Genomic DNA, 56,141 nt, shown 5'->3' with positions numbered 1-56,141 from the left:
CCCGTGCAGGAGGCTGGCAAAACCTTGCAGCGCATTGGCGGCGCGGGCCGGCAATTGTTTGGCCAAGGTAATCGATTCGGCGGCGCGTGCCAGCGGCACGTGCGCGTGCGCGGCCAGTTCACCCAGCTTGGCCAAGGTGCCCGCACCCACGCCGCGATTGGGCGACTGCACTGCGCGCAAAAACGCGGCGTCATCGTCTGGGTTGGCCAGTAGGCGCAGCCACGCCAACGCGTCCTTGACTTCGCCGCGGTCCAAAAACGCGGTGCCGCCACTGAGGTGATACGGAATGCGCAGCAGTTGCAGGGCTTTTTCCAGTGCGCGGCTTTGGTGGTTGCCGCGAAACAAAATGCAAATCTCACCCCACGGTGGCGGCGCGTCTGGTGCGGTGTGTTTTTGTGCGATGAACTGGATTTCCGCAGCCACTTTGTCGGCCTCGTGCGCGGCGTCACGGCACTCCCATACGCGGATGCGTTCGCCATCGGCGGCATCGCTCCACAGCGTTTTCGGGTGCTCGTGCGGGTTGTTGGCAATCAGTGCATTGGCGGCGCGCAACACGCGGTTGGAGCAGCGGTAGTTTTGTTCCAGCTTGACGATTTTGAGCGCCGGGTAATCCGTGCCCAGCGAAAGCAGATTATCCGGATTGGCCCCGCGCCAGGCGTAAATGCTCTGGTCGTCGTCGCCCACGCAGGTGAACTGGCCTGCGTCACCGGCAATGGCTTTGAGCAGGCGATATTGCGCATCGTTGGTGTCTTGGCATTCGTCCACCAGCAGATAGCCGATGCGCTCGCGCCAGGCCATGCGAACCTCGTCATCGGTTTCCAGCAACTGCACCGGCAGCCGAATCAGATCATCAAAATCCACCGCATTGAATGCCGATAACCGCTGCTGGTAGCGCGCATACAGCGCGGCAGCTTCGCGCTCACGCGTGCTGCGCGAAGCCTCTGCCGCTTGTGCCGGCGACAACCCGGCATTCTTGGCGCGGCTGATGAGGTGTTTGGCAGCATCGATCACATCGGGTTTGCTGCCGGGTGGCAGCAAATCTTTCAGCTGCGCGCTGGAATCATCGGCATCAAAAATGGAAAACCCGCGGCGCAGGCCCAGCTTGGCGTGGTCAATCTGCACAATCTTCAGGCCCAGCGCGTGAAAGGTCGACACCGTGAGGTCCTGCGCGGCATCGCCTTTGATGCGCTTGCCCACGCGCTCGCGCATTTCGCGTGCGGATTTGTTGGTGAAGGTGATTGCGGCGATGCGCTTGGCCGGGTAGCGGCCGGACTGGATCAGATGCGCAACCTTTTCGATGATGACCCGGGTCTTGCCACTGCCGGCACCGGCCAGCACCAGCAGGGGGCCCTCGGTGTGCAAGACCGCTTGCCGCTGGGGGGGATTGAGGCCGTGCAGGTTGGGTGCTGACATTGCGCCATTTTCAGTGCTGGCGGGCGTTCTGCCCAGCCTTGTTCACCGTTAAAATCCGTGCATGGCCAAGCTTTATTTCTATTATTCCGCGATGAATGCGGGCAAGACCACCACGTTGCTGCAAAGCGCGCACAACTACCGCGAGCGCGGCATGCGGGTGGCGATCTTGACCCCGCGCCTGGATGACCGCGCCGGGGCTGGCACGGTGGCCTCCCGTATCGGGCTGCGTGCGCAGGGGGTGGCGTTTTCACGCGATGCTGATTTGCAGCAGGTGGTGGAAGACGACATCCGCGACAACGGGCCATTGCATTGCGTGCTGGTGGATGAGGCGCAATTTTTGAGCAAATCGCAGGTCTGGCAACTCAGTGAAGTGGTGGATGCGCTGCGCATTCCGGTGCTGTGCTACGGCTTGCGCACGGATTTTCGCGGCGAGCTATTTGAGGGCAGCCAGTATTTGCTGGCGTGGGCCGATGAGTTTTCCGAAATCAAGACGATTTGCCATAGCGGCAAGAAAGCCATCATGAATGTACGCATTGATGCGCAGGGGCGCGCCGTACAGGACGGGCCGCAGGTGGAAATTGGAGGCAACGAGCGCTATGTGTCGGTGTCGCGTGCCGAGTTCAAGAAGGTGATGCGTGGCGAGGGGCTGATCGAGCCGTTGCAGGTGCCGTTGCCGCTTTGACCGGCTTGCCGCAGGTGTTTCGAATCGCCTGGATTTCACGCGGCACCGCGCCGCCTTCGGGGACAGCCAACTGCATATCGGCCAATACCGCATCCAGGGTGACGCGCGACAACTGTGGTTGCTGCTGGCAGCGCAGTTGCGCCGCATATGCACGTGCCAGCCAGACCGCTTTTCGCTGCTCCAACCCATTGCTGTGCAGTTGTCCTAACCGATCGAGTTGCTCGAGCGCATTTGGCTGGCCCTGGCTGGCCAAAAGACGTGCCAGTGAAACCTCGGCACGCCGGGTGTGTGAATGCTCGGGGCCATATCCCGCGCGGGTCAGCTGCACAGCTGTTTCCAATACGCTACGCGCGAGCACGGTTTGCCCGAGTGCTACCTGGATTTCACCAGTCAAACGGTCACTATCGCCCACCAATTCGTGGTTGGCACCGAATTGGCGCGCCCGCAGGTTTGCTGACTCGTGCGCGGCTGCCAACGCATCACGATCATGGCCGGCATCGTGCTGGATCATCGCCAGATTGAACAAGCCGGCGGCAATCAATCCGTCATTGCCGGATTTGCGCCAGGCATCCACCGCCTGTTGCTGAAAACGCATCGCGCGCGCAAGGTCGCCGCGTTCCCACGCCACGATTGCCAGGCTGTTGTAAGCGCGGGCCATATCCGGATGGTTGACGTCCAGGCGCGTAGTCATCCACGCAGTGGTATCAAGGAAGATGGTTTCGGCTTCATTGAAGCGGCCCAAGTCCACATACAGCGCCGCCAGTTGGCGATTGGCATCAATCGCGGTGCGATGGTTGGGGCCGTGCAGTTCTTGCGCCAATTTCAGGGATTGCTTGCAGTCGCGCACGGCATCATCTACGGCATCCATGTTGCGCTCCAGCGAGCACATCGAGCGCAGCATATCGATTGCTTCAGGATGGTGATCACCGGCTTTTTGGCGTAGCCGCATCAAGCCGCTGGCAATGGTGTGCAGGGCTTCAGCGGGGCTGCCACCATCGGCTTGCAATGTGGCCAAATCGAGTGTGGTTTCGGCCAGCCCAGTCTCGTCGTTCTGCTTGCGCCGCAGATCCAGTGCGCGCATGAACAAGCGTTTGGCGGCATCGGTCTGGCCCACTTCGCGAAGACAACGCCCCAGTTGCGTGTAATACGCGGAGACTTGTTGTGACAGGCGCGATTGCTCGGTATCCACCTGCAGCTCCAGCCGCTGCATTTGCGCTACGCACAGGCCAGGATTGCCCAATTGGCGTTGCACGTTGCCACGCAGCGTGACTGCTTCCATGCGCAGACTGAACGGCGCATCCGGTAATTGCGCCAGTAGATTGGCTTGACGCTGCAACAACGCATCGGCTTCGCGATAGTCGCCCAAGCTCAAACGCAATTGCGCCACCACGCCATACAGCTCCGCACGCGCCTGCGGCTGCCGCGCCAAGCTGTGTTCGCCACGCAAAATACCCATATCCAGCAAGCTGCGCAGGTCGATTGGGGTGTTGGGTGAACTGCCCGCGTCCTGGAATAATTCGGCAATAAAACGCTGCATGGCTTGCGCGCGCGAGGCTTCATGCAAAGCGCGTTGCGCCTGCCATGCCACGACCCCCAGCGCGGTCATCAGCACCAATAAAATGGTGGTGCCCGCCGCCATTGACCAGCGATGCCGTTGCACGTATTTGCGAACGCGATAACCCATGCTTTCACCGCGCGCCAGTACCGGCCGGCCGCGCAGGAAGCTGAGCAAGTCTTGCGACAAGGCCTCGGCCGAGACGTAGCGTTGGTTCGGGCGTTTGGCCAACGCCTTGAGGATGATGTTATCGAGATCACCCAGCAGCACTTTGGCCAGGCGACGTGGCGTATAGGGCCGCACCAGCAGGGGATCGGCCAGTTGCGCGGCCTGCGATGGTTTCAGCGGTGCGCCGTCGAGGATGGCTTCTTCCCACTCGGCATCGGTCTGGCGCTTGAGCCGGTATGGCTTGCTGCCGGTCAACAACTCGTACAACACCACCCCGAGCGAATAGACATCGGTCATGGTGGTGACCGGCTCGCCTCGAATCTGTTCGGGGGCGGCGTAGTGCAAGGTGAAGGCACGCACGCCGGTGCGGGTTTGTTCTACCGGCAGCGGATCCACGTCGAGCAGTTTGGCAATACCGAAATCGAGCAGCCGCACATGCCCATCGGGAGTGACCAGGATATTGGAGGGCTTGAGGTCGCGATGCACGATCAAGTTGGCATGCGCATGGCTGACCGCATCGCAAATTTGGCGAAATAGATCCAGCCGCGCGGCGATGTCGAGCTGACGCGCCTGGCACCAACTGGTGATCGACTCGCCATCCACGTACTCCAGCGCCAGATACGGTTGCCCGCCTTGATCAACGCCGGCATCCAACAGGCGTGCGATGAACGGGTGCGCAAACCGCGCCAGTATTTCACGCTCGCGGTCAAAGCGCTGGCGCAGGCTGGAATCGACCAGGCCGGAGCGCAACAACTTCAGCGCCACTTTGCGCTCGTACAGGCCATCGGCACGTGCAGCCAACCATACCTGGCCCATGCCGCCTTCGCCCAGCACGCGCTCAAGCCGGTACGGGCCAAAGCGCGCACCGGGCACCACGCCGGCCGGTAGTTGCATCACCGGCGTGTTCAGGAATTCGGCATCGTCGGCTTCAAGCAGCAACAGACGTTCAAGTTCGGCGGCCAGTTGCGGGTCTTCGCAGCGCAGCACTTGCAGGTGCTCGGCGCGTTGGTCGGCAGGCAGCTCCAGCAGGGCATCCAGCAGTGGCGACAGGCGTTGCCAGCGCGCGAGATCCATGCCGGCAACCGCCTCCCTGACCTTGCGGTCAGGCCGACGGGGTCTCCTGCAACGAGGCCAGCAGGAACATCCGCGCTTTCTGCCAGTCGCGGCGCACGCTGCGCTCGGAACGCTGCATCAATGCTGCGATCTCCAACTCCGACAGGCCGGCGAAATAGCGCAGCTCCACCACCTGGGTCAGGCGTGGGTCGACCGCCGTCAGCCGATTCAGTGCGGTATCCAGCCCCAACATGTCCTCGTCCAGACGCAAACCGCCTTCAATGTCCTCGGGCAAGTCGGTCACCCGGTGCAGGTCGCCGCCGCGCTTTTGCGCCAACCGCTGACGGGCGTAATCCACAATCACCGAACGCATTGCCGATGCGGCATAGGCGAAGAAGTGCGCGCGGTCATCGAACTTGGCACTGCCATCGCCGCGCCCGATCAGTTTCAAATAAGCCTCATGCACCAGCGCGGTGGCATTCAGCGTATGCCCGTGCTGTTGGCCGGCCAGTTGCCGGCGCGCCATGCCATGCAATTCCTGATACAGCGTGGCCAGCACCCGATCCAGCGCGCCACGATCACCCTCGCGGGCGGCATCCAGCAAAACAGTGATGTCACCAGCAACGGTCATTGCGGCCAACAGGAGACGGGGGAAGCGGCAGCATAACGAATGCGGGTTGTGCTTGCGCAACCGTCAGCGTTGGCAGTGCCCGCACCAGACACTGGCACGCTGGCCGATAAGCGCATGCTTCAATGCGCGGCCACAGCGCGGACAGGGCGCACCAGCACGCCCATACACCTGCAATTCCTGCTCGAAATAGCCCCGCGCACCATCGGGTGCGATGAAGTCGCGCAAGGTGGTGCCGCCGCGCTCGATGGCCTGCTGCAGCACCTGTTGCGATGCCGCCGCCAGCGCGGCATAACGTTCACGGCTGATCTTGCCGGCTGCGCGCAGCGGTGAGATGCCGGCCATGAACAGCGCTTCGGCGGCGTAGATATTGCCCACCCCCACGACTACTGCCTGATCCATCAGGAAGGTTTTGACAGCACTGCTGCGACCTCGGCTGCGTGCAAACAGATAGTCGCCATCGAAGCCCGCTTCTAGGGGCTCGGGGCCAAGCCCCGCCAGCAGCGAATGGGTTTGCCCCGGCGCTTGCCAGAGCAGGCAACCAAACCGGCGCGGATCGTGAAATCGCAACAGCTGACCATTGTCCAGCGCGATGTCCACATGGTCATGCGCGCGCACCGGGGTCACCGGCGGCACCACCCGCAAATTGCCGGACATGCCCAGGTGCAACAACGCACTCCCGGCCGCGGTATCCAGCAGCAAATATTTGGCGCGCCGGTAAATGCCGCGGATACGTTGCCCCGGCAGCAGCACCGATACTTCCGGCGGGATCGGCCAGCGCAGATCCACGCGCCGCAGCACAACGCCGGTTACGCGCCGGCCTTCCACATGCGGGGCCAGGCCACGGCGGGTGGTTTCAACTTCGGGGAGCTCGGGCATGCGGCCATCATGCCGTGCCTGGGCACCACTCAGCTAGGGCATGGCATCATGGCGGCTGATTGGCTATTTCCACCCTTTCCGAGTCCCGTAATGTCTGTGTCGATTCTGGATTTCATTGCCGGTGGCCTGCTGCAACTTGGCTGGCTGGAGATGTTGTTGTATCTGCTGGTGGTCACCCAGATCACCATTTTCACGGTGACGTTGTATCTGCACCGTAGCCAAGCCCATCGCGGTGTGGATTTTCACCCGCTGCTGGCGCACTTCTTCCGGTTCTGGAGTTGGTTGACCACCTCGATGCTGACCCGCGAGTGGACGGCAATCCATCGCAAGCACCACGCCAAATGCGAAACCGAGGATGACCCACATAGCCCGATGATCAAAGGCATCGGCATGGTGTTCTGGCGCGGCGGTGATTTGTATCGCGAAGCGCGGCTGGATCGTGCCTGCATCGAGCAATACGGCAAGGGCTGCCCGGACGATGCGGTGGAGCGCCACCTATATAGCCGTTTCCCCGATTTGGGCGTGCAGTTGCTCTTGCTGATCAGTTTCGTGTTGTTCGGGGCCAAGGGTGTCGCGGTGTGGGCCATCCAGATGGCGTGGATTCCGTTTTGGGCAGCCGGTGTGATCAATGGCCTGGGACACTGGTGGGGCTACCGTAATTTCGAAACCACCGACACCGCCACCAACTTGACCCCGTGGGCGGTGTGGATTGGTGGCGAAGAATTGCATAACAACCATCACGCATTTCCGTCTTCGGCGCGGTTTGCGATGCGCCGGTTCGAGTTCGATATCGGTTGGGCCGCCATCCGCGTGCTAGCTGCGCTGCGCCTGGCCAAGGTGCTCAGGGTGGCACCACGTCTGAATCTGCGCCCCAACATCCAGACCCCGGATACGGAAACCTTGAAAGCTTTGGTCGCGCATCGTTTCCAAGCCATGACCGACTACCAGCGCAATGTGTTGAAGCCGGCCCTGTGCGATGAAGCCGCGGCCGCCGGTGCCAAGTTGCGCGCCTTGCTGCCACGCAAACTGCGGCGTGGTATCGCAGACGATGGCCGCTGGCTGAAGCCGGACGCACGCGAGCAATTGCGGGTATGGGTGGCATCCAAGCCGCGCATCCAGACCTTGGTCGAGCATCGCAATCGCTTGGCCGAAGTGTTGGAAAGCCGCGGCCACGATGCGACTGAAAAACTCAAGCGCTTGCAGGCATGGTGTGCCGAGGCCGAAGCCAGTGGCGTGCGTGCGCTGCAAGATTACGCCGCCCGTTTGCGCGGCTATGCGCTTTTGCCGGCATGAGCTTGCCGGCATGAGGCGGGCCACCGCTGTTGCGCTATTGACATGTGTACTGCCACTCGCAGCACCGGCACAAGTCCAGCGCAGCAGCGATTACCTGGCGAAGATGGATAGCGATGGCGATGGCCGGGTGTCCTTGCTCGAATATCAAGACTGGTTGAGTTATGCCTTTGATCGGATGGACCGCAACCACGATGGCGTACTGAATGCCGACGAGCAGCCCGGCGGCAAGCGCAAGCCCATCACGCGTGAGGCCTACCGCGCGCAACTGGCCGAGCGCTTTCGCAAGCAGGATATGAATCACGACGGGTTCCTGGGCGCCAAGGAATTGGCAGCGCCGCCGCAATAAGCCAGCCCGCAGCGGGTGGCCGTATGATGGCGCAAATTTTCAACCCGTCTCTGCCGCATGGCCAAGCTCAACCCCCTGCAACAACAACTCCTCAAGGCCGGCTTGGTCAAAAAATCCAAGGCTGCGGAAGTGGCGCGTGAACAGCACTTGGCGCACCACGCCAAGTCCGCGCAAACCCAAACCGATGCACAACGCGAAGCCGAACGTGCGCGTGCCGGCAAGGCCGAGCACGACCGCGCACTGGAAGCGCAGCGCAAGGCGCAGGCCCGCAGCCGCGAACTGCATGCGCAGGCGCGGCAAATCATCGCAGACAAGCACGTGGCGCAGGCCGGCGAACAGGACTACCGCTTCGCTGCCGGTGACGCGATCCGCAGCGTGCGGGTGGACGATGCGCTGCGCAAGCAACTGGCCAGCGGCGCATTGGTGATTGCGCAATCGGGCGAGCGCTACGCCCTGCTGCCGCGCAATGCCGCCAGCAAAGTGCGCGACCGTGCGCCCGAACTCATCGTGCTGGATCACGGCCAAGCCGCCAGTGATACCGCCGCAAGCAGCACGTCAGAGGACGATGCCTACTACGCGCAGTTCACGGTACCGGATGATCTGATGTGGTGAGGCACAACAAAACGCCGACCCAAGGCCGGCGTTTTGTTGGCTGCTTTTTGCGAGTGGCTTACCAGATCTTCACGCGCGCATCCGGTGCCAGGTAGAGTTTCTGCCCATCCTTCACATTGAAGGTGGCGTACCACGCATCGATGTTGCGCACGGTGAGTGCGCGCCACTGGCCGGGGGCGTGTTCGTTGCCCACCACCTGCGAGCGCAGTGCGGCATCGCGCATCTTGGTGCGCCAGGCTTGTGCAAACGCAAGGAAGAAGCGCTGATCGCCGGTCAGGCCGTCGATCACCGGGGCGTCTTTGCCATTGAGTGACTTGTGATAGGCCACATACGCCGCTTGCAGGCCGGACACATCGGCGATGTTTTCGCCCAAGGTTTGCTTGCCGTTGATGTGCAGACCCGGCAGCGCTTCGTAACTGTCGTACTGCGCGGCCAGTTTGTCGGCGGCGGCTTTGAAGTGGGCGGCATCATCGGGGGTCCACCAATTGTGCAGGCGGCCCTGGTCGTCGAATTCGGCTCCCAGATTATCGAACCCGTGGCTGATTTCGTGGCCAATCACCGCACCGATCGCGCCGTAGTTGGCGGCCGCATCGGCCTTGGGATCGAAGAACGGCGCTTCCAGAATCGCGGCCGGGAAATTCATCGCATTTTGCAGGGGCAGGTTCACTGCGTTCACGGTTTGCGGGGTCATCCACCATTCCTTGCGGTCGGGCGGAGTGCCCAGCTTGGCCAGCTGGTGCTGGTATTCGGCCAGGCCCGCGCGTTGCGCATTGCCCAAAGCGTCATCGGGCTTGATGTCGAGCTTGGAATAATCGCGCCACGTGTCCGGATAGCCCACGCCCACCAGCATGGTTTCGGCTTTCTGCTTGGCCTGCTTTTTGGTCTCCGGGGTCATCCATGCCAGCTTGTCCACGCCATCGCGGAACGCGGCCAAGATGTTGTGCACCAGATCTTCCACCTGCGCCTTGGAGCTGGCCGGGAAGTACTGTTTCACATACAGCTGACCGATGGCATCGCCCAGCGCGCTGTCGGTGGCGGCCAGTGCGCGCTTCCAGCGATCACGCTGCTGGGTGGCACCCGACAACTGGGTGCCATAGAAGCCAAAGCGCAGATCGGCATAGGCCTTGGGCAACAGGCCTGCACTTTGGTTGATCAGGTGGAAGCGCAGGTAGTCCTTCCACACCGGCAGCGGTTGGCTGGCCACCAGCGCCGACAGTTGCTTGATGGCGTTGGGCTGCCATGCAATCAGGGTGGACTGCTTGGCCAGCCCGGCGGCATCGAAGAATGCCGTCCAATCCATGCCCGGCGCTTGCTTGACGAAGTCGGCCACCGGCCACGGATTGTTGGCCTTGTGGATGTCCTGGGTATCCACCACGCTGGCCTGCGCCTTGGCGATCTTCATTTCCAGATCAAAGATGGCCTGCGCCTGCTGGGTGGCATCGGCCTGGCCGGCCTGTTTGAGCAGGGCGGCGATGTAGGTTTTGTAGGCCTCGCGGTTTTTCGCCATGTCCTTGTCGGCAGACAGGTAGTACTCGCGGTCGGGCATGCCGAGGCCACCTTGCAGCAGGTAGCCGGTGTTCTTGCTGGGGTCATTCAAACCTGCGGCCACAAACAGCCCCAGCAGGTGTTCGGTGTAGTAATTGGTGGCGTTCACCGGGTCCACGTCGGCGCGCAACGTGCCGCCCAGATAGCGCGACAGGGACGCGCCATCGGCAATTGCATCCACTTCCGCCAACTTGGCTTGCAGCGGTGACATGCCATGCGCTTCGATGCCGGCTTCATCCATGTAGGCAGCGTAATAATCGGCGATCTTGCGCTCGTTGCTGCCGACGGCCGGGTTTTGCTTTTGCAGGCCCTGCACCAAATCGGACAGGCGCTTTTCCGCCTTTTCGAACACGCTGTAGAACACCCCCGTGCTGGCGCGGTCGGCGGGAATTTCGGTCTTCTGCTGCCAGATGCCGTTGGCATAGGCGTAGAAGTCGTCACCCGGCTGCACGGCTTTGTCGATGCCGGCCAGATCAATGCCCACGGTGGGCGCGGCAGCGGGTGCGGCGGCGACCGGCGCGGTGCTGGCGGATTCGGTCTTGGGTTTGCAGGCGGTCAGTGACAGGCCGGCAAGAGTGCAGAGCATGGCAAGCGCCAACGGGGTGCGGCGAAAGGAGGCTGGCAACATGAGAAGGCTCTTCTTGAGTGAAAGGAATGCGTGATGGGGATGCGTGAAACAGGACCACGGTGCGCCTATCCTGCACCGTTTGCAGTTGCAAACATGTGCAGGAAGTCAGATTGTCTTGTGGACAAGATGGCGAAATTGCACCGGATTTAACAGGAAATCAACGTCTGGCCCGGCGCGCTTGCGGCACACTCAAGAACTACGCACGGTGTCGTGCGCGCACCGCATCCTTGGAGCATCACATGAGCGACTTATACCCGGTGGATCCGGCATTTGCGGCACAGGCCAATCTTTCAGCTGCAGATTACCAACGCGATTACGCCCAGGCCCGGCAAGACCCGGATGCCTTCTGGGGTCAGATGGCCACGCGCCTGGATTGGTACACCGCACCCACCGTCATCAAGGATGTCAGCTTTGATCTGAAAGACTTCCGCATCCGTTGGTTTGCCGATGGCCAGCTCAACGCCAGCGTGAATTGCCTGGATCGGCATCTGGCAACAAACGGCGATAAAACCGCACTGATTTTCGAGCCCGACAGCCCCGATGCGGTGGCGCAAAAACTCACCTACCGCCAGCTGCATGCGCGCGTCTGCCAATTGGCCAACGCACTGCGCAATTTGGGTATTGGCAAGGGCGATCGCGTGACGATCTATTTGCCGATGATCCCGGAGGCGGCCATTGCGATGCTGGCCTGTGCGCGCATCGGTGCGATCCACATGGTGGTGTTCGGCGGCTTCGCGCCCAACTCCATCGCCGACCGTGTGGCCGACTGCACCAGCAAGCTGATCATCACCGCCGACGAAGGCCTGCGCGGCGGCAAGAAGGTGCCGCTGAAGGCGAACGTGGACGCGGCGCTCAAGCTGCCCGGCACCCACTCGGTGGAGACCGTGCTGGTGGTGCGGCATACCGGCGGCGCGGTGGACATGCAGATGCCGCGCGACCGTTGGTTGGATGCGGTGATGGATGGCCAGCCGGCGACCTGCGAACCCGAACGCATGCACGCGGAAGACCCGTTGTTCATCCTCTACACATCCGGCAGCACCGGCAAACCCAAAGGCGTGTTGCACACCACTGCCGGCTATCTGCTGTGGAGTGCGTACACCCACGATGTCACCTTCGACCTCAAACCCGAGGATGTGTTCTGGTGCACCGCCGATGTGGGCTGGGTGACGGGCCACAGCTATATCGTGTATGGCCCGCTGGCCAATGGCTGTACCGAGGTGATGTTTGAAGGCGTGCCCAACTATCCCAATTTCTCCCGGTTCTGGGAGGTGATCGACAAGCATCAGGTGACGATTTTCTATACCGCACCCACCGCCATTCGCGCCTTGATGCGGGAAGGCGAAGCGCCGGTGCGGGCAACGTCGCGCAAGAGTCTGCGCCTGCTGGGCAGCGTGGGCGAGCCGATCAATCCGGAAGCGTGGCGTTGGTATTTCGATGTGGTGGGCGAGGCGCGTTGCCCGATCGTGGATACCTGGTGGCAAACCGAAACCGGCGGCATTTTGATCACCCCCATTCCCGGGGTGACGGATCTCAAACCCGGTTCAGCCACCCAGCCGTTGCCGGGCGTGGTGCCGGCCCTGGTGGATGCCGAGGGCCATGTGTTGCATGGCGCTACCGAAGGCAATCTGGTACTGCTGGATTCGTGGCCCGGGCAGATGCGCAGCGTGTATGGCGACCACCAGCGGTTCATCGACACCTATTTCAAAACCTATCCCGGGATGTATTTCAGTGGCGATGGTTGCCGCCGCGATGCCGATGGCTATTACTGGATCACCGGCCGCGTGGATGATGTGATCAATGTCAGCGGCCACCGGATTGGTACCGCCGAAGTGGAAAGCGCCCTGGTGCTGCACAAGGATGTGGCCGAAGCGGCGGTAGTGGGCTTCCCGCATGACCTCAAGGGCCAAGGCATTTATGCCTACGTGACGTTGAAGCAGGGCATCGAGCCCAGCGAAGCCCTGCGCCGCGAATTGGTGCAACAGGTACGCAACGAGATTGGCCCCACCGCCACCCCCGACTTCATCCAGTGGGCGCCCGGCCTGCCCAAAACCCGCAGCGGCAAGATCATGCGCCGCATCCTGCGCAAGATCGCCGAAAACGCCCCCGACCAACTCGGCGACACCACGACCCTGGCCGATCCCTCGGTGGTGGAGTCGCTGGTGCAAAACCGGCGCGAGGCGTAAGCAACTTGCGCAGCGCGCGGCCGGGTTGCGGGCCGAGCAGCTCTGCGGCCACCGCAGATTGCTCGACCTTCGATCAAACCTTGCTGGGGTTATCGGCGGGCTGCGCTGCGTGCACCCAACCGGCAATGACGGCAAACAGCAGCAAATGCACGGCCGCCGAGACCAGCCGGCCACTGGCGGCGTCCGCCAGCGTGGTGGGCCACGCTTGCGAAAGCGCGGCACCGGCAAAATTCCAGCCCCAATGCAGACCCACGGCGGCCCACAGCGAGCGGAAGCGATAGGCTGCCGCGGCGTAGGCCAGGCCGAGGCAGAACAGGCGCAGTTGTTCGGTCAGGCCCCAGTCGAAGCGCCACAGATGATTGCCGGTGTAGAGCAGCGCCGAAGCCAGCACATAGGCCCAGAAGCCCAGCGGCTTGGGCGTGAAGCGCAGCAGAAAGCCGCGGGTGAGGATGTCTTCGGCCAGTGACGGGATAAAGGTGGTCAGCGCCAGCAGGCCCAAGGCCGAAACCGGCAACGCGAGCATCGGTGCGAACGTCTCGATGCCCAGCCCCAGCGCCAATGCTTCGGCGGCAAATTTCGCCAGGATCGCCAGCAGCAACCCACCACCCAGCAGCCCCAGCCAGCGCGGGCGCAGCAGCCCGAACGCGCGCCAACCGCTGCCGTCGATCCAGCGCCCCACCGGCCATGCCAGGGCCAGCGCCAACAGCATCAATGCCGGCCCCAGCGGATTGCCGCGTGCAACCACGGTTTGCAGGCCTTCCGAGGCCTGATAGACCACCAGCAGCAACAAGAATCCGAGTACGACGCGCTTGTTCATGGGCGTTGCCTTGTGTTCACTTCGTCTGCTGTGTCGCCACCCACGCACGCACTTGGGTTTCCAGTACCGGCAGCGGCACCGAGCCTTGCGACAGAATCACGTCGTGGAAGGCTCGCTCGTCGAATTTGCTGCCCAGTGCGGTTTCCGCTTCGCCGCGCAGGCGGCGGATGGTCAGCTCGGCCAATTTGTAGGACAGCGCCTGTCCCGGCCAGCTGATGTAGCGATCCACTTCAGTGGTGATCTCGTGCTCGGACAGCGCGGTGTTGTCGCGCAGGTAGGCCAGCGCCTGTGCACGCGTCCAGCCCATGTGGTGCACGCCGGTGTCGATCACCAGCCGGCAGGTGCGCCACATCGCATAGGTCAGCCGGCCGAAGTCTTCATACGGGGTCTGGTAGATGCCCATTTCCTTGCCCAGCCATTCGCTGTACAGGCCCCAACCCTCGCCGTAGGCACTGATGTATTCCTTGCGAAAGCCGGGCAGCTCGCCTTGTTCCAACACCAAGGATTGCTGCAAGGAATGCCCGGGGGAAGACTCGTGCAGGGTCAGCGCCGGCAGGTTGTACAGCGGGCGGCTGGGCAGGTCATGGGTGTTCAGCCAATAGGTACCCGCACCGCCCCGGCCTGCGGTCCAGAACGGCGCAATGGACGCCGGTACCGGCACGATGGTGAAGCGCCCGCGCGGCAGGGTGCCGATGATTTTCCCCACTTCGCCATCCACGCGTTTGCTGATCCAGGCGGCATCGTTGAGCAGCTCTTGCGGGGTCTTGGCGTAGAACTGCGGGTCGCTGCGCAGGAAGCTCAGGAAGTCGGCAAAGCGCGTTTGCGGCGAGCGGCCTTTGAACCCCACCTGGTCGATGATCGCGTCCATCTCGGCATGGATGGATGCAACTTCTTGCAGGCCGATGGCATGAATTTCATCGGGCGTTAAGTCCAAGGTAGTGTAGTTGCGAATCTGCTCGCGATACCACGCCTTGCCATTGGGCATGGCTTCGGCGGCCAGCGTGATGCGCGCCTTGGGCATGTAGTCCTGGCGGAAGAAGGTGAGCAGTTTGGAAAATGCGGGAATCACCGCATCCGCGATGGCGGCGCGGCCTTCTGCGCGTAGTGCCGCTTGTTGCTCGGCCGGAATGGTGGAGGGCATTCGTTTGTAGGGTGTCCACAGCGAAGCCGCTTCGGGGTCTTTCAGGTGCGCAGTCATCGCGATGGAATCATCGCGCCCGGTCAATACCGCGCGCGGCACCGAAAACCCACGCGCAAGGCCGGCACGCATGTTGGCGATCTGCTGGTCGAAGTAGCGCGGCACATCACGCAGGCGTGCGGCATAGGCGTGGTAGGCGGCGGCATCGCGCAGCTCGGCGCGGGCCATGAAATCCAGATTCGACCAGAACGAGCTATCCGAATTGAACGGCATTTCATAATCACGAAAGCGCAGCGCCGCCGCCGTGTGCTCGATCTGCGGGCGATAGATCGCGTAGTTCAATTGCTCGCCCGCCGAAAGCGCCCGTACATTCACGCCATCCAGTTGCTTGAGCACACCCTCCAGATAAGCCAGCTTGTTGGCCTGTGCTTGCGGACTGACATCGGGCAGGCTGCGGTTGCGTGCGGCGGCGTTGGGATCGCCATCCTCATCACCACCAGAGGACTGCTGCGTGCGCCATGTCCATTCGGTTTGGTAGATCGACTGGAAGGCTTTGTCTGCGACGGTGGGCTGCACAGCTGGCGCGGCAGTTTGGGCAACGGCAAACGCAGGCAGCAGACAGAGGGCAAGCAGCAGTCGTTTCACGGATGCAATCCAGTCAGGAGGGGACAACAATGCAAGATGGGTTGCGTGTGGCGATACCCCTCTTGCCCTGCTCAATGCCCGGCGCGGTCGCGCTTCCAGCCGCGGTGGCGAATATCCAGATACAGGCTGTAGCAGGCGGTGAAGCTGGGGAACAGGTTTTGCAAAATACCCACGGCGTCATTCTTGCCGAAGATGAAATAGCTCAGCGTCATCAGGCTGCCGACAATGCTCATGTACCAGAACAAACGCGGGATCACCGGCTTGCCGTGCCGGCGGCTGGCGATGAACTGCACCAACCAGCGGCCACCAAACATCAGTGCGCCGATCAACCCGATCAATTTCCACGGGCTCATGTGAATGCCGGTCCACGCCAGCGCGGCCACCGGCGTATCCATGAAGCCCACCGGCGGCAACATCACGGCGTCACTTCCTCAACGGCGGTGCGCCGGCTGCGCACAATCAACCACGCCACCCCGCGCAGGTCACGGATACCTGCCAGTGCACGGCCCAGATTGTTGTACTTGGACACCCCAGCGGTGCGATGGCGATGATTGACCGGCACGCTGACGGTTTGCCAACCGGCGCGCTGCATCAGGGCCGGCAGGTAGCGGTGCATGTGGTCGAAATACGGCAAATCCAGGAATGCCTCACGTTCGAACAATTTGATCCCGCAGCCGGTGTCCGGGGTGGCATCGTGCAGCATGCGGCTGCGAATCGCATTCGCCCATTTGCTGGCCCAGCGCTTGCTGCCGGAATCCTGCCGGTTGACCCGCCAGCCGGCAAACAATTTCACATCGGCAACGGCGCTGGCGCGCTTGTCCAGAAGGTGTGGAATATCGGCGGGATCGTTTTGGCCATCGCCATCCAGGGTCGCAATCCACGGCGCGCGCGCCGCCTTGACACCATTGCGTACGGCGGTGCTTTGCCCGGCATTGGCGAGGTGGCGAATGACGCGCAGCTCGGGCGTACTGGCCTGCAATTGGCGCAGGCGTTGCAAGGTGGCATCGCGCGAGGTGTCATCGACATACACGATTTCAAAATCGATACGGCCGCGGAGTGCAGCGAGAATTTCCGCGACCAACGGCGCGACGTTGTCTTCCTCGTTATGCACGGGGACAACCACCGACAGTTGTGGATGTGCGCTCATGCGGGGTGACTCACGTACGGTTGCGCAGCCGTTCCAGCACGCCGTCCAGCGCATCCAGATTGGCGTAATGGATGATCAGCTTGCCTTTGTTGCCGCGCCCGTTGAGTACGCTGACCTTGCTGCCCAAGGTGTCGGATAGTTCGCGTTCCAAACTGGCGATGTCGGCTTGTTTGGGCTTGGCCTTGGGGGCCGGTTTCTTGGCTTCGGTGACCACTTTGCCGGCTGCGATCAGTTGCACGCGGCGCTCGACTTCGCGCACCGACCAGCCCTCCTCGGCGGCCTGTTTGGCCAAGGCAATCGCCATCGGCTCGGCCAGCGGCAACAAGGCGCGGGCATGGCCCATTTCAATCGCGCTGCTTTGTACCAAGGCGCGCACCGGTTCCGGCAATTCCAGCAGGCGCAGCAAGTTGGACACCGCCGCCCGCGAGCGCCCCACCGCCTCGGCGGCAGCGGCGTGGGTGAGGTCGAATTCGTCGATCAGGCGTTGCAGCGCTTGCGCTTCTTCCAGCGGGTTCAGGTCTTCGCGCTGAATGTTTTCGATCAGCGCCATCGCCACCACGGTGCGGTCATCGACTGCGCGGATGACCACCGGCACGTTGGACAGCCCGGCGCGCTGCGAGGCGCGCCAGCGGCGCTCGCCGGCGATGATTTCGTAGGTGCGGCCACCCTTGCCATCGGCGCCTAGGCGTTCACGCACCACGATCGGCTGGATCACACCCTGTGCTTTGATGGAGGCCGCCAAATCATCCAGCTTGGCGTCGTCCATGGTGCGGCGCGGCTGATATTTGCCGGGCACCATGGCGTCCACCGGCAAGCTGCGCAGCGCTTCGCCAGGTTGCGCTTCCAACACCGGTGCCGAGGCCGCAGCCTTGGGTCCCAGCAACGCTTCCAGGCCGCGCCCCAGTCCCCGCTTCTTGCCGCTGCTTTTGCTTGCCTCGCTCACGCTGTGTTCTCCTTTGCCTGCGCCTGATTGCGTTCGCGCTGGCGACGCAAGACTTCTCCTGCCAAGCCCAGATAGGCCACGCCGCCGCGGCTGGCTTTGTCGTAGCCGATGATGCTCTGGCCGTGGCTGGGTGCTTCGGCCAAACGCACATTGCGCGGAATGATCGTGCGGAACACGCGGTCACCAAAATGCTGGATCAGCTCCGCAGACACGCCATTGGCCAGATTGTTGCGCACGTCGAACATGGTGCGCAGCACGCCTTCGATTTCAAGCTGGGGGTTGAGCCTGTCCTTGAGCGCGTCGATGGTGTCGATCAATGCCGACAATCCTTCCAGCGCGTAGTACTCGCACTGCATCGGCACCAAGACCGAATCGGCGGCGTTCAGCGCATTCAGCGTGAGCAGCGACAGCGACGGCGGGCAATCGATCAGGATGAAGTCATAGCCATCGCGCAAAGGAGCCAGCGCCTGTTTGAGCCGGCCATTGCGATTCTCGGCATCCATCAACTGGATTTCGGCGGCGGTCAAATCAATATTGCCGGGCAGCAGGTCGTAGCCGTCTTCGCAGCGCAGCAGTGCGTCCTGCGCGCTGTTATCGCCCAGCAAGACATCGGTAATTGCAGTGTCCAGCTCGCGTTTGTTGATGCCGCTGCCCATGGTGGCATTGCCCTGCGGATCCAGATCCACCAGCAGCACGCGCTTGGGGGTACGCGCTAAGGCGGCGGCCAGATTGACGGCGGTGGTGGTCTTGCCAACCCCGCCTTTCTGGTTGGCAATAGCAATGATGCGGGCCATGCGGCGTGTGTTTCCTGCGGCTGGGCCTGCGCGGCGCGCAGGCAGGACAGGGGATTATGCCCTATGCCTGCGTCCGCACGATGTCCACAAGATGCCGTTCTGCCGCCAAGCCGGGGACTTGCAACGTATGGATGCCGGCCACCTGCCAGCCCGCCGGCAGGGCGTCGATCTCGTCCTGTGGCAGCGCACCCTTCATCGCCAATAGATGCCCGGCCGGCCCCGGCAGGTGCCCGCCCAGCTGCAAGATCAGCGGCAAGGTGGCCAGCGCACGTGCGGTGATGGCATCAAAGGGGGTGCCAGGCTGGAACGCCTCGATGCGGGATTCGGCCACGCTGACATTGCCCAGCTTGAGTTGGCGTACCGCTTCGCGCAAAAAGCGCGCTTTCTTGCCGTTGCTCTCCACCAAGGTGACGTGCAGGCCGGGGGTGGCAATCGCCAGCGGGATGCCGGGCAGGCCGGGGCCGGTACCCAGATCGGCCAAGCTGTGCAGCGCACCCACAAACGGCTGCATCGCCAACGAGTCCAGCACATGCTTGACCAGCATCTCGTGCGGGTCGCGGATCGCGGTGAGGTTGTAAGTGGCATTCCAGCGCGCCAGCAGCGCCAGATAGTCCAGCAGTGGCGTGGCAAGTGCGGTCGGCAACCCCAGTTGGGTCAGGCCGGTCTCTGATGCGGGGCGCAGGGTGTCGTGCATCGGCCTATTGTAGAAGCTGCGCCTGGCCGCGCAGCTCTACCCACGCCGGGGCGTGGTCACTGGGGCGCTCCCAGCTGCGCGGTGTTTTATCGATGCCCACTGCCTGCACCTGTGCCTTGAGTGCATCCGAGACCAGGGTCAAATCAATCCGCAGCCCCAGATTGCGGCGGAATGCCGCTTGCCGGTAATCCCACCAGCTGAACAGTGCCGCGTCGTCGTGCTTGAGCCGCAAGCCATCGTGCAGGCCCAGCGCCAGCAGCCGTTGATAGGCGCTGCGCTCGGCGCTGGACGTGAGGATGTGGTCGTCATTCCATACCGCGGCATCGGGAACATCGCGGTCATCCGGCGCAATATTGAAATCGCCCAGCACCACCAGATGGGGATGCGCCTTGAGTTCCTCCGCCAGCCAGCCATGCACCGCATCCAGCCAGCGCAGTTTGTAATCGTATTTGTCGGTGCCAAGGTCTTGCCCGTTGACCACATACAGATTGACGATGCGCACACCGTTCACGGTGGCCGCAATCGCGCGTGCCTGCGGGTCTGCGAAATCCGGGATGCCCGATTGCACCGCGGCGATGGGGTGCCGCGCCAGCAGGGCCACACCGTTATAGGTCTTCTGGCCATGAAACACGCTGCGATAGCCCGCCTCCAGCAGCGCATCTTCCGGAAACCGATGATCCTCCAGCTTGGTTTCCTGCAAGCCCACCACATCCGGTGCGAAGTCGGCCAACCACTGCTGCAATTGCGGCAGCCGCACGTTAAGGGAGTTGACGTTCCAGCTGGCGATTTTCATGATCGCGATATCCAGTTGATTTAATTGGAGGGTTCTACCCCGAACCGGGGCTCAGAACTCGAACTGATTACCTAAAGCCGCGACAGCAATCCCTCCACCGACCGCTCGACGACGTACTCCGCACGCGATTCGCCAACAGCCAGCGACAGGAAGTGCGCCTTGCCGCACTTGATCTTGCCTTCCTCGATTGGCCGTAGTGCATCGCTGAACAGACTGCCCTTGGTTTCAACCACAAAATACAAGCGCTCCTGTCCATCGTTACCAACCAGCAGCACCGCCCAGTCCGGGTTGTAGTTATCCAGAGGGGTCGGGATTTTGAACCAGCCCGGCAGCTTGGCATAGACCTTGATCGCTTCGTTCCGCTCCAGCTCGCTGGCGAAATTGCGCTCTACATCCGAGTCGTAGACCACGTGTTCGTACACGGCTTTTTCGGTGTTCATCAGCATGTTGTCGATGTAACCCCGCAGCTCCTTCTCTTGGAACAATTCCTGCGCGTAGTACTCCCCATCACCGATGCGCTGGTATCCGGGCTGCATCCGGGGGCGAACCAGGTCGATGACGCGCTCTGCGCCCGAGTTCCTGATGATCCTCATGCGTTGGACCGCTCGCGTCGCAGATCATCGAGAGAACCCGAAACCACGGTTTCGATGAAATCGACCTCCAGGCCGAGGACGGCCGCGATCGCCAACAGTTTGCGTGCACCGAACTCCGCGCATCGCCCGCGCTCAAGCCGGGAAAGCATCTCTTGCGCGACACCGGCCTGCCGGGCGACGTCACCCTGCTTCAAACCAAGCGAGCGTCGTCGGTCTGCAATGGCGTGCCCCAACTCAAGGATTGTCTGCATTCAACTTATTCGGCAAAACCCCAATGTAAATAGATAGCATTTTGACTAATATGTCAAATCATGGGATTGGGTGATTCTGTCTACCTCAATACCCCGCTGCGTCCAATGCTTTTTCGGCTTCGCGGCGGCCAATGTCGATCAATTCGCGGGCGCGCCAGAATTCGTAGAACTCGCAGGCGTCGCGTGGGATATGGATCAGCAATTCGGGGGGTTCCAGCGCCAGTTGCACGCGGGCGATGCGCTCTTGCATGGTTTCCAGCGAACGCGTCATCACTTCCATCAGGCCGAAGTGGTGCCCAGGTGGCGCGCCATCGTCGTCGCCAAAATGCGCATCCCACCAGCGGCCAAGGATGCCGGGCGTGCTCTTGCCATTTTCGGCATCGACATCGCGTACCGGCGTGTCGGCACGTTGCGGTGGCGCGCTGTGGATATCCACGGCCACCACCCGATGCGGGCCGGCCAAGCGCGTGGCAGTGATTGGCAACGGTGCCAGCAGGCCACCATCCACCAAATCCATATTGCCGATGCTGAGCGGCGTGAAGATGCCAGGAATGGCAAATGAGGCGCGCAGGGCGTCCCACATGTCGCCGTGGCGCAACCAGACTTCACGTTGGCTTTTCAGATCCACTGCGACTGCGGTGAAATCAATCGGCAGCTCTTCGATACGCGGCTCGCCAATCACTTCGCGCAGGGCGCGCACCAATCGGTTGCCGGTGAACATCGCCGGCCGGCTGATGCCGGGATCAAGCAGCCGCAACATTTGGCTGCGACTGGTGGCGCACATCCAGTCGCTCAGTTCGGTCAATTTGCCGGCGGCAAAACACCCACCGACCAAGGCACCGCAAGATGTGCCGGCGACTGCCGTGACATACAAGCCACGCGATTGCAGTACTTCGATCACGCCAATCTGCGCCAGCCCACGCGCGCCGCCACCACTCAACGCCAACACGATTGAGGCATCTTGGGCGGGTTGTGACGCGTCGTTGGTCAGCGGCTGCGTCATGTGCCTGGCTCATAATTGCTGATGGCCAGTTGCAAATGGCTGCGCAGTTGCTCGCGCAGCGATTTGGGTTCAATGATTTCGGCATCGGCACCGTAGTGCAGCACGTCCATCAGTAATTCACGCGGCACCGAATACGGCACCTTCAACTCGTAACTGCCATCGGCCAGATGCCGGCCCTGTTGCTGCGAATGCCAATGCTCATCGGCCACCCAGCGCGCCGCCTTCGGGCTGAAGCGAATGGTGGCCCAGGCTTTGGGGGCACCGGAAAAGATGCCGTAGCTGCCGGCCAAATGCGCATCCAGCTCGGTATCCGCCACGTCACGTGCCGCACCTTCCACAAATCGCGCCGCGGTCATGCGGTCGATGGAAAAACTTCGCAGCGCCTCGCGATCTTCGTCCCACGCATCCAGATACCAGTTGTCGCGATAGTGGGTGAGGCGCTGCGGGCTGACCATGCGTCGGGTTTTTTCATCGGTGGAACGCGCGCGATAGTCAAATGCCAATTTGCGCCGCTCGAGGACGCACGAGGCGACGATGCGGAAGCTGTGCTCATCCATGCTGCGGCCACGATGCGGGATCACCCGCACCCGCTGCATCGGCACGTGCTTGCTACCCGAATGCGCGTCCAGCAATTTTTCCACGCGCTGTTGCAGCGGCGCCAAGGCGGCCGACAACATGCCGCCGCTGCTGCGTTCCAGCAATTGCTGGGCGGCCAACAATGCGTGCAATTCTTCCGAGTTCAACCACAGGCCGGGCAGCTCGAAGCGCTCGCTTTCGGCCTTGTCATAGGCAAAACCGGCTTCGCCATCGCCGACTACCGGGGCCATCAGTGCATCACGCAAAAACGCGATGTCGCGGTACACGGTGGCCCGCGAGCAAGCCAGTTCATCCTGCAGCCGGGCTACGGTGATCGGGCGGTGGGCGGCCTGTAATTGGCGATGCAGGGCAATGATGCGTTCGTAGCGTTCCATGCCCGGATTATGCGTCAGTGCGCCGTGCGTGGGGCAGGCACCGCCGCGCAGTCAGGCTTGGGCCATACCTGCTGCGGTATGATCTGCGCATGCTTGACGCTGCGACGCCCCTGTTGTTGTGGTTGGCGCTCACCGCACCGCCCACCGCAATCCCCACCCCTGCGCTGCCGTTGCTGCAGCCAGAGGTCGTGCAGCGCTTGATCGATCCGCCGCGCTGCCTGGCCGCGCAATGCGTGAATGGCGAGTGGCAGCGCGGAGCAATGGTCAGTATTCCCGCCGGACAGCGCCGGATTGATGCCAATGACTTGCCAGGCAGCGGCAGCCGCCTGCGTTTGTCCGGCAACCGCCCGGATTGGGTGAAAGCGCAAGGCAGCAATGCCCGCGTGGGCATGCAATATGGCGTGCAAGCCGTGCAGACCAAAGACACCAGCCTGAAGATGTCGGTGGATACCGGCTATCGCATGAAAGGCTATGCGGATGACGGCATTGCCGGTACCGGCCCGATTTTGCGCGGCCAGGTGGAATGGCAGCAGACGCTGAGCAAGCGCACCCGGCTATCGCAAACCACGCGCCTGGAAACCGGGCAGCGTGGCACTTATCTGCGTAACAGCTTGCAAGTGAAAACCCAATTGCTGCCAGCCCTGACATTCAGCTCAGGGGTGGAAGTGTCACGTGACAGCAATCTGGTGGGCCGCAATAAAACCGATGCCACCATGAATCTGCGCTACGCGTTTTGATGCACGGATTGTTGCGGCCTGGCTTGTTAAAACAGCGCGTGGCGAGGCGCAGTTAGCCGTCGATCAGTGCCCGCGCGCCCTGCGCCAGCAAGGCATCGGCGACCGTAATTCCAAGCGCTTCGGGTGTGGTCATCGCGGCCTCAGCCTGCGCCCGTACACACTGGCCATCACGCGCCGAACCCACCAGCCCTTGCAGCAGCAGGCGCTCACCTTGCAATGTCGCCAATGCTGCCACCGGCACATGGCAACTGCCGTGCAGGGCCAGGTTCATGGCGCGCTCGGCGCGTACACAGGTGTTCGTTGCAGCATCGTCCAGCACGCCGCACAAAGCCTGGGTGGCGGCATCGTCGTGCCGACACTCAATGGTAATCGCGCCTTGTGCAGGTGCCGGCAGCCAATGCGGGGCATCCAGTCGCGTGCGGATGCGGGCATCAAATCCCAACCGGGTTAGGCCAGCGCAAGCCAGCACGATGGCGGCGTAGTCGCCGGCATCGAGTTTGGCCAGCCGCGTGTTGACGTTGCCGCGCAAGTCGCGCAATTGCAGATCAGGGCGCAGCGCGCGCAGTTGCGCCTGCCGACGCAGCGACGAGGTGCCCACGCAAGCGCCCTGCGGCAACTCATCCAGGTGCAGAAAATGATTGCTGACGAAGGCATCTGCATAGTCGGCGCGCGCCAGAATCGCGGCCAGCGCAAACCCCGGCTCCAGCTGCATCGGCACGTCTTTCAACGAGTGCACCGCGCAATCGGCATCGCCCCGCTGCATGGCGATTTCCAGTTCCTTGAGAAACAAGCCCTTGCCGCCAATCGCCGCCAGTGAGCGATCCAGGATCTCGTCGCCGCGGGTGCTCAGCGGCACCAGTTCCACTTGCAAACCGGGATGGGCCGCGCGCAGGCGACTGGCGACGTGTTCGGTCTGCCAAACGGCAAGCGGGCTTTTGCGGGTGGCGATGCGCAGGATGGTCATGCCGGCATTATCGCTTGCCGCGCCGCTGGTTGGCGCCTGTGCGCGGCTACAATTGCTGCAAGGCCTCGCGCAAATGGGGCAGACAACGACGGCTGACTTCCAACGCCGTGCCGCCGTGGCGCAAGACGGCATGCACATGTCCTTCTGGCGAGCGCCGCAATTCGGTGATTTCCTCACGTGCCACCAAGCAATTGCGATGAATGCGCACGAAGCGGTCGGCAAATTCTGTTTCCAGTGACCGCAGTGATTCTTCAATCAGATCCTCGCCACGGGCGTGATGCACCACCACGTATTTTTCATCCGCCTGCAAAAACCAGATGTCATCAACCGGGATCATGCGCAAGTTGCCGCCCAGCCGGGCGCACAATTGGCTGCGCGCGCGCGGCTCACCGGCTTGCGCGGCAGCACGCCCGGCACCACGCCCAGCCAGATAGGTGCGCACTTTGTCCAACGCTTGCGCCAGGCGTTCGGTGCGCACCGGCTTGACCAGATAATCCAGCGCCTGCGCTTCAAACGCGGACAGCGCGTGCGCATCGTAGGCAGTGCAAAACACCACCGCCGGGCGCGGCTGCAGATTGGCCAGCGCGCGCGCAGCCGCCAACCCATCCATGCCGGGCATGGCGATATCCAGTAACACGGCATCCGGGTGCAGGCGTGCGCAGGCATCGATGGCGGCTTGACCGTCGCCGGCCTCACCCACCACATCGATCAGCGGCAGACCGGACAACAGCCCGCACAGGCGCGCGCGCGCCAGCGGCTCATCGTCCACCACCAGCACGCGCATGGGTTGTGTCGTCATGGGCTCACACTCCGGGGCCCACCCCGGGCTTGCCCCGATGGTAGCGGTGTGCAGTGGCCAACGTCACCTCAGCCGGCCGCAAACCGCGCTGTCATCCAGTCGCCCAACTGGGTGATTTCCTCTGCACAGACCGAATGCTGCATCGGGTAGCGCCGCCATTGCATCGCAAACCCTAGCGCCTGCATGGTTTTGGCACTGGCTTCGCCGGCCGCAGGTGGCACCACTGGATCAAACACGCCATGCGCCATAAACAGCGGCTGGGTTGCGGCCTGCACAGCCATGCTGGCTTGCGCCTGCTGGGCAGTCATTGGCAGATAGGTCGACAGCGCAATCAAGCCGGCCAGCGGTTGGCTGCGCGTCAACCCGACTGCCAGCGTGATCGCCCCGCCTTGCGAGAAACCTGCCAGCAACACCCGCTGCGGCGGCACGCCACGTTCACCCTCGCGTGCAATCAGTGCCTCGATTTGCGCGACAGATTCGGCTACACCGGCACTGTCGGCGCGCAGCGCCAGATCATCAAACCCGAAACTGGTGATGTCGTACCACGCCCGCATGCGTGCGCCGCCATTGATCGTGACCGCGCGAACCGGTGCATGCGGGAATACGAAGCGCAGCGCAGGCCAATCCTTGCGCACCAACTCCGGCACGATGGGGGAAAAATCATGCCCGTCGGCACCCAGGCCGTGCAGCCAAATCACGCTCCATTGGGGATGCGCGCCGGTGCTGTGTTCGATGGTTTCAAGCAGCATGTGAAAATGTTCAGCAGTGGCCTGCGCACATTATGCCGATCAATGCGTACGCTCCGCTGCGCGTTGTGGAAACAGCAACACCGCTGCACCCACAAACACCAATAGCGCTGCGGTGGCCGAGGTGCGGCTCAGGGCCAATCCACCGCTGGCCAGCGGCTTATCCAGGAAGTCACCCAGCACCGCGCCCAATGGCCTGGTCAGGATGAAAGCAGCCCAGAACAGCAGCGTGGGCGACACCTTTTTCGACCAATACAGGATCGCCACGAGTGCCAATGCACCGCCAAAGATCGCAATGCCACCGGTATAGCCCAGCCCCTGCGTATCGGCCACCCAATCCCCCAGTGCCGTGCCCAGCGTTTGCGAACACATGATGGTCAACCAGTAAAACCCTTCGGCCTGCGGACTGGCCACACTGGCCACCGACACCGTGCCCAACATGCGCTTCCATGCCCACAACGTGCCCAGCAGCAGCAGCAACAGCACTCCTGAGCCACCGCTATAGCCAATCCCCAGCGAGCGGTCGGCAAAATCGGCGAGTGTGGTGCCCACCGTGGTGCTGGCCAGAATGGCAAACCAATACAGCCATGGGTTGAATTGCTTTGCACGGAGTTGTAACCACACCGCAAATGCGAACAAGACGGTGAAAATGCCGGTGCCAATCAAATACCCATTGGCATGCGTTTGCGTGCCGGCTTCGCCCAGCCACGACATGGTCACCGCATCGCCGCCGGTCTCACCCAGTGTGGTGGCGGCAATCTTGATCAACCAGAACAGCAAGGTGACTGCAGGCACCTTGGCCAGAGGTTGTGACGTCGGTGTATGCATGCGGGTGTACTCGGTATGAAGTGGCGTCAGCATGTGCCGCAACCTGTTGGACTGACTCTGCTGAAACTCAGATGTTCGTTAACCCGATTTACGGCACACTCCAAACCCATGCATCGTTCGCCCATGCCCACCTCTGCCAACCCCGGCCTGCGCGTCTTGCTGATTGAAGATCAGCACGATATCGCCGCCAATATCTGGGATTTTCTGGAGCGGCGCGGCCACGAAATGGATCACTGTGCTGATGGTGTCAGTGGCTTGGCGCGGGCGTTGCGTGGTGACGTTGATGTGATTGTGCTTGATCTGGGCTTGCCCAGACTGGATGGTTTGGCATTGTGCCGGCGCTTGCGGGAGGCCGGGCATGGGGTGCCGGTATTGATGTTGACCGCGCGCGACAGTCTGGAAGACAAGCTGCGGGGTTACGCCGAAGGTGCCGATGATTATTTGGTCAAACCCTTCGCATTGCGCGAGCTGGAAGCGCGGATCCGTGCGCTGCGCCGCCATGCGCACGCACAGACCGCATTGACATTTGGGCCATTGACCTACGATCCACACAGCATGACAGCCAGCCGCGAGGGCCGGCGAATTCCGTTGACGCGACTGCAAGGTGCGGTGCTGGCGTGCCTGTTGCAGGAAGCTCCGCGCATCGTGCCGCATGCACGCCTGCTGGAGCATGGGTGGGGCCAGCATGGCGGTGATGTGGCCGCCCTGCAGACCCAGGTGTACGAGTTGCGGGCACTGGTGGATAAGCCGTTTGCGCACGCCATGATCCAATCCGTACGCGGTGTGGGGTACCGCTTGTTGGGGGCGGCATGAGCGCACGATGGCCGCTACGCCGGCGCTTCACGCTATTGGCATTATTGCTGGGCTTGGTGATGAGCAGCTTGTCCGCATGGATCATGCAGGACATGGCCGACGACTACGAATACGTGGTTTCTGGCGAAATCCTGCGCGGGCAAGCCGAAGACTACGGGCAGCGCCTGGCACGTGGGCAAGCGCTGCAACTTCCCTCCACCCATCGCCTAAGCGGGTATCGCATCCTGGATCCGGCGTTGCCGGCGCGCTATGCCCGGCTTCCCGCTGGCATGCACGAAGATCCTGATGATGAAGATATTCACGTCGGGGTGTTCGACACCGCGGCGGGGCGCCTGGTGTTTGTCATCGACATGGGCGATATCGAACAAATGGAGCGCCACCTGCACCGGCTGGTGATTGCCATGATTGTGCTGGGCACAGCATTGGCGGGCTGGCTGGGCTGGCTGTTCGCTGGAATTGCCCTGCAACCGGTGCGGCATCTGGCAAAAAGCGTGGAAGCCCTGCCGGTACGGCCGCAGCCAACCCAACTGGCTGCGGCTGTCAGCCACGATGCCCTTGGGCAATTGGCTTCTGCCATCGACGCCTATCAGGCACGGCTGGTGGATGCCGACGCGCACGAGCAAGCTTTCCTTGCCGATGCCAGCCACGAACTGCGCACCCCGCTGGCGGTGATTCAAGGTGTCACCGAAGTGTTGCTGGACGATGCCGGCATGCCACCGCAGCAGCACACCCGGTTGGCGCGACTCGAGCGTGGTGTGCAAGACATGGGGCAGTTGCTGGAAGCCATGCTGGCCAGCGCGCGGCGTAAACCGTTGACCATTGAGCCCGTGGATGCACAGGCGCTGCTGCAGGATGCCAGTGCGCGTGCAATGGTCGGCAAGCCTGCCATCCCGGTCGTCATTGACGCCCCTGTGCAACTGCACACCGCACGCCGTGAGGCGCTGTTATTGATCGCCGGCCTGCTGCGATTGCAGCTGCAAGCGCAGGCATGCACCCAGCTACACCTGCGCATGGACACGCAGGCACTGGACATCCACACCACCACCACGGCGGATTCGGCGGCCATGCAGTCACTTGCACGCGCCGATACCGGCACCGGTTCGGCCTTGCTGGATCGGTTGGCTGCGCGCCTGGACTGGCAAGTGCTGATCCTGTCCCCCAGCCAGACGCGTTTGCAGCTGCATCCCGAAATTGCGGGCGCCCGCCGCCAGCCCAACAGCTAACTGCTTGCGTGGAAAGGAAAACTCGCCCATAATGCGCGGCTCACTGCGTCCTGCAGTGTATCCCGGTGTGGGTATTACTCCGGGGCCGCCGTCTCCCGGGCTACGGGCGACAACCACATACCATCGAGGTGCACAGTGTCCAAAGTCTGCCAAGTTACTGGCAAGCGTACGACGACCGGTAACAACGTCTCGCATTCCAATCGCAAGACCCGCCGTCGCTTCCAGCCCAACCTCCACGAGCGTCGCTTCTGGGTCGCTTCGGAAAACCGTTGGATCAAACTCCGTATTTCCAATGCCGCGCTGCGCACCATCGACAAGAACGGTATCGATGCCGTCCTCGCCGACCTGCGCAAGCAGGGCGAGAAGGTCTGAGGAGAACTGAATCATGGCTACCAAGCGCGATAAAATCCGTCTGATCTCGTCGGCCGGCACCGGTCATTTCTACACCACCGACAAGAACAAGAAAAACACCCCGAACAAGATGGAAGTCAGCAAGTACGACCCCGTTGTTCGCAAGCACGTGATGTACAAGGAAGGCAAGATCAAGTGACGCACTGACGCGAACGTGCCTGGCGCGTTCGCCTCTGCCGGCACGGCACCCCCGGATGCTCCTGCCGGGGATCAGGCTCTCAACAAAAACCCGCCATCCGGCGGGTTTTTGTTTTGCAGCATCGCCAGCTTTATTGCTGCGGCTTGGCAGCCTCTGCCATGGGCGACGCAGAGCCGGTCTGCTTCACAACTTCCACCTCCACCACCATGTCCAGCACATAGGCGAACTTGGAGCCGTCTTGGCCGGCAGTTTTCAGCGGGAAACGGTTGACGCGCAGTACGCTGCGCACGCCGGGGCGCACCGCAAAGCCTTCAATCGGCGTGCTGAATTCCACAAACGGCCCAGGGGTACCTACTTTCAAACCCTTGCCGTCGTAGTGGATTTCGCGCATCTGTGCGCACAGCACCTTGCTGTCGCTGGCGCAGGGTTTGGCATCGGGGGAGATTTCCAGGAACACGCGCTCGCCCGGGCCGCCGTATTTGGTTTCGGCAGTCTGGTTGCCAGCAAATACCAGCACGTCACCGGCCTTGTTGGTCAGTTCCAGCATCGGGTTGCCGCCATCGGCGATGCGCAGCCCCAGTTCACCGGTCAGGCGCTTGCTGGCGGCTTGGTCAAGGCCGGCCAGCTTGGGCTCCGCGCAGGCTTTCATGGTGGAGGCAAAATCCGTGGCCACGATGGTGGCACCGGAGAGTTTGAAGCTGGTATGGAGCATATTGCAGGCGTTATCTACCGATAGCGTACTGGCGGTGAAGTTCAGCGTCAGTGGTTTGTCGGCGCGCGCAAACAGTGCGTCGATGCGTTGCCCCTTGGCATCAGTGGCTGTGGCCAAGGCCCAGTGCTGCTTGGGCAACACGTTGACGGCTTGGATGGGGCCAACCGCATGGAATGAATACTGGACATTGGGATTCATCGGCTTCAGCGCCGGATTGGCGCTGCCGGCGGGCGTGGCGGGTGTTGTTGCCGGGGTTGCACTATTGCTGGCGTCGGCTTTGGCGGTTGCGCTGGATGCCGGGTGCGAGCTGGGGCAGCCCGCCAGGGCCAATGGAAGTGCAAGCAGGAACAGGCGTTTCATGCGAAGACCTCGATACGATGACGCGATGATGGGAAGACGATGTGGAGCGCATGCCGGTGGGGATGATGTGCTTAGCCACCGGTGGGCAGCCAAACCAGCAGGGCGATACCCAACACCAAACGATAGACCGCAAACGCGGTAAAGCGGTGGCTCTGGATATAGTGCAACAACCACTTCACCGCGACAAAAGCAGTGCTGGCCGAAACCGCGAACGCCACGCCAAGCGCCGCCCAATCTTCGCCGCCCAGCGCGCCCTGCTTGTACATCGACAACAGCTCGTAGCCGGTGGCGGCAAACATGGTGGGGATGCCGACCAGAAACGCGAACTCAGTGGCGGCAGCGCGGCTGGTGGTGCCGGCCAGCAGGGCGACGAAAATGGTAGCGGCGCTGCGCGAGGTGCCGGGGAACACGCCAGCCAGCACTTGCGCGGCCCCGACCAGCAAGGCCACCGTCCACGTGATGGTGGTGCGCTCGCCCACCTGCACCGCGCGCCGGCCCGCCAGCCATTCGGCGGCCAGCATCCACAACGCCCCCAGGACCAGCGCCCAGGCCACCGGGGTCACCGACTCCGGCAGTTGCCAGCCCAATTTCTTGACCAGCAACCCCAGCACCGCGGTGACACCGAAGGCCGCCATCAACTTGATCGCGTATGCCCGCGACTGTGCCGGGGTGGCGGTGATGCCCAGTGGGTCGAAGGCGGCCGGCGCATCGCGGCCGGCAAATGCCAGCAACATGCCCCATAAGCGTTTCCAGTAAATCAACACCACCGCAAGGATGGCCCCCGCCTGGATCGCAACATTGAACAGATCGCTGCGTGCGCCCAACCAATGCTCGGCAATCAGCAAATGGCCGGTGCTGGAAATGGGCAGAAATTCGGTGATGCCTTCAATGATGCCCAATAGCAGGGCGGCCAGCAGATCGTTCATCGGCAGAGGAGATGGAAGGGTGGCGCAGCATACCGTGGATTGCAATTCACCAAGTTGGTGATACCTGAGAATTGATTGCACCAAGTGAGTGCTTATTTGCAATGTGTCGATTATCGATTCGTTTAAAATCAATAAGTTATTAGCTGGCACGGTCCTTGCTAATATCACTACCGTCAGGCCCTTGCTTACGCCCCTCCATCCTTTGCCGGAGTACCCCATGTCGCTGGAACAACTCGAAAAGCTCATCAAAGACCACAAGATCGAATTTGTGGACCTGCGTTTTGCCGACATGCGCGGCGTGCAGCACCATGTCACCTTCCCCAAATCGATCGTCGATGCCAGCCTGTTCGAGGATGGCAAGATGTTCGATGGCAGCTCGATTGGCGGCTGGCGCGGTATCCAGAACTCCGACATGGTGCTGCTGCCCGACCCGGCCACCGCCTTCATCGATCCGTTCACCGCTGACCCCACCTTGGTGCTGACTTGCGATGTGCTGGATCCGGCCACCATGCAAGCCTATTCGCGCGATCCGCGTGGCGTGGCGCATCGCGCCGAAGCGTATTTGAAGGCCAGCGGCATCGCCGAGCAGGGCTTCTTCGGGCCAGAACCGGAATTCTTCATTTTCGATTCGGTGCGCTTTGCCAATGAAATGGGCCACACCTTCTTCCAGATTGATTCGGAAGAAGCGCATTGGAATTCCAGCCGCGAATACGCCGGCGGCAACAGCGGCTACCGGCCGATGGTGAAGGGTGGCTACTTCCCGGTGGCACCATTGGATTCGCTGCACGATCTGCGTGCGGAAATGTGCAAGACGCTGGAAAAAGTGGGCATCGAAGTGGAAGTGCACCACCACGAGGTGGCCAATGCCGGCCAGTGCGAGATTGGCACCAAGTTCAATTCGCTGGTGAAGAAAGCCGACGACCTGATGACCATGAAATACGTCATCAAGAACGTGGCGCACCGCAATGGCAAGACCGTCACCTTCATGCCCAAGCCGATCGTCGGCGATAACGGCAGTGGCATGCATGTGCATATGTCGCTGGCCAAGGGCGGCGTCAATCTGTTCTCCGGCGATGGCTACGGCGGCCTGTCGCAGACCGCGCTGTGGTACATCGGCGGCATCTTCAAGCATGCGCGTGCGATCAATGCGTTCGCCAACTCCAGCACCAATTCGTACAAGCGCCTGGTGCCTGGCTACGAAGCGCCGGTGATGCTGGCGTATTCGGCCTCCAACCGTTCGGCCAGCTGCCGCATTCCGTATGTGGCCAACCCGAAGGCACGCCGCATCGAAATGCGCTTCCCCGACCCGATGAACAGCGGCTATTTGACCTTTGCCGCGCTGCTGATGGCGGGTCTGGACGGCATCAAACATCAGATCGATCCGGGCGCGCCGTCCGACAAGGATCTGTACGACCTGCCGCCGGAAGAAGAGAAGAACTACCCCACCGTCTGCCACTCGCTGGATCAGGCGCTGGACGCGCTCGACAAAGATCGCGAATTCCTGAAAGCGGGCGGGGTGTTCACCGATGATTTCATCGACGCCTACATCGGCTTGAAGATGAAGGAAGTGACCGCGTTCCGTGGTGCCACGCACCCGTTGGAATACCAGATGTACTACACGCTCTGATTGCCCGCGCAAGGGTGAGCGAAGCAGGCTGATCCTCGCTTCGCTCCCTCCCCGGCGAGGATTGGAGCGGCCGGAAGCGTGCACTGACGGGTGCACGCCTTCCGCGCCGTTGTCTGCATGGGCAGGGGGCGAGGCGGGCTGCGCGCAGCGGGGCTGCGCGGCAACAACAGGAGGCACATGCGATCGAACGATCGCCGCAGGCAGAACCCACACGATTCTGCATTGCACGAGTACGCAACACTGACCGGGGAGGGCTACCGCTTATGAGGAGCCTGCGTCATGCCGTCTCACGACCTTGCAACACCGTTTCATCGCGTGGCCTCCTTGCAGTGCACACGCAGCCGCACGCACGCGTGCACCTTGTTGGCCTTGTGCACCTTGTCTGCCATCGGCCATGCGCAAGCAGGCAACAGTGGCAACCTGTCGCTGACTAGCGACTATGTCTTTCGCGGCATCTCGCAAAACAATCAACACCCCGCCTTGCAAGCGGGTTTCGAACATGCCGCAGACAATGGCCTGTATGCGGGGGCATGGGGCAGCAACATCAGTTGGCTGGCAGATACCTCCAGCAGCGCCGCACCCATCTCCAGCAGTCTTGAGCTGGATGCCTATGCCGGCTGGCGCGGCACGCCAAGCCCCGCCGTGAGCGTGGATGTGGGCGTGCAGTACTACGCCTATCCCGGCCACTTCCCGTCCGGCTTCAATCGCGCCGATACGCTGGAGTTGTATGCCGGCGTGACGCTTGCCGCCAGCAAGCGTGTCAGCTTGGGCGCGAAGTATTCGCTGGCCACGACCGATCTGTTTGGCTATGCCGACTCCAATGGCAGCGGCTATCTCGACCTCAGCGCCACCTTCGCCGTTGACGACCACTGGAGCCTTGCCGCGCATGCCGGCAAACAGTGGATTTCACACAACGCCGCCTTCGCCTATCGCGATTGGAAGCTGGGCCTGACCCGCAATTTTGCCAACGGCGTGACGCTGGGGCTGGCCTATACCGGCAGTACGGCCAATAGCGCGCTGTACATCAATCCCGATGGCCACACGCTGGCCAGGGACACCGTGGCATTGACTCTCGGCAAGACTTTTTGAAGGAGCCACAGACCGATGAAACTGATCACTGCGATCATTCGCCCATTCAAGCTTGACGATGTGCGCGAGGCACTGACCGATGCGGGGGTGTCTGGCATCACCGTCACTGAGGTCAAGGGATTTGGCCGCCAAAAAGGCCATACCGAGTTGTACCGCGGTGCCGAGTATCAAGTCGATTTTTTGCCCAAGCTGAAAATCGAATGCGCGGTAGATAACGCGGCCTTCGATGCCGCGCTGGAAGCCATCATGAGTGCTGCCGCCACCGGCAAGGTTGGCGACGGCAAGGTGTTCGTGATCGGCCTCGAGCAAGCCACCCGTATTCGCACCGGGGAGATTGGCACCGATGCGCTCTGACCTACGCGAGGACTCCATGCACACTTTCATTGCACACGCTTCCATTACGCATGTGTCACCCCGCCCACCGCAGTGGGCGTGGTTGTGGCTGCTCTGCATCTGCGGCAGCGTGTCCGCACAATCGGCGGCCCCTGTGCCCAGCCTCAGCAAACCCGATACGGTGTGGGTATTGGTGAGTGCGTGTCTGGTGATCTTCATGACCTTGCCCGGACTGGCCTTGTTTTATGGTGGCCTGGTGCGCAGCAAAAATGTGCTTTCAATCCTGATGCAAACGTTGGCGGTGTTTGCGGTAGTCGCCATTTTGTGGGCGCTGTATGGCTACAGCCTGGCGTTTACTGAAGGCAATGCGTTCATCGGCGGGCTGGACCGGGTACTCGCACACGGGCTGGATGCCAATGCATTGGCTGCCACCTTCAGCAAAGGCGTGTATATCCCGGAACTGGCGTTCTTTGTGTTTCAAGGCGCATTTGCCTGCATCGCGTGTGCGCTGGTAGTGGGCGCGTTTGCCGAGCGCGTGAAGTTTTCCGGCGTGCTGCTGTTCACCGTGCTGTGGTTCACCTTTGCCTATCTGCCAATGGCGCACATGGTCTGGTTTTTCCCGGGCCCGGATGCGTTCACATCCAACGCGATGGCGGCGACGGCGACGGCGAAGGCGGGGTATCTGTGGGCGAGGGGCGCGTTGGATTTTGCCGGCGGCACGGTAGTGCATATCAATGCCGCAGTGGCCGGTTTGGTGGGCGCATTCATGGTCGGCAAGCGCATTGGCTATGGGCGTGAAGCGTTGAAGCCGCACAACCTCACCCAGACCATGGTCGGCGCGTCGATCCTGTGGGTGGGCTGGTTTGGCTTCAATGCCGGCTCTGCGCTGGAAGCCAATGGCACCGCCGCGCTGGCCTTCGTCAACACCTTCCTTGCCACTGCCGCTGCGGTAGTGGCATGGACGGCATTGGAATGGCTGCACAAGGGCAAGCCCTCGCTGCTGGGCGCGGCCTCCGGTGCAGTGGCGGGCTTGGTGGCGATCACTCCGGCGGCCGGCTTGGTGGGTTTGATGGGCGCTTTGGCGATGGGCGCGATCACCGGCGCACTCTGCCTGTGGGGGGTGGGCGGTTTGAAGCGTTGGCTGCGAGCCGACGACAGCTTGGACGTGTTTGGCGTGCATGGCGTGGGCGGCATCGCCGGGGCCTTGCTCACCGGTGTATTCGCTGCCCCGCGGCTGGGTGGTGCGGGGCTCTGGGACTACGTCAGCGAGCGTGCTTCACCCGATTACAACCTGCTGGCGCAACTATGGATCCAGCTGCAGGGCGTGCTGGTGACGGTGGCGCTATCCGGCACGGTGTCACTGCTTGCGTTTGTCATCGTCAAATACACGGTGGGGTTGCGGGTGGATGCCGACGCCGAACGCGAAGGCCTGGACATCGCCACCCACGGCGAAAACGCTTACGCCAATTAGAAGCACGATGGGGCGAGACCACATGGTTTCGCCCTGTTAGTGCGTCTGCAAACCCTGCGCTGGATGCGCACGCACAAATGCCACGAACGCATCCATCGGCAGTGCCGGCGACCAATGAAAGCCCTGCCCGAATTCGCAGCCGAACTCGGCTAGCCGCGCCCGTGTAGCGGCATCCTCCACACCTTCGGCCACCACTTGCAAATCCAGGCAGTGCGCCATTTCGATGATCGCGCGCACCAATCCTTCATCATGCGGATTGGCGCACATCCGACGCACGAAGGATTGGTCGATTTTCAGTCGATCCACTGCAAATCGGCGCAGATAGCCAAGGTTGGAATAACCCGTGCCAAAGTCATCGATGGTGATATGCACGCCGGTGCTACTCAGGCGTTGCAAGGCCGCGCTCAGATGTTGGGCGTCGGCCAGCAGCGATGATTCGGTCAACTCCAATTCCAGCGCACTGGTGGGCAGGCCGGCACTGTTCAACGCCGCAGACACCACCGCCTCCAAATTGCCGCGCTGAAATTGCAGTGGCGACACGTTCACCGCGACTACCAATTCACCCAAGCCCTGCGCACGCCACGCACGGGCTGCCTGACACGCTTGCTGCATTACCAAATCACCAATCACGGTGATCAGGCCACTGCGCTCGGCGATGGGAATAAAACGTGCCGGTGCCACCAGCCCCCACTCGGGGTGCTGCCAGCGCAACAACGCTTCGGCACCGGTGATGCGACCGCTGCGCAATCCGATTTGCGGCTGAAAATGCAATTGCAGCTCGTTCTGTGCAATCGCCAGACGCAGGCGTGATGCAATTTTCAAATCCTCCACCGCGCCGCCGGCCATGTCCGGGGCAAAGTGCAGGAAGGTATTGCGGCCGGATTCCTTGGCTCGGTACATCGCCATATCGGCGTGCTCGAGCAGCGTGCTGGCATCGTTGCCATCGCCAGGCGCCATCGCAATGCCCACCGATGCGGTGACCGGCACATCCAGCCCATCCAGCGGAAACGCCTGCTCCAAGGTGTCAAAGATACGGCCCACCATGTCATCCACCGAGTCCTGCGTCTGCACACCGCCGAGCAGGATGAAGAACTCATCGCCGGATGCGCGCGCCACCATGCCGGAATTTCCCACGCACATCCCAAGTGCGTCGGCGACCTGGCACAACAGCACATCGCCCGCGGCATGCCCAAGCGAATCATTGATGGTTTTGAAGTTATCCAAATCCAGCAGCAGCACTGCAACCATTTGCGGCGAATCCGCACTGTCCATCAATAATCGTTTCAATTGCTCTTTGGCCGACACCCGGTTGGGTAACCCGGTCAGGCTATCGCGCAAGGCCAAATATTCAATTTGCGCATGCGAGGCCTGCAAGGCCAGCTTTTCGGACTCCAACCGCGTCAACACACGCCGCAAGTCACTCACGATCAACCACACGAAAAACCCACTCAGGGTGACGATCAGGCACACATTGAAAGCGCGCAGCGGCCCAACCGGCAATGGCGAGTGAGGCATCAGCCCGGATACATCCAGCAAGTACACGCTGATGAACGAAAGCACCATCATGCTGGTGAACCACAGCAGCAACCGTCGGTTACCAAACAGTCCGGCAAACACCAGTAGTGCCGGATACGCCATCCCGGCTTCGTCAAACAAGCCTTGGCCGATCACCATCAATACGGTCAGGCCCAGCATCAGCGTGACGATCAAAAACCATGCGGCGCGCACCAGATGCCCGCGTCTGTTCCACCAGTACGCCAGCAACATCGGCCCAAGCATGGCCAGCTCGATGCTGGCGGATGTCCATCGTCCAAGCGATGCATTGGCCAGCATCACGGCGCCAAATGCGCCCATCAACAGCCACAGTATTTGCCGAAAGCGCTGTTGTTGCAGCGCCAACAGTGCATCTGGCAAGGCGCGGCGATGGCGTCCGTTCAGCTCGGCGGTCATTCGTGGGTTTCCAGGATTGCCTGCGGGGGCGGGCAGAGGCGTGCGTGGCATCACCAACGGCGTTACCTGTTCACAGTCCCCAAGCGGCAACACGGTATGTCGAAGTCGGGCTGCTGTCGAGACATGCCTGACTTCCGCAACGAATGCCCGCTGCCATACCCACATACATGCACTATGATCCGGATATGTTGCGACCTGCCTGTTATCTCCTGCTGCTCTTGTTGCTCAGCGCGTGCGCGCACACGCCCGTGCCGATGCACAACCCGCTGGCGCAATGGGTGCCATCCCCCAATGCGGATGCACGCCGTGCCGTCATCATCGTGTTGCACGCCACCGAGCAACATTCCGTGCAGCAAAGCCTGGATACCTTGCGCACCGCCAACAGCAAAGGCCCGGTCAGTGCGCATTATCTGATCGGCAAAGACGGCGTGACCTATCAGTTGGTGGATGACGGCGCCCGTGCTTGGCATGCCGGCGGTGGCCGCTGGGGCACGATTACCGATCTCAATTCGGCTTCGATCGGGATCGAAATCGATAATGCCGTGGGGGTCGCCTACACCGACGCGCAAATCACCGCGCTACTGCGCTTGCTGGATGATTTGACCACGCGCTTGTCGATCCCCAAAACCCAGGTCATCGGGCATGCTGATCTGGCACCCACCCGCAAACGTGACCCCGGCGCCTTGTTCCCGTGGCAACGTTTGGCGGATGCAGGGTTCGGGCTGTGGCCACAGGGCGGCTTGCAAGATCCACCGGCGGGGTTTGACCCGTGGCTGGCGATGGCGGCGGTGGGTTATCCATTGGCCGATCGTGCGGCTGCGGTGCGTGCCTTCCATCGCCATTATCGCGGCCGTGACGACGGCGAAGACCCGCAGGCCAGCTTCGATGCGGAAGATTTGCGTATCCTGCATGCACTGAGCAATCAACGCCTAGCGATGCGGCCCTGACCACACGACCCCGGGTTTGCACTAAATTAGTGCAATGCCTGCCCCGTTGCCGTTCGACATCCTGGATGACCTGACCACGCCATTGCTGTGGTTGGATACCGATGGCCGCGTGGCGCACACCAATCTGGCGGCAGGGCGCTGGCTAAGCGTGAGTCGCCGCCGCCTGTTGGGCACGCCGGCGGCAGCGCTGGAACGGCAGACACAAACGCTGGCCGTCGCCCTGCAAGTCGACACCGATGCCCCGCAACGCTTGCGGCGGGTGGCCTTGGCCGCCCCCGGCAGTGACGAGCTGCAGTTTGCCGACTTATGGCTAGCACCGTGCGCCACCAGCGGCCGCTGGCTGGAGCTGCACCCGGTCGATGAGTTCGGCAGCGACACCCATACCCAATCGCTGCCGGCGGCGCTGAGTGCGTCGCTGAAAGGTTTGGCTCATGAACTGCGCAATCCACTGGCCGGCATCAAGGGCGCGGCGCAATTGCTGGCGCGCCGTGGTGATGCCGACAGCCGTGCATTGACCGGCTTGATCGAGGCCGAAGTGGAGCGCTTGGCCACGCTGGTGGATCGCTTGCTGTCACCGGCACCGCCGCGTGCGTTTGCACCGTTGAATATCCACGAGGTATTGGAGCGTGTGCTGCGCTTGGCCGAAACCGATGCCGGCTGGGTGACCCGTTTGCAGCGCGACTACGACCCGTCTTTGCCAGATGTCGAAGGTGATGCTGACCGCCTGACCCAAGCGGTGTGGAACTTGGTGCGCAACGCGCTGGAAGCCGGTGCCAGCGTGGTGCAATTGCGCACCCGGGTGGAGCATGCCGCGCGCATTTTTGATGCCGTGCATGCGCAGGCATTGCGTCTGGATATCGTCGATGACGGCTGCGGCATTCCGACAGAGTTGGCCGAACATGTCTTGCTGCCCTTGGTCAGCGGTCGCGCCGACGGCACCGGCTTGGGGCTGGCGCTGACCCAGCAGATCGCGCGTGAGCATCGCGGATCGTTGACTTGGCGCTCGCGCCCCGGGCATACCGTATTCACCCTGTTGCTGCCACTATCGGAGCCAAGTCATGACTGAGCCGGTAGGTCTGTGGGTGGTGGATGACGACCACGCCGTGCGCTATGTCTTGGCTACCGCATTGCGCGATGCCGGCTACGCGGTGGAAGCTTTCAGCAATGCAGCCGATGCCCTCGACATGCTGCACACCGGCACGGTACCGGCACTGGTGATCACCGATGTGCGCATGCCCGGCGACGGTGGCCTGCAGCTGCTGGACAAACTCAAAGCGGCGCAGCCGCAACTGCCGGTGATCGTGATGTCGGCCTATACCGATGTGGCCAGCACCGCCGGCGCGTTTCGCGGCGGCGCGCACGAGTTTTTGTCCAAACCGTTCGATCTGGATGAAGCGGTGGCACTGGTCCGCCGCGCCTTGCCACAGCCCACCCCTGTCGCCACTCCCGTCATTGCGCCGGCCGCTGCCGATGGCAGCCTGCTGGTGGGCCATGCGCCGGCGATGCGTGCTCTGTTTCGTGCCATTGGCCGGTTGGCGCAGGTACCGTTGTCGGTCTTGGTCACCGGCGAAACCGGTACCGGAAAGGAGTTGGTGGCACGTGCGCTGCATCGCGAATCCCCGCGTGCCACGCGACCGTTTGTCGCGCTGAATACCGCAGCGATCCCATCCGAATTGCTGGAGTCCGAACTCTTCGGCCACGAGGCTGGTGCATTCACAGGAGCCAGCAAACGCCATATCGGCCGTTTCGAACAGGCCGATGGCGGTACCCTGTTTCTGGATGAAATCGGCGACATGCCAGCGGCACTGCAAACGCGGTTGTTGCGCGTACTGGCCGAGGGCGAGTTTTACCGCGTCGGTGGGCGCGAGCTGATCCGCGTGGATGTGCGCTTGATCGCAGCCACCCATCAGCCGCTGGAAGCCTTGGTCGATGCCGGGCGGTTTCGCGCCGATTTGCTGCATCGCTTGAATGTGGTGCGGCTGCCGCTGCCACCCCTGCGTGAGCGCAGCGAAGATATTCCCGAGCTGGCTGCGCGCTTTCTGGCGCATGCCGCGCAGCGCCTGCAACTGCCTGTCAAACAGTTCAGCAACGCTGCATTCGAACGCCTGCAAGCACACGCTTGGCCGGGCAATGTGCGTGAGTTGGAAAACCTGTGTTGGCGCTTGGCTGCATTGGCCCCAGGCGACAGCATCGGCGTGCAGGATTTGGCCGACACTCTGCCCGGCGCGGTTGCACACGCCGGCAACGTCGCCGTTAGCTGGACGCAGCCGTTATCGACATGGGCGCAACAGCAGTTGCGCCAACATACCCCCGAGTTGCACGCACTGGCCAAGGCGCAGTTCGAACAAGCCTTGTTGGACGCGGCACTGGCTCACTGCGACGGGCATCGTGGTGACGCGGCCCAAGCTCTCGGGTTGGGCCGCAATACGATTACCCGCAAGTTGGGCAGCTCACGCAAGCAAGCACCGATTAGCTGACGCAAACCCGCACAGGAGAACACCATGCACCGCCATACCGCATCCAGCCTGTCGATGGTCTTCCCCTTGATGCTGGCCGCCTGTGCCAGCCAGCCGGCGGTCGCCCCCAAACCCACGCAAGCAACCCCCGCTGCCATCAGCACCAGCAAGCAAGCCGTGGCCAACCTCGCCTCGGCTTCCGGCAGCTTGGTCAGCGGCAAACTCACCTTGCTGCCAATGGGCGCAGGCGTGTACATCCGTGGTGATATCGGTGGTCTGACGCCAGGCAGCAGCCACGGCTTTCACATCCACGAAAAAGGCGATTGCAGCGCAGTGGATGCGGCCAGCGCCGGCGGCCACTTCAACCCGGCGATGCAGCCGCATGGCCGCGCCGGGCACGGTGCACACCATGCGGGGGATAGCGACAACCTGATCGCCAATGCCAATGGCGTGGCGCATGTGGCTGTGCAAGTGGATGGCGTCGGTTTGGGGGGCAGTGCAGCCACCGACATCGTGGGCCGTGCCATCATCGTCCACGCCAATGCCGACGATTACAGCAGCCAGCCGGCCGGCAATGCCGGTGCGCGGGTGGCCTGCGGGGTGATTCGCGCCACGCCATAAACCTGTTCGCGGGCGGTTGTCCGGTTCCGGCGCATTTTTCCGCTAGAGCAGAGAACACCCCTGGCGGATATTTCCCATGCATCCTGCACTACGTTGTTGTGCGCCATTTGCGCTGTGCGTGTTGGCGGCGTGTTCGCCAGATCAGGCTCCGAACGACGCGCACAAATCCGGATCGCCGCCGCCCTCGAGCATGGCAGCACAGTCTCCCGCGCTTCAGGTGAAAAATCCGCAAGACGAAAAATGCACCCACGAACCGCGCACCGATCCCAATGACCAACGCCCGCGCTGCGCTGGCATGGGCAGTCCGCAGGCCAGCGATTCGCACGCCTATCGCATCACCTTGGAAAACGGCGAATCCTTCACCGCCTGCGACATCACCCGGCCGTTCAGCGGCAAAGTCGGGCGCGGCATGATCACCTTGAAGTACACGCCCAACGACCGCAAAAGCGGCAAGGTGGACTGGGTGTTTGCCGGTGGCGGCGGCATGGCCAATACCGCATACACCTACACGCTTGACGGCCCGGAAGACAAGATGACCGCGACCTACACCGCCGCCGCCGCAGTGACCGGGCGTGGCTCGGGCCTGACCGTGCAAGCAAAAGCCGTACACCAGACGTTTACCGACCAATGGACGCGGATTGATCACTGCGAAGCCACGCCATGATCCGCCACTGCAGCCTGCGGACCCACAGCCACTGGTGGGGAGGCTGCGCTAAGTGATGTCCCCCACGACAAGCGACTCCCGACAACCCAGTGGAATGACCACGCAACCTCCACGGACCCTGCACATGCCCAGATCCGCATGGCCCATCCTTTGCACCACTGCACTTGTGTTGCTTGTTGCCTGCGCACCGAAGCAGGAACCACACACTGCAGCGCCCTCCCAACCCGTGCCTGCAGCAGCAAATGCACCCGTTGCAACAACTGCGCCGCCGGAAGAACCATGCACCAATGCGCCACGCACGGATGAAAACGACAAACGCCCGCGTTGTGGCGGGATCGGTGCAGCTGTCGCACCACGCGCTTACCACGTGGTTGGCGGCAGCGGTGACCCGGTGGATGACACCATTTGCGATATCAGCCAGAGCTTTGTGCTCAACGGCAGGATGTTCGGGGTGGCATTCAGCGGCGGCGTGGACGGCACCTACAAGTTCGTGCGCACACCCAACATTCCCGGCCTGCATTGGAGTGCCGGCGGGCGCTATCACATCGAATTCCCCGATGGCGCAGACAAGCCGGGCACGCTGACCACCGAAGGCGGCGGCACCACCACCGCCGGCAGCCAGTCGCGCACTACCAGCGGTGGCGAGCATTTCACCCTGACGCCCGTGGACAACTGCGGGGGTGCGACATGAGTGGGCACGGGATCGTGTGGCATTGCACTCTCCTTGCCGGAGCTTCCGGATGAAAACGCGTCATCTCGCCCTCCTTGCCATGCTGGCGTGCGCGCCGGCCACACATGCGCAGCAATGGCTGGTCAACAGCGCCATCAGCCACCAGATCATGGACACCGCCATCTGCGACAGCGCACTGCGCAAGCACGAGCGCCTGCCGGATGTCTGCGCCAAGTACCCGCGCTATGGCGGCAAGGTCACGCCGGGCAGCAGCGTGGCACCCAGCCGCCCCACCTCGCCGACGGCCACGCTGTTCACCCCGGTGGCGGGCGGCGACGCGGTGCAGCAGCTGGCCGACAGCCTGGGCAACTCGCCGGAGGAACAGCGGCAGATCCTGCAACTGGCTGGCGCGGGCAAGGAGATGTTCGCGCTGAAGTACAAGGGCAAGTGGCAGAACACGATCGCCGGCGCGATGACCTTCTTCATCGCCTCCGTGGCGACCGTGCAGACCGAACGGGAGCCGGATGCCGACGCGCAGCAGCGACTGTTCGATTCACTCAATGCGAGTCTGGCGCAGTCGGACATCGCCCGCGCCCCGGACAAGGACAAGACCGCGCGCTACGACGTTCTGCTCGCCGCCGCCGGCCTGCCGCTGGTGTTCTACGTGGACGGCAAGCAGCACGGCAATGCCACGCAGGTCGAGCAGGCCAGGACGATGGCCGCCGGCTTCAGCCGGAAGCTGCTGCATGTCGAACCGCAGGTTCTTGGCGGAATGTTGTCGCCGGTTGCACCCACCGCTGCGTCGGCACCCACCACCGGCGCGGCCGCTGCCAGCGGCGGTCGCCTGGCTGACGGGCATTACGACTGCCTGATCCTGTCGATGACCGTCGGATCATCGTTCTCGACCCAGTACCAACAGACCGGGATGTCATTCGCCATCGCCGGCAATGCCTACTCCGCCAATGCCGGCGGCGGCACGGTCGCGGTCTCGCCGGACACGCCTTTCGCCCGACGCGAATCCCGGCGCGCGTCAAGCGGGCACCACATGCCGGGAACCCTCATCACTGGGAGCACATCATGATTCGGAGCTTCAAGATCACCTTGCCCTTCATCCTCGCTTGTGCCGCATTGGCGCCGACCGCGCACGCCGATTCGGTCAACGGCGGCAAGGGCGCCGCCGAACAATGCGTCAAATACCAGCATGCCAGAAGCGACAAACAGATCGCGTCCTGCTGCGCGGACATGCTCGATGGCGCAGGCGGGAAAGCCGCGCAACAAGAATGCGTGAAGTCCGGCAAGGCGATGGTGAGCGAGAAAAAAGTGGCGGCACCAAGCAAGGGCTAGCGCATGCCTAATTTGTGCGCCAGCGACTCGGCATCGGCGCGGCTGTTTTCTTGCGGCAATAACGCTTCGCGCAATACAGGTAGCGCGTGTTCAAGCAACTGGCGAGCCCCGTTTTTATCATCGCGGTCGAACAGGATGCCGGCAAGTTCTTCGTGCGCAATGGCAAGGTCGACTGGCAGTGCGCCCGCCGCTTCAAACTTGCCGATAGCCTCGCGCTGCAAGGTTTCTGCGTGCGCAAGATCGCCGCTATCGCGTGCAAATGAGGCTTCTGCACGCAGCGCATGGGTAAACACCGGATGGGTGTTCGGCACCAGCGCGGACCAGCGCTTGCGGGCTTCCGCCAGCAGCGGCAGGCCACGTGCCGGGTCGTGCAGGTGTCGGGCAATCACGACCAACTGCCACGTCGTCAAGGCGTATTCGGCCGAATCCTCGCCATCCAATGTGCGTGCGCGTTCGCGCAGGGCCTGCATGCGCTTGAAGGCCTCGGCTTGCTGCCCGGCAAGACCGAGGCTCCGCACGTAATTACGCTCCAACATGCGGCGTTGCGGATCGTCAGCGGAGAGACCGGCTGCATCCAGCAGGGCCAGCGCTTGCTTGCCCAGCGCCAGCGCCGCGGCGTAATCGCCGGCATTTTCGTTGGTTCCAGACAGGTTCATCAGCGAAATCGCGCGCTCGGTTGGTGCTGGTGTCGCCGCGCTTCCGATTGATTCGCCTTGGGCGATTGCCTGAAGGCCTTCGCGGTAGCGCCCCAGATCGTTGAGTACAAGGCCAAGTGTGTTCTGCAGCGTCGCCATGTGGTTGCCGGTGTCGCTGGTGGTCTTGCGTTGCAGGGCAATGGCTCGGCGGATCACGGGTTCGGCGGACCTGGCATCGCCCAGTTTGAGCAGGGCTTCGGCGCGTGAGCGCAGCAGGTTGATGCGCATCGGATGATCGGCCGGGATACCGCTGCGGTCGGCAAAGGCGATGCCCTGGTCGACGATCTGCAGGGCTCGCTTGTAATCGCCGTTGAACGACAACATCGAGGAAAGAGTCTGGCTACTGTTGATCACCACGTCTCGCGGCGGATCCTTCATGCTGCGTGCCAGCGCCAGCACTTGCAGCCACTCCTGCTCTGCCTGTTTGTTGTCGCCGTTGCGGTAGTACGCGATTCCCAGCTGGTCATGGATGTAGAGCTGCTGCGCGGGATCGTCGGATGCGAATCTGCCACGCAGCGTGGCCGCACGTTGCGCGATTGCCAGCGATGCCTTGCCGCGCTCCAGCGTGCCCAAGGCGCTGGAGTAGGCATCCAGGTCGCTGGCCAGCAGCAGTGCCTCTTCGCGGCTGGACGGCGTTACCCCGCGCAGACCTTGTTCGAGCAAGGCGGCGGCGGTCTTCGGTTCGCCCAGCGACGTGTACAGTCGCCCAAGTAGCCGTTGCACCGACTGCTTCACTTGCGGATCGAGCCGCTTCTGATCGAGTTGCGTGCGTGCCTGGTCGAGTAGTTGGCGGACGCTGACATCGGTACTCATCGCTTGATCGGGCGATGCGGCGGCCAGCGTATCGGTGAGGAACGCCAGCGTGGTGCGTGCGCTGTCACTTTCACGCTGCGCGATCTGCGCTTGCGTGCGCGCCTCCCGCGCCTGCCACAACGCCACCCCGGTGCCAGCAAGCAGCGCCACGGTAATTGCCGCCAGCGAAGCCGCCAGCGCACGGTTGCGGCGCAGCCACAGTCGCGTGCGCTGCATGCGCGACAGCGGCACGGCAGCGATTGGGCGGTTGTCCAACCACGCCTTCAAATCATTCGCCAGAGCATCGGCGGAGGCATAGCGCTGCTCGGGGTTGCGACGCAAACACGCTTGCACGATGTCGGCGAGGCTGCCGCGTAGCGCCTTGGAAAGTGCCGTCGGGCTCAATCCGCCGCGTAGCGCTGCTTGTTCTGCGGGTGCGCTGGAAGCAGCCCGGGTCAGCGGTTCGGGCTCGCGTTCCAGCTGCTGCAGCTGGCTGGCGACCGGGGTGTCGCGGGTCAGCCCGAACGGATGCGCGCCCGATAACAAGCGATGCAAGATCACGCCCAACTGCCAGAGGTCGGTGGCGGTGGTGATCGGCGCGTCATGCAGCTGTTCGGGGCTGGCGTATTCAAAGGTGAGTGCGCGATCGAGGGTCGCCGTGGCTTCGGCATCGGCCAATTGCTTGGCGATGCCGAAGTCGAGCAGCTTCACCCGGCCTTCGGTATCCACCAATAAATTGGACGGCTTGAGGTCGCGGTGTACGACCAGGTTCCGATGTGCATAACGCACCGCGTCGAGCACCTGCAAGAACAACACGATGCGTTCACGCAGGCCGAGTGTGTGCACATCGCACCAACGGTCGATGGCCACGCCATCGATACGCTCCATCACGAAATAGGGTTCGCCCTCAGCGCTGAATCCGCCGTCCAATAACCGCGCGATATTGGGGTGTTGCAAGCCCGCAAGAATTTGTCGCTCACGCAGGAAACGCTCACGCGCCGCTTGTGAATCCGCGCTGGCGCGAATCAGCTTGAGTGCCGCGTGCTGCGCATACGCACCATCACTGCGCTCCGCCGCATACACCGCGCCCATGCCGCCGCGGCCGATGACGTCAATGATTTTCCACGCGCCGATACTGCGGCCAAGCATGGGGTCGTGTTGCGGACTCTCCTCATGCCCGAGTGCCCCCCCCCACACATCTGCGTTGCCGCTAAACGGCTCCGTGGCGGCCGCATCGGCATCCAGCAGGGCCTGTACTTGTGCGCGCAACGCGGCATCATCACCACACAACTCGGTCAGCTTGTTGCCGCGTGCACTCGCGGCAAGATCAACTACCGCATCGAAGATTTCCAAAGCGTGGCGGCGCTGCTCTGCGGCGTGGTTGTTCATATCGCTCAATCCCGCCAGCGCTGAAGAGGAAAGTGCAAACAGTGTGGCTGACCATCCGCACAATGCACGTACTGCACCGGTACGCCATGGGCTTCCAGCACCGCGGCGTATTGCCGGCAACGCATTTGGAACAAGGTAAAACCGCGCTCCAGTTTGGCTGCATCGTCTTGCTGCGGGGCATTGCGGGTTTGCCATGTCGCCGGATCCAGCAAGGCAATGCGCACTTCGCCATCGGCATAGCGCGCCAGCGGTTCCGGTGGCGCATCCAATAACCACTCGCCGGCAGGTTCCAGCAAGGCGGTTTCCAGCAAGGTCCACATGCCCTCCAGCCCGGCGTTCTGGTATTGCATCGCCATCATCGCCAGCAAGTCATGCAGGCTCAGGTAGCGGATATGTTCGATGCGTGCACCCAGACCTTCTTGCAAGGCCAGTGCGGCATCGGCCTGAGCCATGCCGCAGTCGAATAATTTCGATTCCAGTTGCTCGGCCACGCTGTCGAATGCGCCGCCGCGCAGCACGAATGGCAACACCCGCAAGCCGCCGCCGGCGAGTGCCGCATCGGCTTGCATCGGCACCGGCAAAGCGCCTTGTGCATCGGCACCAAACCCGATCACGCGGGCGCCTTGCGCCTGCCCGGGCGCACGTTGCAGCAATTCCTGCACGTGCCGGTGCAGCGGCCACGCCGGGCGCAAGGCTTCGGCGGGATCAAAATGCGCGGCCAGCAGCGCCAACTCGCAATCGGCAACATCAGGGGCCAGCTTGGCCAAGTCGCGGCCCAACAGTGCGGCCACTTCGCCGGCGGATGCTGCGGGTAATGCGGCGCGTTCGGGTGGGCTGCCGTCACGCAACTCAATGGCGATCACGCCGCGGAACACGGCTGGGGAATTGGACGCTTGCGACATATGGAGTCTTGACTCGGAAAGGCGGCGCTACACTCGGCCTACATTATGCCCGCTGCGCGGGTGCGTCCTTGAGGTGAGTCATGCAATACGGTCGTCCCGTGGCGGTGCTGGGTGGTGTACGCATTCCTTTTTGCCGGCAAAACACGGCGTATGCCGATGTGGGCAACTTGGGGCTTTCGGTGCGCACGTTGGGCGCGCTGGTCGAAAAATTCGGCCTGCAAGGACAGCCGTTGGGCGAAGTGGCGATGGGTGCGGTGATCAAGCATTCGTCCGACTGGAATCTGGGCCGCGAAGCCGCGCTGTCGTCGGGGCTATCGCCACTCACGCCGGGCATTACCCTGCAGCGCGCCTGCGGCACCTCGTTGGATACGCTGATCCACATCGCCGGGAAAATTGCCACCGGGCAGATCGAGGCCGGCATCGGCGGCGGCTCGGACACCACCTCCGATGTCCCGATTGTGTACGGCAAGGCACTGCGTGCGCGCTTGCTGAAAGCGGCGGCAGGCAAAAGTTTCGGGCAGAAATTGGCCGCATTCAAAGGCTTCAGCTTGTCCGAATTGAAGCCGGATTTCCCCGGTGTGGCCGAACCGCGCACGGGCAAATCGATGGGCGCACATTGCGAAGACATGGCCAAGGAATGGGGCATCCGCCGCGATGCGCAGGACGCCTTGGCGGCAGCGTCGCATCAGAAATTAGCCGCTGCGTATGCACGCGGGTTTTTTGATGATCTGGTGGTGAGCTTCCGTGGCGTGAGCCGCGACAACATCCTGCGCCCCGATTCCAGCGTGGAAAAACTGTCCACACTGAAGCCTGCGTTCGATAAAACCTCGGGCAAGGGCACCCTGACGGCGGGCAATTCCACCCCGCTGACCGATGGTGCATCGGCCTGCCTGCTGGCCACCGACGAATGGGCGGCCGCCCACGGTCATGAAGTGCTGTGCCATATCCGCGACACGCAGGTCGCTGCGGTCGATTTCGTCCACGGCGAGGGCCTGCTGATGGCGCCCACCGTGGCGGTCGCCGACATGCTCAAGCGCAACAACCTGCGCCTGCAGGATTTTGACTTCTACGAAATCCACGAAGCCTTCGCCGCGCAAGTATTGTGCACGCTCAAAGCATGGGAAGACGCCACCTACTGCCGCGACCGGCTGGGCTTGGACGCGGCACTGGGCAGCATCGACCCGGCCAAGCTCAACCCCAATGGCTCATCACTGGCCACCGGTCACCCGTTCGCCGCCACCGGCGCACGCATCGTCGCCACCGCCGCCAAGGAATTGAAGCAGCGCGGCAGCGGCCGTTGCCTGATCAGCATCTGCACCGCTGGCGGGATGGGCGTGGTAGCGATCTTGGAGCGATGATGTTGCTGGCGGCGGCGATGTTGCTTGCAGGTGCCACGGCGCCTGCTCAGCTCGTATCGCTTGAATCCGGCTGCCAAGACAGTCTCGCTTTTTGTCACATGCCAGCGCCTTCCGCCGCTGACTCACTCTCGGCTGACCGGTTCTACCCCGGAATCACGGACGGGGTGGCTTCGGGTCAGTAGGGTGTTCCGTCCTTGTGGGCGAACGACCAACGCCCCTCGATCAACACGGCCTGCAGATCGTCGTCGGGGTATTGCACGCGGTCACCGGGGCTGCGGTCGCCGACCTCCAGATAGACCGCGGGCGACGTCCCGCGGTTGAGCAGATGATGGGCATCACCACTGCCGGCGCGGAAGCCGGCGCTCATGCCGGCAGTCAGGCGGCTTTCGCCGACATCGGTGATCAAGACCAATTCGCCTCGAAGCACGTGGACGAACTCGTCCTGGCGCCCGTGCCCGTGACGCAGCGCCGATTGCGCGCCGGGTTGCAGGGTGACATGGTTCACGCCGAAGTTGCGCAGGCCGAACCGATCACCGAGCACGCGCTTCTCGCGGCCTGCCAGGCGCTGAGCGAACGGCGCGGGATAGGCGGAGGTCAGGGGCCGTGGTGGTACGTGGTCCGCGAAAACGGCAACCGGGAACGGCGCAGTGGTTTCGATGGCCGGATCATCGCCCGCAGGGACCGTGGATGCCGCCGGGGCGAGCGTTGGATCCACCTCTTCGGCACGCAGCGTCGGCGTCCACGCAACCACGGAGTAGGCGGCGATCTCGTTCGCATGGAATGGATCCTCCCGCAACCATTCGTCGAGGGTCGCCCGATCGGGCGCGCGGGCCAGAATCGCGCCCCCATCGCGCGGCTCCAGTGGCCCGGAGAGCAGGAAGTGGCCGGCGCGATAATGGCGCGCCAGGAAGGCGCGGTGTTCGGGGATGTGGCGGTCGACGACGGCCAGGGGTTGCCGGTAGGTCAACAGGACAATGAAAAGCATCACGAGGCCTTCAGGGAACGAGCAGGAGGGAGCCGGCGCTGCGGCCGGATTCAAGCAACTGGTGCGCGCGCGCCGCATCGGCAAGTGGCAACCGTTCGCTGATGCGCACGCGCAGGCCGGTGGCTAGGCGATCGAACACGGCTTGGCAGCCTTCGCGGTAGCGCTCAGAATCGGCGACGAAGCGAAATACGCCCGGGCGCGATACTGCGATCGAGCGCGACGCATGCAGACGGGCCATGTCGATCGCGGCGACGTCACCGGCCACTTGTCCGATCGAGGCGGCCATGCCGAATGGCGCCAGGGCGTCGAGCGAGCGGTCGAAGGTCGCGCCGCCGATCCCGTCGATCACGAAATCCGCGCCGCGGCCATTGGTGAAGTCGCGGGTCGCGGCGACGAAATCCTCGCGCGTGTGGATCACGGTGCGCTCGGTGCCATGGGCATGGGCGAGCGTGGCTTTCTCGTCCGAGCCGACGGTACCAATCACGCGTGCCCCGAGTGCGCTGGCCCACTGCGCCAGCACCAGACCCAGCCCGCCTGCCGCAGCGTGCACCAGCACGACATCGCCTGCGCGCAAGGGGCGTACGTGAGCGAACAGCATGTGGGCGGTCAGCCCACGCAGGAGGATCGCCGCGGCGGTGTCGTCGTCCACGTTGGCGGGCAAGCATGCGAGTTGCGCCACCGGCAGGTTGCGCACGTTTGCATACGCACCGATGGGCGGGCCGGCATACGCCACGCGTCGGCCCAACCAGGCATCGTCCACACCTTCGCCGATTGCTTCGACCATGCCGGCCGCTTCGACGCCCAGTCCGCTGGGAAACGCCGGAAGCGCGTACACCCCGGTGCGGAAGTAGACGTCGACGAAGTTCACGCCGATGGCGCGCTGGCGCACGCGGACTTCGCCGGGGCCGGGCGGGGGCAGGGCCGATTCGATCAGGCGCAGCTGCCCGGGGCCGCCGTGGCCAGTCAGGGTGATGCGTCGTTGACAGGTGGATTCGCGCATGGCGGTCTTCAGATGGGAACGGGCCAGCAGTCTAGTCGTGCGAATATATGCAGTCATTCCCCGTTTTGGCACCACGCTTGTGCAAAAAAACACAACCGACTCCCGGCTGCCATCGGCATTGCCCGACTGGAATGGCATCCGTTATTTCCTTGAAGTTGCTCGCCTCGGCACACTCAGTGCCGCAGCGCGGGCACTCGACGTGGAGCACACCACGGTGGCACGCCGCATCGCGACGTTGGAACAGCACTTGGGCCTGCACCTGTTCGATCGACTGCCGCAAGCGTGGCGCCTGACTTGCGAAGGCGAATCGCTGGTGCCGTACGCACGACGGCTGGAGGAGGAGGCGCTCGCCCTTGCGCACGCAGCACACGCGCATGGCACCACCAGTGGGCCGGTGCGGGTGTCGGCGCCGCCGATTTTCGCCAGCCGGTTCCTTTTACCGCGACTGGCGCCGGCGTTGGCACTGGCCCCTGCGATCCAGTTGCAGCTGCTGGGCGAGGCGCGCGAGGCCAACCTGGCGCGGCGGGAGGCCGATATCGCGCTGCGCCTGGGGCGGCCGGCGGATGAACGGCTGGCCGGTCGGCCACTCGCGAACGTGGGCTACGGGTTCTATGCCCATCCGCGCTGGGGCGAGGTTGCGGAGGTCGACTGGCGATTCCTGCGCCACGGAGACGAGGATGGCGGAGGCGACACCGCACGCTGCCTGCGCGAGTTCGCGGCAGGACGCAGCGTTGCCTTCGCCAGCAACGACCTGCTCATCCTGTGCGAGGCCGCCTGCGCCGGGCTCGGCGTTGCGCTGCTGCCCCACTTCCTGGCACGTGACGATCGGCGTCTCGTGGCGCTGGCATCCGGTTGGGGTGTGCAGCGTCCGTTGTGGCTGGCCATCCACCCCGAAGTACGGCGCAGCCCGCGGGTTGCTTGGGCAAGTGGGCTGATCGGCGATACCGTCATGGCGGCTGCCAGCGAATTGGTATGAGCGTGGGTGCCGGGCTTCCCCGGCTGGCGTTCCGCTGGATGCCGTTCAACGATCCATTGCAACGCGTTGCTGTTTACCCGGTTCCTGAACTGCGGGTGATTTGTCCACCCAGTGCGAGGCCATCACCCTGGTCACTAGTCGATACCCGAATTCCAGTCATGGCGTGGCAGCCTCGGCGGTAACCATGATCAGGCTGCCCGCTTGGGCTTGCCTAGGGTTTGCCCCCGCCCAGCACACTCCGCGCGTGTTGCGGCTGTGGCCGTCCTCGCCGCGGGTGATCCGCAGCGGCGAGGACGTGCGGGTCTCCACGCCGGTCAGCACCGCGTCGTGCATGGCGAAGCCGCGGATCCGTTTGTCGAACGCCGGTTCGGCGCGCAGTAGCGCCACGATCACCCGCTGGAGCGTGCTTCCGGCGTGCCGCAGGGCGCGCACCTAGGCTGCCGATTGTCATCCTCCGGAAACATACGGTTTCGATCATAGTCCGCCTGGGGAATTGACCCGCAGGAATGCGGAACCACACTGGGGATACACAATCATGCAGCACCGCACCCTGCGCCAGCACATGCTGGCCTGCGCCCTCGCTTTTGTTTGCACGTCTGTCGCTGCCTCCGAGATTAGCCATCCGGATCATTACGAATTCGATGCCACACTCACGGTGCCATTCAAGGTGGTCGACGCGAACTTCCCGATCCGCGTGGATTTCGATTACCCAGGCGCCGGCGGTGCCACCCAGGCCGCGTGGATGGTTGAAGTCATCGCCCCAAACGGTAGGGTGATCGGCAGCGACAGCGACATCACCGCACTGAAGGAGGGGCGCGGGCTCGCAGTCGGTCGCTGGAACGGGCTCGGTGCCAACGGTCGCAGTCTGCCTTCGGGTTACTACACGGTGCGCCTGCGCGCGGTGCCGACTCTTGCGACCACGGCTGATGCGCGTCTCTCCATCGACCAGCGCGTGCAGCAAGCCTTCGCTGCCTTCAGCGAGGAAATGGTGGAGCAGCGCTACGACGTGATGCTGGGCAAGGTGCCGGCGGCGCGTATCCAGACGATCTCGCCGCTCAATACGGCAAGGCAAAGCCGTTCCGCCGCCGGACTTGCAGCGATCCATCAGGTCGTGGCGAGCGGCAGCCTGCCGTACACCATCTACTACGGCAACATGCACAGCCAGACCAATCACAGCGATGGTGGCTCGCCAGTCGGTAGCTGCAGTGGTTCCGAAGTACCGCAGGCCGGCACGATGGGCCCGAGCGATGCCTACACGATGATGCGCGTGCAGGCCGGCGGCGACTTTCTGCTGACATCAGAGCACAATCACATGTACGACGGTTCCACCGGCACCAATGCCTCAGCGGTGCCAGCGAATGCGAACGCGCTGTTCAACAGTGGCTTGCAGCAGGCTGCTGCTGCCCGTTCTGCCAATCCTGACTTCATGGCGCTATACGGCCTGGAGTGGGGCGTGATCAGCAACGGCGGCCACCTAAACATCATCAATCCCGATGTGCTGACCGAGTGGGAATACAACGGTTCGGGCCAGCTGATCGGCGGGGTTTTCACCGCCAAGAGCGACTATCCCGCGCTGTACGCGCTGATGAAGCAACGCGGCTGGATCGGCCAGTTCAACCATCCCGCCAGCAGCGGCCAGTTCCTGGTCAACGGCGTCGCCCTAGGTTACGACGCCAATGGTGGCGAAGTGATGGTGCTGGCGGAAGTCCTCAACAGTTCGGCGTTTTCCACCAACACCACCCAGACCGAAACCGGTCGCAGCACCTACACGGCGGCCTGGAACAAGCTGCTGGAGGCCGGCTATCACGTTGCGCCGTCCAGTGACCAGGACAACCATTGCGCGAACTGGGGCCTGAGCTTCACCAACCGTACTGGCGTGCTGCTGCCCAGCGGCACCCCCCTGACCACGGCCGCATTCTTCGACGCGCTGCGCGCACGCCGCACATTCGCCACCGAAGATCGAAGCGGCCAGCTGGTGCTGACCGGAAATGGCCACGTGATGGGCGAGTCCTTCGCCAACAGCGGCCCATTGACCCTGGTTGCGAACTACGCCAGCACCAGTGGCCAGACCGCGCAGCGCGTGCAGTTTTTCGAAGGCGTGCCCGGCCGCAACGGCACCGTCACCCAGCTCACCGAAGGCAGCGGTACATACAGCGTCACCCCGGCCAACGGCAAGCACTTCTACTACGCGGTCGTCACCCAGGCCGACGGTCTGCGCCTGTGGTCGGCACCGATCTGGGTGGACCAGGGCGGTACGCTGCCTCCGACGGATACCACGCCGCCGACCGTCGGCGCCAGCGAAACCGGCAGCAGCGGCACCATCACGTTGTCGGCCACGGCGTCCGATAACGTCGGCGTCAGCAAGGTCGAGTTCTATGTTGATGGCGTGCTGGTCGGTACCGACACTGCGGCGGCTTATTCGATGACGCTGGACTCGACCACCTTGGCGAATGGCAGCCACAGCCTAACCGCCAAGGCGTTCGGCGCCGCCGGCAACAGCGCCACGTCTACCGCTGTTGGGTTCAGCATCAGCAACACCACCGCCGACACCACGGCGCCAACGGTCAGCGCCAGCGAAGCCGGTACCAGCGGCACCATCACGTTGTCGGCCACGGCGTCCGACAACGTCGGCGTCAGCAAGGTCGAGTTCTACGTCGACGGTGCGCTCAATGGCACCGATACCACTTCGCCGTATTCGATCACGCTGAATTCGACCACGCTCGGCAACGGCAGCCACACCATGACCGCGAAGGCTTACGACGCAGCCAGCAATATCGGCACCTCGTCCGCGGTCGCGTTCTCGATCGACAACACTGCGCCGGCCGTGGAACGGATCGTCAACGGCGGTTTCGAATCCGGCAGTAGCAGCTGGACAACCAGCAGCGGCGTGATCACCAATGACAGCAGCTATGCGGCGAAGACCGGCACCTGGAAGGCTTGGCTGAACGGTTACGGCAGTGCCCATACCGACAGCGCCTGGCAGTCGGTTGCGATCCCGTCCGCGGCCACCAACGCCACGCTGACCTTCTGGTTGCGCGTGGACAGCGACGAAACCAGCACCACTTCTGCCTACGACACCTTGAAGATCCAAGTGCGCAACGGCAACAATGCGGTGCTGTCGACACTGGCCACATACTCCAACCTCAACAAGGGGACGAGTTACGTGCAACGCAGCTTCGACTTGACCGCGTACAAGGGCCAGACCATCCGCGTGTACTTCCAAGGCACTGAAGGTGCGCAGGTGCAGACATCGTTCCTGATCGACGATGTCTCGCTGAAGACCAAGTAATCGAAGCAGGTGCCCTTGAAAGGCCGCATCGAACTCGGGTGCGGCCGCTTATTGTTTCAACAGCGCATGCAATGACGGCTGGTGCCGCCCCAAGTGCCAAGGGTTCCACTGCATGTGCTTCCTAGCATCCAGCCGATCCAGGCGTCTGTCT

At 62.8% G+C, this 56,141-nt stretch carries 54 protein-coding genes and 1 pseudogene (1 of these 55 running past the window's edge); 25 read left to right on the top strand and 30 right to left on the bottom strand.

Annotation, left to right across the window (positions count from 1 at the left end; all coding sequences use genetic code 11):
* A protein-coding gene (locus tag K7B09_RS11425) for a UvrD-helicase domain-containing protein (RefSeq protein ID WP_223629621.1) crosses the window boundary here: on the bottom strand, window positions 1-1,398 show its 5' portion. Its footprint begins 597 nt before the window's first position; 1,398 of the gene's 1,995 nt are visible here — the first part of the coding sequence; the start codon lies at window positions 1,396-1,398; its stop codon lies beyond the left edge, outside the window.
* Window positions 1,399-1,474: 76 nt separating this feature from the next.
* Between K7B09_RS11425 and K7B09_RS11420 the strand changes: the two genes are divergently transcribed.
* On the top strand, window positions 1,475-2,095 hold the full coding sequence (locus tag K7B09_RS11420; RefSeq protein WP_223629591.1) for a thymidine kinase: 621 nt from the start codon (window positions 1,475-1,477) through the stop codon (window positions 2,093-2,095).
* Here K7B09_RS11420 and K7B09_RS11415 read toward each other — a convergent pair.
* From K7B09_RS11415 to mutM, 3 genes are all read right to left on the bottom strand, one after another.
* On the bottom strand, window positions 2,034-4,892 hold the full coding sequence (locus tag K7B09_RS11415) for a serine/threonine-protein kinase (RefSeq protein WP_223629590.1): 2,859 nt from the start codon (window positions 4,890-4,892) through the stop codon (window positions 2,034-2,036). The two genes, K7B09_RS11420 and K7B09_RS11415, sit on opposite strands and share 62 nt — an antisense overlap.
* A gap of 28 nt (window positions 4,893-4,920) precedes the next feature.
* Window positions 4,921-5,502 carry an ECF-type sigma factor gene (locus tag K7B09_RS11410; protein WP_223629589.1) on the bottom strand — a complete coding sequence of 194 codons (582 nt, stop codon included), beginning with the start codon at window positions 5,500-5,502 and terminating at the stop codon, window positions 4,921-4,923.
* 63 nt (window positions 5,503-5,565) lie between these two features.
* Window positions 5,566-6,378 carry a bifunctional DNA-formamidopyrimidine glycosylase/DNA-(apurinic or apyrimidinic site) lyase gene (gene mutM / locus K7B09_RS11405; RefSeq protein WP_223629588.1) on the bottom strand — a complete coding sequence of 271 codons (813 nt, stop codon included), beginning with the start codon at window positions 6,376-6,378 and terminating at the stop codon, window positions 5,566-5,568.
* 90 nt (window positions 6,379-6,468) lie between these two features.
* Here mutM and K7B09_RS11400 point away from each other — a divergent pair, with 90 nt between their 5' ends.
* From K7B09_RS11400 to K7B09_RS11390, 3 genes are read left to right on the top strand one after another with little or no spacing between them, the layout of a single operon-like run.
* A complete protein-coding gene (locus tag K7B09_RS11400; protein WP_223629587.1) occupies window positions 6,469-7,671 on the top strand; it encodes a DesA family fatty acid desaturase in 1,203 nt (400 codons plus the stop codon).
* Window positions 7,672-7,681: 10 nt separating this feature from the next.
* Window positions 7,682-8,017: an EF-hand domain-containing protein gene (locus K7B09_RS11395; RefSeq protein ID WP_223629586.1), complete on the top strand. Its 336-nt coding sequence runs from the start codon at window positions 7,682-7,684 to the stop codon at window positions 8,015-8,017.
* Between the two features lie 57 nt (window positions 8,018-8,074).
* Window positions 8,075-8,629 carry a DUF2058 domain-containing protein gene (locus K7B09_RS11390; RefSeq protein ID WP_223629585.1) on the top strand — a complete coding sequence of 185 codons (555 nt, stop codon included), beginning with the start codon at window positions 8,075-8,077 and terminating at the stop codon, window positions 8,627-8,629.
* Between the two features lie 58 nt (window positions 8,630-8,687).
* Here the strand turns inward: K7B09_RS11390 and K7B09_RS11385 are convergent, their stop codons facing one another.
* The gene (locus K7B09_RS11385) at window positions 8,688-10,760 is read right to left on the bottom strand and encodes a M13 family metallopeptidase (protein WP_223629584.1); all 2,073 of its coding nucleotides are present in this window, start codon (window positions 10,758-10,760) and stop codon (window positions 8,688-8,690) included.
* Window positions 10,761-11,041: 281 nt separating this feature from the next.
* Here K7B09_RS11385 and acs point away from each other — a divergent pair, with 281 nt between their 5' ends.
* Window positions 11,042-12,985 carry an acetate--CoA ligase gene (acs, locus tag K7B09_RS11380; protein WP_223629583.1) on the top strand — a complete coding sequence of 648 codons (1,944 nt, stop codon included), beginning with the start codon at window positions 11,042-11,044 and terminating at the stop codon, window positions 12,983-12,985.
* Between the two features lie 73 nt (window positions 12,986-13,058).
* Here acs and K7B09_RS11375 read toward each other — a convergent pair whose 3' ends face one another.
* The 12 genes from K7B09_RS11375 to K7B09_RS11320 all read right to left on the bottom strand — a co-directional run bounded on the left by K7B09_RS11375 (window position 13,059) and on the right by K7B09_RS11320 (window position 22,774).
* Complete coding sequence (locus K7B09_RS11375; protein ID WP_223629582.1) at window positions 13,059-13,802, bottom strand: CPBP family intramembrane glutamic endopeptidase; 744 nt, start codon at window positions 13,800-13,802, stop codon at window positions 13,059-13,061.
* A gap of 16 nt (window positions 13,803-13,818) precedes the next feature.
* The gene (locus K7B09_RS11370) at window positions 13,819-15,594 is read right to left on the bottom strand and encodes a DUF885 domain-containing protein (protein ID WP_425507862.1); all 1,776 of its coding nucleotides are present in this window, start codon (window positions 15,592-15,594) and stop codon (window positions 13,819-13,821) included.
* A gap of 62 nt (window positions 15,595-15,656) precedes the next feature.
* Window positions 15,657-15,980: a lipid-A-disaccharide synthase N-terminal domain-containing protein gene (locus tag K7B09_RS11365; protein WP_223629619.1), complete on the bottom strand. Its 324-nt coding sequence runs from the start codon at window positions 15,978-15,980 to the stop codon at window positions 15,657-15,659.
* Between the two features lie 20 nt (window positions 15,981-16,000).
* Window positions 16,001-16,732: a glycosyltransferase family 2 protein gene (locus K7B09_RS11360; RefSeq protein ID WP_223629581.1), complete on the bottom strand. Its 732-nt coding sequence runs from the start codon at window positions 16,730-16,732 to the stop codon at window positions 16,001-16,003.
* Window positions 16,733-16,742: 10 nt separating this feature from the next.
* Window positions 16,743-17,675, bottom strand: coding sequence for a ParB/RepB/Spo0J family partition protein (locus K7B09_RS11355; RefSeq protein ID WP_223629580.1), 933 nt, complete (start codon window positions 17,673-17,675; stop codon window positions 16,743-16,745).
* The gene (locus K7B09_RS11350; RefSeq protein WP_223629579.1) at window positions 17,672-18,469 is read right to left on the bottom strand and encodes a ParA family protein; all 798 of its coding nucleotides are present in this window, start codon (window positions 18,467-18,469) and stop codon (window positions 17,672-17,674) included. The genes K7B09_RS11355 and K7B09_RS11350 overlap by 4 nt, the downstream gene beginning before the upstream one ends.
* Before the next feature lie 61 nt (window positions 18,470-18,530).
* Entirely contained in the window at window positions 18,531-19,163 is a 633-nt protein-coding gene (gene rsmG / locus K7B09_RS11345; RefSeq protein WP_223629578.1) for a 16S rRNA (guanine(527)-N(7))-methyltransferase RsmG, read from the bottom strand.
* A gap of 4 nt (window positions 19,164-19,167) precedes the next feature.
* Window positions 19,168-19,956, bottom strand: coding sequence for an exodeoxyribonuclease III (xth, locus tag K7B09_RS11340; protein ID WP_223629577.1), 789 nt, complete (start codon window positions 19,954-19,956; stop codon window positions 19,168-19,170).
* A gap of 71 nt (window positions 19,957-20,027) precedes the next feature.
* On the bottom strand, window positions 20,028-20,549 hold the full coding sequence (locus K7B09_RS11335; RefSeq protein WP_223629576.1) for a restriction endonuclease: 522 nt from the start codon (window positions 20,547-20,549) through the stop codon (window positions 20,028-20,030).
* On the bottom strand, window positions 20,546-20,800 hold the full coding sequence (locus K7B09_RS11330; protein WP_223629575.1) for a helix-turn-helix domain-containing protein: 255 nt from the start codon (window positions 20,798-20,800) through the stop codon (window positions 20,546-20,548). The genes K7B09_RS11335 and K7B09_RS11330 overlap by 4 nt, the downstream gene beginning before the upstream one ends.
* A gap of 85 nt (window positions 20,801-20,885) precedes the next feature.
* Window positions 20,886-21,803 carry a patatin-like phospholipase family protein gene (locus K7B09_RS11325; RefSeq protein WP_223629574.1) on the bottom strand — a complete coding sequence of 306 codons (918 nt, stop codon included), beginning with the start codon at window positions 21,801-21,803 and terminating at the stop codon, window positions 20,886-20,888.
* Window positions 21,800-22,774 carry a helix-turn-helix transcriptional regulator gene (locus tag K7B09_RS11320; RefSeq protein WP_223629573.1) on the bottom strand — a complete coding sequence of 325 codons (975 nt, stop codon included), beginning with the start codon at window positions 22,772-22,774 and terminating at the stop codon, window positions 21,800-21,802. The genes K7B09_RS11325 and K7B09_RS11320 overlap by 4 nt, the downstream gene beginning before the upstream one ends.
* Before the next feature lie 89 nt (window positions 22,775-22,863).
* Between K7B09_RS11320 and K7B09_RS11315 the strand changes: the two genes are divergently transcribed.
* Window positions 22,864-23,511 carry a DUF481 domain-containing protein gene (locus tag K7B09_RS11315; protein ID WP_223629572.1) on the top strand — a complete coding sequence of 216 codons (648 nt, stop codon included), beginning with the start codon at window positions 22,864-22,866 and terminating at the stop codon, window positions 23,509-23,511.
* 52 nt (window positions 23,512-23,563) lie between these two features.
* Here the strand turns inward: K7B09_RS11315 and hemC are convergent, their stop codons facing one another.
* From hemC to K7B09_RS11295, 4 genes are all read right to left on the bottom strand, one after another.
* Window positions 23,564-24,475 carry a hydroxymethylbilane synthase gene (hemC, locus tag K7B09_RS11310; RefSeq protein ID WP_223629571.1) on the bottom strand — a complete coding sequence of 304 codons (912 nt, stop codon included), beginning with the start codon at window positions 24,473-24,475 and terminating at the stop codon, window positions 23,564-23,566.
* Between the two features lie 46 nt (window positions 24,476-24,521).
* Window positions 24,522-25,274, bottom strand: a complete 753-nt coding sequence (locus K7B09_RS11305) for a LytR/AlgR family response regulator transcription factor (protein ID WP_223629570.1) — start codon at window positions 25,272-25,274, stop codon at window positions 24,522-24,524.
* A gap of 68 nt (window positions 25,275-25,342) precedes the next feature.
* Window positions 25,343-26,023, bottom strand: a complete 681-nt coding sequence (locus K7B09_RS11300) for an alpha/beta hydrolase (RefSeq protein WP_223629569.1) — start codon at window positions 26,021-26,023, stop codon at window positions 25,343-25,345.
* A 39-nt stretch (window positions 26,024-26,062) separates the two neighbouring features.
* A complete protein-coding gene (locus tag K7B09_RS11295; protein ID WP_223629568.1) occupies window positions 26,063-26,881 on the bottom strand; it encodes a COG4705 family protein in 819 nt (272 codons plus the stop codon).
* A gap of 90 nt (window positions 26,882-26,971) precedes the next feature.
* Here K7B09_RS11295 and K7B09_RS11290 point away from each other — a divergent pair, with 90 nt between their 5' ends.
* The 4 genes from K7B09_RS11290 (at window position 26,972) to rpmG (ending at window position 29,434) form a co-directional block, all read left to right on the top strand.
* Complete coding sequence (locus tag K7B09_RS11290; RefSeq protein WP_223629567.1) at window positions 26,972-27,661, top strand: response regulator transcription factor; 690 nt, start codon at window positions 26,972-26,974, stop codon at window positions 27,659-27,661.
* Window positions 27,658-28,884: a sensor histidine kinase gene (locus K7B09_RS11285; protein ID WP_317851756.1), complete on the top strand. Its 1,227-nt coding sequence runs from the start codon at window positions 27,658-27,660 to the stop codon at window positions 28,882-28,884. Before K7B09_RS11290 ends, K7B09_RS11285 begins: the two co-directional genes overlap by 4 nt.
* A 135-nt stretch (window positions 28,885-29,019) precedes the next feature.
* A complete protein-coding gene (rpmB, locus tag K7B09_RS11280) occupies window positions 29,020-29,256 on the top strand; it encodes a 50S ribosomal protein L28 (protein ID WP_223629566.1) in 237 nt (78 codons plus the stop codon).
* Between the two features lie 10 nt (window positions 29,257-29,266).
* Entirely contained in the window at window positions 29,267-29,434 is a 168-nt protein-coding gene (gene rpmG / locus K7B09_RS11275; RefSeq protein WP_171033465.1) for a 50S ribosomal protein L33, read from the top strand.
* A 130-nt stretch (window positions 29,435-29,564) separates the two neighbouring features.
* On the opposite strand, the gene K7B09_RS11270 is transcribed toward rpmG, so the two are convergent.
* Both K7B09_RS11270 and K7B09_RS11265 read right to left on the bottom strand, forming a co-directional pair.
* Complete coding sequence (locus K7B09_RS11270; RefSeq protein WP_223629565.1) at window positions 29,565-30,506, bottom strand: DUF4377 domain-containing protein; 942 nt, start codon at window positions 30,504-30,506, stop codon at window positions 29,565-29,567.
* A gap of 71 nt (window positions 30,507-30,577) precedes the next feature.
* A complete protein-coding gene (locus tag K7B09_RS11265; RefSeq protein WP_223629564.1) occupies window positions 30,578-31,432 on the bottom strand; it encodes an undecaprenyl-diphosphate phosphatase in 855 nt (284 codons plus the stop codon).
* A gap of 217 nt (window positions 31,433-31,649) precedes the next feature.
* Here K7B09_RS11265 and glnA point away from each other — a divergent pair, with 217 nt between their 5' ends.
* The 4 genes from glnA to K7B09_RS11245 all read left to right on the top strand — a co-directional run bounded on the left by glnA (window position 31,650) and on the right by K7B09_RS11245 (window position 35,952).
* Window positions 31,650-33,059 carry a type I glutamate--ammonia ligase gene (gene glnA, locus K7B09_RS11260; RefSeq protein ID WP_223629563.1) on the top strand — a complete coding sequence of 470 codons (1,410 nt, stop codon included), beginning with the start codon at window positions 31,650-31,652 and terminating at the stop codon, window positions 33,057-33,059.
* A 279-nt stretch (window positions 33,060-33,338) separates the two neighbouring features.
* Complete coding sequence (locus tag K7B09_RS11255; protein ID WP_223629562.1) at window positions 33,339-34,148, top strand: TorF family putative porin; 810 nt, start codon at window positions 33,339-33,341, stop codon at window positions 34,146-34,148.
* Between the two features lie 15 nt (window positions 34,149-34,163).
* Window positions 34,164-34,502: a P-II family nitrogen regulator gene (locus K7B09_RS11250; RefSeq protein WP_223629561.1), complete on the top strand. Its 339-nt coding sequence runs from the start codon at window positions 34,164-34,166 to the stop codon at window positions 34,500-34,502.
* Between the two features lie 16 nt (window positions 34,503-34,518).
* Window positions 34,519-35,952, top strand: a complete 1,434-nt coding sequence (locus K7B09_RS11245; protein WP_223629560.1) for an ammonium transporter — start codon at window positions 34,519-34,521, stop codon at window positions 35,950-35,952.
* Between the two features lie 36 nt (window positions 35,953-35,988).
* On the opposite strand, the gene K7B09_RS11240 is transcribed toward K7B09_RS11245, so the two are convergent.
* Window positions 35,989-37,902 (bottom strand): putative bifunctional diguanylate cyclase/phosphodiesterase, encoded by a 1,914-nt coding sequence (locus K7B09_RS11240; RefSeq protein WP_223629559.1) that lies wholly within the window; start codon window positions 37,900-37,902, stop codon window positions 35,989-35,991.
* A gap of 185 nt (window positions 37,903-38,087) precedes the next feature.
* On the opposite strand from K7B09_RS11240, the gene K7B09_RS11235 reads away from it, so the two are divergent.
* The 8 genes from K7B09_RS11235 to K7B09_RS11200 all read left to right on the top strand — a co-directional run bounded on the left by K7B09_RS11235 (window position 38,088) and on the right by K7B09_RS11200 (window position 44,604).
* The gene (locus tag K7B09_RS11235; RefSeq protein ID WP_223629558.1) at window positions 38,088-38,849 is read left to right on the top strand and encodes an N-acetylmuramoyl-L-alanine amidase; all 762 of its coding nucleotides are present in this window, start codon (window positions 38,088-38,090) and stop codon (window positions 38,847-38,849) included.
* A gap of 34 nt (window positions 38,850-38,883) precedes the next feature.
* Window positions 38,884-39,915, top strand: coding sequence for a two-component system sensor histidine kinase NtrB (locus K7B09_RS11230; protein ID WP_223629557.1), 1,032 nt, complete (start codon window positions 38,884-38,886; stop codon window positions 39,913-39,915).
* Complete coding sequence (gene ntrC, locus K7B09_RS11225; protein WP_223629556.1) at window positions 39,908-41,326, top strand: nitrogen regulation protein NR(I); 1,419 nt, start codon at window positions 39,908-39,910, stop codon at window positions 41,324-41,326. Before K7B09_RS11230 ends, ntrC begins: the two co-directional genes overlap by 8 nt.
* 24 nt (window positions 41,327-41,350) lie before the next feature.
* Window positions 41,351-41,926 (top strand): superoxide dismutase family protein, encoded by a 576-nt coding sequence (locus K7B09_RS11220; protein WP_223629555.1) that lies wholly within the window; start codon window positions 41,351-41,353, stop codon window positions 41,924-41,926.
* A gap of 190 nt (window positions 41,927-42,116) precedes the next feature.
* Window positions 42,117-42,590 carry a hypothetical protein gene (locus tag K7B09_RS11215; protein ID WP_223629554.1) on the top strand — a complete coding sequence of 158 codons (474 nt, stop codon included), beginning with the start codon at window positions 42,117-42,119 and terminating at the stop codon, window positions 42,588-42,590.
* A 226-nt stretch (window positions 42,591-42,816) separates the two neighbouring features.
* Window positions 42,817-43,281 carry a hypothetical protein gene (locus K7B09_RS11210; protein ID WP_223629553.1) on the top strand — a complete coding sequence of 155 codons (465 nt, stop codon included), beginning with the start codon at window positions 42,817-42,819 and terminating at the stop codon, window positions 43,279-43,281.
* Window positions 43,282-43,330: 49 nt separating this feature from the next.
* On the top strand, window positions 43,331-44,341 hold the full coding sequence (locus K7B09_RS11205) for a DUF6683 family protein (protein ID WP_223629552.1): 1,011 nt from the start codon (window positions 43,331-43,333) through the stop codon (window positions 44,339-44,341).
* Window positions 44,338-44,604 (top strand): hypothetical protein, encoded by a 267-nt coding sequence (locus K7B09_RS11200; RefSeq protein ID WP_223629551.1) that lies wholly within the window; start codon window positions 44,338-44,340, stop codon window positions 44,602-44,604. Before K7B09_RS11205 ends, K7B09_RS11200 begins: the two co-directional genes overlap by 4 nt.
* Here K7B09_RS11200 and K7B09_RS11195 read toward each other — a convergent pair.
* Both K7B09_RS11195 and K7B09_RS11190 read right to left on the bottom strand, forming a co-directional pair.
* On the bottom strand, window positions 44,601-47,480 hold the full coding sequence (locus tag K7B09_RS11195) for a serine/threonine-protein kinase (RefSeq protein WP_223629550.1): 2,880 nt from the start codon (window positions 47,478-47,480) through the stop codon (window positions 44,601-44,603). The two genes, K7B09_RS11200 and K7B09_RS11195, sit on opposite strands and share 4 nt — an antisense overlap.
* Before the next feature lie 5 nt (window positions 47,481-47,485).
* Complete coding sequence (locus K7B09_RS11190) at window positions 47,486-48,382, bottom strand: hypothetical protein (protein WP_223629549.1); 897 nt, start codon at window positions 48,380-48,382, stop codon at window positions 47,486-47,488.
* Between the two features lie 80 nt (window positions 48,383-48,462).
* Here K7B09_RS11190 and K7B09_RS11185 point away from each other — a divergent pair, with 80 nt between their 5' ends.
* On the top strand, window positions 48,463-49,740 hold the full coding sequence (locus K7B09_RS11185; protein WP_223629548.1) for an acetyl-CoA C-acetyltransferase: 1,278 nt from the start codon (window positions 48,463-48,465) through the stop codon (window positions 49,738-49,740).
* A 175-nt stretch (window positions 49,741-49,915) separates the two neighbouring features.
* On the opposite strand, the gene K7B09_RS11180 is transcribed toward K7B09_RS11185, so the two are convergent.
* From K7B09_RS11180 to K7B09_RS11170, 3 genes and pseudogenes are all read right to left on the bottom strand, one after another.
* Window positions 49,916-50,398, bottom strand: coding sequence for a cupin domain-containing protein (locus K7B09_RS11180; protein ID WP_223629617.1), 483 nt, complete (start codon window positions 50,396-50,398; stop codon window positions 49,916-49,918).
* Window positions 50,399-50,488: 90 nt separating this feature from the next.
* A pseudogene (locus K7B09_RS11175) lies at window positions 50,489-50,725 on the bottom strand (YciI family protein); the annotation flags it as partial.
* A gap of 10 nt (window positions 50,726-50,735) precedes the next feature.
* Complete coding sequence (locus K7B09_RS11170; RefSeq protein ID WP_223629547.1) at window positions 50,736-51,725, bottom strand: quinone oxidoreductase family protein; 990 nt, start codon at window positions 51,723-51,725, stop codon at window positions 50,736-50,738.
* Window positions 51,726-51,804: 79 nt separating this feature from the next.
* On the opposite strand from K7B09_RS11170, the gene K7B09_RS11165 reads away from it, so the two are divergent.
* Window positions 51,805-52,701 (top strand): LysR family transcriptional regulator, encoded by an 897-nt coding sequence (locus K7B09_RS11165; protein WP_223629546.1) that lies wholly within the window; start codon window positions 51,805-51,807, stop codon window positions 52,699-52,701.
* 156 nt (window positions 52,702-52,857) lie between these two features.
* Here K7B09_RS11165 and K7B09_RS11160 read toward each other — a convergent pair whose 3' ends face one another.
* Window positions 52,858-53,133 carry a hypothetical protein gene (locus K7B09_RS11160; RefSeq protein ID WP_223629545.1) on the bottom strand — a complete coding sequence of 92 codons (276 nt, stop codon included), beginning with the start codon at window positions 53,131-53,133 and terminating at the stop codon, window positions 52,858-52,860.
* Between the two features lie 103 nt (window positions 53,134-53,236).
* Here K7B09_RS11160 and K7B09_RS11155 point away from each other — a divergent pair, with 103 nt between their 5' ends.
* Complete coding sequence (locus K7B09_RS11155) at window positions 53,237-55,990, top strand: Ig-like domain-containing protein (RefSeq protein WP_223629544.1); 2,754 nt, start codon at window positions 53,237-53,239, stop codon at window positions 55,988-55,990.
* Window positions 55,991-56,141: the final 151 nt, after the last annotated feature.

Origin of the sequence: Thermomonas beijingensis, assembly GCF_020034655.1 — a bacterium.
GTDB lineage: Bacteria > Pseudomonadota > Gammaproteobacteria > Xanthomonadales > Xanthomonadaceae > Thermomonas > Thermomonas beijingensis.
The sequence above is the reverse complement of the archived record's forward strand: the minus strand, read 5'-3'. Positions and strand labels throughout refer to the sequence as shown.

Excerpts from the sequence above, each read along its gene's own strand:
- K7B09_RS11335 (WP_223629576.1), bottom strand. The coding sequence starts at position 20,549 with ATGAGGATCATCAGGAACTCGGGCGCAGAGCGCGTCATCGACCTGGTT.
- K7B09_RS11300 (WP_223629569.1), bottom strand. The coding sequence starts at position 26,023 with ATGCTGCTTGAAACCATCGAACACAGCACCGGCGCGCATCCCCAATGG.
- K7B09_RS11415 (WP_223629590.1), bottom strand. The coding sequence starts at position 4,892 with ATGGATCTCGCGCGCTGGCAACGCCTGTCGCCACTGCTGGATGCCCTG.
- K7B09_RS11245 (WP_223629560.1), top strand. The coding sequence starts at position 34,519 with ATGCACACTTTCATTGCACACGCTTCCATTACGCATGTGTCACCCCGC.
- K7B09_RS11285 (WP_317851756.1), top strand. The coding sequence starts at position 27,658 with ATGAGCGCACGATGGCCGCTACGCCGGCGCTTCACGCTATTGGCATTA.
- K7B09_RS11265 (WP_223629564.1), bottom strand. The coding sequence starts at position 31,432 with ATGAACGATCTGCTGGCCGCCCTGCTATTGGGCATCATTGAAGGCATC.
- K7B09_RS11410 (WP_223629589.1), bottom strand. The coding sequence starts at position 5,502 with ATGACCGTTGCTGGTGACATCACTGTTTTGCTGGATGCCGCCCGCGAG.
- rsmG (WP_223629578.1), bottom strand. The coding sequence starts at position 19,163 with ATGCACGACACCCTGCGCCCCGCATCAGAGACCGGCCTGACCCAACTG.
- glnA (WP_223629563.1), top strand. The coding sequence starts at position 31,650 with ATGTCGCTGGAACAACTCGAAAAGCTCATCAAAGACCACAAGATCGAA.
- K7B09_RS11330 (WP_223629575.1), bottom strand. The coding sequence starts at position 20,800 with ATGCAGACAATCCTTGAGTTGGGGCACGCCATTGCAGACCGACGACGC.
- K7B09_RS11200 (WP_223629551.1), top strand. The coding sequence starts at position 44,338 with ATGATTCGGAGCTTCAAGATCACCTTGCCCTTCATCCTCGCTTGTGCC.
- K7B09_RS11220 (WP_223629555.1), top strand. The coding sequence starts at position 41,351 with ATGCACCGCCATACCGCATCCAGCCTGTCGATGGTCTTCCCCTTGATG.
- K7B09_RS11235 (WP_223629558.1), top strand. The coding sequence starts at position 38,088 with ATGTTGCGACCTGCCTGTTATCTCCTGCTGCTCTTGTTGCTCAGCGCG.
- K7B09_RS11400 (WP_223629587.1), top strand. The coding sequence starts at position 6,469 with ATGTCTGTGTCGATTCTGGATTTCATTGCCGGTGGCCTGCTGCAACTT.
- K7B09_RS11270 (WP_223629565.1), bottom strand. The coding sequence starts at position 30,506 with ATGAAACGCCTGTTCCTGCTTGCACTTCCATTGGCCCTGGCGGGCTGC.
- K7B09_RS11295 (WP_223629568.1), bottom strand. The coding sequence starts at position 26,881 with ATGCTGACGCCACTTCATACCGAGTACACCCGCATGCATACACCGACG.
- acs (WP_223629583.1), top strand. The coding sequence starts at position 11,042 with ATGAGCGACTTATACCCGGTGGATCCGGCATTTGCGGCACAGGCCAAT.
- K7B09_RS11360 (WP_223629581.1), bottom strand. The coding sequence starts at position 16,732 with ATGAGCGCACATCCACAACTGTCGGTGGTTGTCCCCGTGCATAACGAG.
- K7B09_RS11255 (WP_223629562.1), top strand. The coding sequence starts at position 33,339 with ATGCCGTCTCACGACCTTGCAACACCGTTTCATCGCGTGGCCTCCTTG.
- mutM (WP_223629588.1), bottom strand. The coding sequence starts at position 6,378 with ATGCCCGAGCTCCCCGAAGTTGAAACCACCCGCCGTGGCCTGGCCCCG.
- K7B09_RS11315 (WP_223629572.1), top strand. The coding sequence starts at position 22,864 with ATGCTTGACGCTGCGACGCCCCTGTTGTTGTGGTTGGCGCTCACCGCA.
- K7B09_RS11420 (WP_223629591.1), top strand. The coding sequence starts at position 1,475 with ATGGCCAAGCTTTATTTCTATTATTCCGCGATGAATGCGGGCAAGACC.
- K7B09_RS11190 (WP_223629549.1), bottom strand. The coding sequence starts at position 48,382 with ATGTCGCAAGCGTCCAATTCCCCAGCCGTGTTCCGCGGCGTGATCGCC.
- K7B09_RS11195 (WP_223629550.1), bottom strand. The coding sequence starts at position 47,480 with ATGAACAACCACGCCGCAGAGCAGCGCCGCCACGCTTTGGAAATCTTC.
- K7B09_RS11155 (WP_223629544.1), top strand. The coding sequence starts at position 53,237 with ATGCAGCACCGCACCCTGCGCCAGCACATGCTGGCCTGCGCCCTCGCT.
- K7B09_RS11230 (WP_223629557.1), top strand. The coding sequence starts at position 38,884 with ATGCCTGCCCCGTTGCCGTTCGACATCCTGGATGACCTGACCACGCCA.
- ntrC (WP_223629556.1), top strand. The coding sequence starts at position 39,908 with ATGACTGAGCCGGTAGGTCTGTGGGTGGTGGATGACGACCACGCCGTG.
- K7B09_RS11170 (WP_223629547.1), bottom strand. The coding sequence starts at position 51,725 with ATGCGCGAATCCACCTGTCAACGACGCATCACCCTGACTGGCCACGGC.
- K7B09_RS11250 (WP_223629561.1), top strand. The coding sequence starts at position 34,164 with ATGAAACTGATCACTGCGATCATTCGCCCATTCAAGCTTGACGATGTG.
- K7B09_RS11215 (WP_223629554.1), top strand. The coding sequence starts at position 42,117 with ATGGCAGCACAGTCTCCCGCGCTTCAGGTGAAAAATCCGCAAGACGAA.
- K7B09_RS11390 (WP_223629585.1), top strand. The coding sequence starts at position 8,075 with ATGGCCAAGCTCAACCCCCTGCAACAACAACTCCTCAAGGCCGGCTTG.
- hemC (WP_223629571.1), bottom strand. The coding sequence starts at position 24,475 with ATGACCATCCTGCGCATCGCCACCCGCAAAAGCCCGCTTGCCGTTTGG.
- K7B09_RS11320 (WP_223629573.1), bottom strand. The coding sequence starts at position 22,774 with ATGGAACGCTACGAACGCATCATTGCCCTGCATCGCCAATTACAGGCC.
- K7B09_RS11375 (WP_223629582.1), bottom strand. The coding sequence starts at position 13,802 with ATGAACAAGCGCGTCGTACTCGGATTCTTGTTGCTGCTGGTGGTCTAT.
- K7B09_RS11185 (WP_223629548.1), top strand. The coding sequence starts at position 48,463 with ATGCAATACGGTCGTCCCGTGGCGGTGCTGGGTGGTGTACGCATTCCT.
- K7B09_RS11325 (WP_223629574.1), bottom strand. The coding sequence starts at position 21,803 with ATGACGCAGCCGCTGACCAACGACGCGTCACAACCCGCCCAAGATGCC.
- K7B09_RS11240 (WP_223629559.1), bottom strand. The coding sequence starts at position 37,902 with ATGACCGCCGAGCTGAACGGACGCCATCGCCGCGCCTTGCCAGATGCA.
- K7B09_RS11365 (WP_223629619.1), bottom strand. The coding sequence starts at position 15,980 with ATGGATACGCCGGTGGCCGCGCTGGCGTGGACCGGCATTCACATGAGC.
- K7B09_RS11290 (WP_223629567.1), top strand. The coding sequence starts at position 26,972 with ATGCCCACCTCTGCCAACCCCGGCCTGCGCGTCTTGCTGATTGAAGAT.
- K7B09_RS11205 (WP_223629552.1), top strand. The coding sequence starts at position 43,331 with ATGAAAACGCGTCATCTCGCCCTCCTTGCCATGCTGGCGTGCGCGCCG.
- K7B09_RS11385 (WP_223629584.1), bottom strand. The coding sequence starts at position 10,760 with ATGCTCTGCACTCTTGCCGGCCTGTCACTGACCGCCTGCAAACCCAAG.
- K7B09_RS11350 (WP_223629579.1), bottom strand. The coding sequence starts at position 18,469 with ATGGCCCGCATCATTGCTATTGCCAACCAGAAAGGCGGGGTTGGCAAG.
- K7B09_RS11305 (WP_223629570.1), bottom strand. The coding sequence starts at position 25,274 with ATGACGACACAACCCATGCGCGTGCTGGTGGTGGACGATGAGCCGCTG.
- xth (WP_223629577.1), bottom strand. The coding sequence starts at position 19,956 with ATGAAAATCGCCAGCTGGAACGTCAACTCCCTTAACGTGCGGCTGCCG.
- K7B09_RS11395 (WP_223629586.1), top strand. The coding sequence starts at position 7,682 with ATGAGGCGGGCCACCGCTGTTGCGCTATTGACATGTGTACTGCCACTC.